This window comes from Streptomyces sp. NPDC057702 (genome assembly GCF_042799315.1).
Taxonomy (GTDB): Bacteria; Actinomycetota; Actinomycetes; order Streptomycetales; family Streptomycetaceae; genus Streptomyces.
In genome coordinates this window covers 57,672-114,144 of the sequence record NZ_JBHVJC010000002.1, presented here as the reverse complement: position 1 = coordinate 114,144, position 56,473 = coordinate 57,672, and the positions used below count along the sequence as shown (strand labels likewise).

Here is a 56,473-nt window from a genome sequence, read left to right as displayed (position 1 = left end):
GTACTTCTTCGTCGAGAACGAGGAGTTCGACAAGCTCGTCGCCAACGGCGAACTGCTGGAGTGGGCCGAGTTCGCGGGCAACCGCTACGGCACCCCGCGCCGCGCGGTCCTGGACCGCCTGGAGGCGGGGGAGCCGGTGCTGCTGGAGATCGACCTGCAGGGTGCCCGGCTGGTGCGCGAGTCGATGCCGGAGGCGCAGCTCGTCTTCCTGGCCCCGCCGAGCTGGGAGGAGCTGGTGCGCCGCCTGACCGGCCGGGGCACCGAGTCGCCGGAGGTCATCGAGCGCCGGCTGGCGGCGGCCCGGGTCGAACTGGCCGCCGAGGCGGAGTTCGACACCACCCTGGTCAACACCTCCGTCGAGGACGTCAGCGGCGAGCTGCTAGCCTTGATGCGCGTGGTCTGATCTTTTCTGATTTCTTCGACCCTCGTCAACGGCTGGTACGACCCGGTGCGACGCTCGCGTCCCCTCGTCGACGGCCAGCTGGTGACGACCAGCAGGACGCCGTGTTCGACGGACGTCGTGCGCCACAGATGCCGCTCAGACCCACGCCCGGTGACACCGTCACCGACGCGGTCGCCGAAGGCGTCCGCGACATCGCTGAACCCGATCGGAAGGCAGAGAGTGTCCTCTTCCATCACCGCGCCCGAGGGCATCATCAACCCGCCGATTGATGAGCTGCTTGAGGCCACCGACTCGAAGTACAGCCTGGTGATCTACGCCGCCAAGCGGGCTCGTCAGATCAACGCGTACTACTCCCAGCTCGGTGAGGGCCTCCTGGAGTACGTCGGCCCGCTCGTGGACACCCACGTCCACGAGAAGCCGCTGTCGATCGCGCTCCGCGAGATCAACGCGGGCCTGCTGACGTCCGAGGCCATCGAGGGCCCGGCGCAGTAGTCGCCGCGGGCGGACAGGTTTTTCCCACCACGGGCCCGGCAGCGGGCGCCTCCGGCACGGGCCGGGGGAGCGGCTGTCGGGCCCGTGGTGTGTCATGGGCCCATGCGAGAGCGCGGGGAGAGACGAGCGATGGACGAGCCCACCAACGAGCCGGCGACCACAGCGGCGGCGGACACCGACCCGGCCACGGAGCCCGCGCCGGGCGCGCCGCGCGGGAGCCGGGCCGTGGCGGCCGGGGAGCCGGCCGCGACCCACAAGCCCTCCGTGGTGCTGGGCGTCAGCGGCGGCGTCGCCGCCTACAAGGCGTGTGAGCTGCTGCGCCGGCTGACCGAGTCGGGTCACGACGTACGGGTGGTGCCCACCGCGTCCGCCCTGCACTTCGTCGGCGAGGCGACCTGGGCGGCGCTGTCCGGCCACCCGGTGGCCACCGAGGTCTGGTCGGACGTGCACGAGGTTCCGCACGTCCGCATCGGACAGGGGGCCGACCTGGTCGTGGTCGCCCCGGCCACCGCCGACACACTCGCCAAGGCCGCGCACGGCCTCGCCGGCGACCTGCTGACCAACACCCTGCTCACGGCCCGCTGTCCGGTGGTCTTCGCGCCCGCCATGCACACCGAGATGTGGGAGCACCCGGCGACCCAGGAGAACGTGGCGACGCTGCGCCGCCGGGGCGCGCTGGTCATCGAGCCCGCCGTGGGCCGGTTGACCGGCGTGGACACCGGCAAGGGGCGGCTGCCGGATCCGGGCGAGATCTTCGAGGTCTGCCGCCGGGTGCTGGCCGCCGGGCCGGGCGCCGGCGCCCGCGACGACCTGGCGGGCCGGCACGTGGTGGTGAGCGCCGGCGGCACCCGGGAGCCGCTGGACCCGGTGCGCTTCCTGGGCAACCGTTCCTCGGGCAAGCAGGGGTACGCGCTCGCGCGCGCGGCCGTGGCCCGTGGGGCCAGGGTGACCCTGGTCTCCGCGAACTCCACGCTGCCCGACCCGGCCGGCGTGGACGTGGTGCGCGTGGGGACGGCCGTGCGGTTGCGCGAGGCCATGGTGGCGGCGGCGCCGGAGGCGGACGTGGTGGTCATGGCGGCGGCCGTGGCCGACTTCCGGCCGGCGGTCTACGCGACCGGCAAGATCAAGAAGCGGGACGGACAGGAGCCCGAGCCCATCGCCCTGGTGCGCAATCCGGACATCCTCGCCGAGCTGTCGGCCGAGCGCGCCCGCCCCGGCCAGGTCGTCGTCGGCTTCGCCGCCGAGACCGACGACGTCGTGGCCAACGGCCGGGCCAAGCTCGCCCGCAAGGGCTGTGACCTGCTGGTCGTCAACGAGGTCGGGGAGCACAAGACGTTCGGCTCGGAGGAGAACGAGGCCGTCGTGCTCGGTGCCGACGGCAGCGAGACGCCGGTTCCGTACGGGCCCAAGGAGGCGCTCGCCGAGACCGTGTGGGACCTGGTGACCCGCGCCCTGTCGTCGGCTCCGGGCGCCTGACCGCCGCCCGTCGGGCCCGGGGTGCGGGTGGCCCGGTCGTGGCCGGCCCGACGCGTCGGTTCCAGCCCCGCGCCCCCACCTCGCACAGCGGTGGGGGCGCCGGTCGCGACCGGTAGGGATGGTGTGAAGACGGCGTAAATTCGGCGCAAAACAATCCCCCAGTCCGGCGCCGAATACCCCATGTCGCCCCACGCAAGTGTGTGTGACAAGTCACCCTGCGCCCGTGTTGCGAGACACGCGGCCCAATCGGCGAGAACGACCGATAAACTGACCTCGGATTCGCGTCGGGCGCAGCTCCCGTGCGTCTCCGCCCATGCTCAGCCAGCAGCCGCTGCAACCCCAGGGAGCGATGTGTCCCGCCGCCTGTTCACCTCGGAATCTGTCACCGAGGGCCACCCTGACAAGATCGCTGACCAGATCAGCGACACCATCCTCGACGCCCTCCTCAAGGAAGACCCGCACTCCCGGGTCGCCGTCGAGACCCTGATCACCACCGGACTGGTGCACGTGGCCGGTGAGGTGACCACGAAGGCGTACGCGCCGATCGCCTCGCTCGTGCGCAACAAGATCCTTGAGATCGGGTACGACTCGTCCAAGAAGGGCTTCGACGGAGCCTCCTGTGGCGTCTCCGTCTCCATCGGCGCGCAGTCGCCCGACATCGCCCAGGGTGTCGACACCGCGTACGAGGCCCGCGTCGAGGGCTCCTCCACCGGGGACAAGGACGACGACCTCGACAAGCAGGGTGCGGGCGACCAGGGGCTGATGTTCGGCTACGCCTGTGACGAGACCCCCGAGCTGATGCCGCTGCCGATCCACCTGGCGCACCGGCTCTCGCGTCGCCTCTCCGACGTGCGCAAGAACGGGACCATTCCCTACCTGCGCCCGGACGGCAAGACCCAGGTCACCATCGAGTACGACGGCGAGAAGGCCGTCCGCCTGGACACCGTGGTCGTCTCCTCCCAGCACGCGTCCGACATCGACCTGGACTCGCTGCTCGCCCCCGACATCCGCGAGTTCGTCGTGGAGCCGGAGCTCAAGGCCCTGGTGGACGACGGCATCAAGCTGGAGACCGAGGGCTACCGTCTGCTGGTCAACCCGACCGGGCGCTTCGAGATCGGCGGCCCGATGGGCGACGCCGGCCTCACCGGCCGCAAGATCATCATCGACACCTACGGCGGCATGGCCCGCCACGGTGGCGGCGCCTTCTCCGGCAAGGACCCGTCCAAGGTGGACCGCTCGGCCGCGTACGCCATGCGCTGGGTCGCCAAGAACGTGGTCGCCGCCGGCCTCGCCTCGCGCTGCGAGGTGCAGGTGGCGTACGCGATCGGCAAGGCCGAGCCGGTCGGTCTCTTCGTCGAGACCTTCGGCACCGCCACGGTCGACGCCGAGCGCATCGAGCAGGCCATCACCCAGGTCTTCGACCTGCGCCCGGCCGCCATCATCCGCGACCTGGACCTGCTGCGCCCGATCTACGCCCAGACCGCCGCGTACGGCCACTTCGGCCGCGCGCTGCCGGACTTCACCTGGGAGCGCACGGACCGCGTGGACGCGCTGCGTCAGGCCGCCGGCCTGTAACCACCGACACCCGCTTCGGCGCGGCCCCGGACCCGACGGGTCCGGGGCCGCGTGCGTGCGGGCCCGGACCGCGCCGGCCGGTGGCCTCGGAGCCCGGCGTGGTCACGGCGCGAGCGCCCCGCCCCCTGTCGGTGCCGTCTGCTAAGACTGATGCTGTGAGCAGCGAGAACGGTCAGCCGGAGGACCAACCGCAGCGCGTGGGGCGCGCCGGCGGGGCGGCTGGTGACGCCTCGCGCGCGCGGGACACACGCGCTGCGGGGCAGGGGGCGCCGGGAGACGGGGCCGGTGAGCAGCTCGCGCTGATCCGCGAGACCGTGCGCAAGACCAAGCCGCCCAAGGCCAAGCCGCGCACCTGGCGCGGTGCCCCGCTGGCCGGGGAGCGGCCCGTGGCGCGGGTGCTCGTCGACAAGGGACCGGTGCACCTGGACAAGCTCTGGGACTACGCGGTCCCGGCCGACCTGGACGCCGTGGCGCAGCCCGGAGTGCGGGTGCGGGTGCGGTTCGGCGCCGGCACCGGCCAGGTGCGCGGCGGGCGTCGGGAGGGCGGCGGACTCCTGGACGGCTACATCCTGGAGCGCGTGGCCGAGTCCGACTACCAGGGCCCGCTCGCCGCCATCGCCCAGGTCCTCTCGCCCGAGCTGGCCCTGGGCCCCGGGCTGCTCACGGTGTGCCGCATGGTCGCCGACCGGTACGCGGGCTCCCTCGCCGACGTGCTCCAGCTCGCCGTGCCCCAGCGGCACGCCCGGGTGGAGGCCCAGCCCTCGCCCGCGCCGCTGCCGCCGCCCGCGCCGCCCGAGCCCGGAAGCTGGACGCGCTATCCGCACGGGCCGAGCTTCCTGCACGCCCTGGCCAGGGGAGACGCCCCGCGCGCGGTGTGGACCGCGCTGCCCGGGCCGAACTGGCCGTCCGAGCTGGCCACGGCCATGGCCGCCACGCTCGCCGCCGGCCGGGGCGCGCTCGCCGTCATGCCTGACGGTCGCAGCGCCGCCCGCGTGGACGCCGCGCTCGCCGCGCTGCTCGGCGCCGGCCGGCACGTGCTGCTCACCGCCGACAGCGGCCCCGAGGAGCGCTACCGCCGCTGGTTGGCGATCAACCGTGGCGCGCTGCGGGCCGTGGTCGGCACCCGCGCCGCGATGTTCGCCCCCGTGCACCGGCTGGGCCTCGTCGCGATCTGGGAGGACGGCGACAGCAACCACAGCGAGCGGCACGCGCCGCAACCGCACGCGCGCGAGGTGCTGCTGCTGCGCAGCGCCCACGAGCGCACGGCGTTCCTGCTGGGCAGCGTCAGCCGTACCGTCGAGGCGGCCCAGCTCGTGGAGACCCGGTGGGCGCTGCCGCTGGCCGCCGAGCGCGAGGTGGCCCGGAGCGCCGCCCCGCTCATCCGCACGGTGGGCGACGAGCAGTTGGGCCGGGACGGCGCGGCCCGCGCGGCCCGGCTGCCCAGCCTCGCCTGGCAGACCGCGCGCGAGGGGCTGCGCCACGGCCCGGTCCTGGTGCAGGTCCCCCGACGCGGCTACGTACCCCGACTGGCCTGCGAGAACTGCCGTACGCCGGCACGCTGCGGGCGCTGCCAGGGACCGCTCCAGGCGCCGGCGGCCGGTGTCGCGCTGTGCTGCGGCTGGTGCGGGGTCGAGGTGCCCGACTGGCACTGCGCCGAGTGCGGCGGGCGGCGCCCGCGCGCCCAGATCGTCGGCGCCCAGCGCACGGCCGAGGAGCTCGGCCGGGCCTTTCCCGATGTGCCGGTGCTGGCCTCCGGCCGCGACCACATACGCGAGAGCGTGCCCGACCGCCCCGCGCTGGTCGTCGCCACTCCGGGCGCCGAGCCCGTCCCCGAGGGCCCGGGGTACGCGGCGGCCCTGCTGCTCGACGGGTGGGCCCTGCTCTCCCGCCCCGACCTGCGGGCGAGCGAGGAGGCGCTCCGGCGCTGGCTGACGGCGGCGACCCTGGTGCGCGGGCAGGAGGCGGGGGGAGTGGTGACCGTCATGGCCGAGCCGACGCTGCGCCCCGTGCAGGCCCTGGTGCGCTGGGACCCGGCCGGGCACGCGGCCCGGGAGCTGGCCGAGCGCGCTGAACTGGGCTTTCCGCCGGTCTCCCGGATGGCGGCGGTGTCCGGCCCACCGGCGGCGGTCGCCGATCTGCTGCGGCTGGTCACGCTGCCTGAGACGGCCGAGGTCCTGGGCCCGGTGCCGGCCACGGACCCGCGCCCGGGCCCGGCCCGCGCGAGCGACACTCCGCGCCCGGCCCCCCGGCTCGGGGAGCCCGTGGAGTCCGGCGCGTGGGAGCGGGCCCTGGTCCGGGTGCGCCCGGGGCAGGGCGCCGCGCTGGCGCACGCCCTCAAGGCGGCGCAGGCCCAGCGGCTGACGCGCCGGCAGGGTGAGCCGGTCTGGGTGCGAGTGGACCCGCCCGACATCGGGTGACCCACCCACGGCGTGCTCTGCCCGCCCGGTGCCGCGCCCTGGCTGGCGGGCGACGCCCGCCGGTCGGCGGGGCCGCGCGGGGTTCGGGGTGGGGACCCGGAGCGAGGCGGCGGGCGGTCCGATGCCGAGGCCGCGTGGTGGGGCGGGCCCGGCCGTGCGCGCGCACGGGGGCGGGGTCGCTGCCGAGGGGCGCGAGCGTGCGGGCGTACGCGGTGCGACGGCGGGGGCGGCGTGCCGCTGAGGTGGCGAGCGGCCGAGGAGCGAGACGGCTCGGAGCGTAGCCGAGGCGACCAGGCCGAGGCCCGGGAGCCCGGAGCGTGGAGTGCCGTGATGGCGCGGCGGGTGGGAGCGGCTCCAGGTCGTGAGCCCCGGGGGAGGAGCGAGTGGGGGACGCTTGGCGGTTGGGTTCGTGGCCTGTGTCGGCGGGGCGGGGGCGTACGTGGTGGGCCGGGCGAGTGGGGTCGGGCGAGGGCGCGGCGCGTGTCGGTGGGCCGGGCGGTGTCCGCGCCCCGGCGCGGGCGGGGCCCGCACCGCGCTGGCCCGGCGGGTGGTGGGCCGCCGGGCCAGTGAGGGAGGAAGCGCGGGTGCTGTCGGTCAGCCGTTGCGGGGTCCGGGCAGCGCACCCGACCGGGCGTCCTCACGCAGCACCGGGGCCGGGGCCGGAGCGGCGGCGGGGAGCGAGGGCACCGAGCGGGCGGCGGGAACGATCGGCGTCGCGTCCGAGGGGCGCTCGACCGTGCGCAACGCCTCGCCGCCGTCGGCGGTCGTCGTGGAGCGGCGGCTGCCGTAGCGTCGGTGCACCGCCTGCTTGGTGACGCCGAGCGCCGAACCCACCGCGTCCCACGAGAAGCCCAGCGAGCGGTCGAAGTCCACCGCGGCCGTCACCAGCGTCTCGATGCTGTCCCGCAGCTCCTGCGCCAGCCGTACCGTGGGGGCTGGTGCCCGCCCGTAGACGACGAAGCCCGCGGACGGGCTGGTGCGTCGCGGGCGGTAGACGTTGCCGAGCTGGGCGGTGAGGGTACGCAGTGCGTCCACCTGCCGCCGGACCCGCTCGATGTCCCGGACCAGCAGATGCAGGCTGGCCCGAGCCTGGGCGTCGTGGGTTGCGTGGTCGGCCATGAACAAGCCTCTCGAACCGGCGTTGAAGTCGCTAGGGAAAAGGATCGGGCCGCTGGAGCGGCCCGATTCGGTCAATCTGACTTGACCAACGCGACAGCCGCCCTCGTGGTCACGGTCCGGGGCGCGCGAGCCCGGTCGCGTACGCCCCCTGATCGGGTCGGGTCGAACGGGGCCGGGCGCCCGGCCCTTCGACGCGCGGCGGCCTAGACTGGGGCGCCGTTCCGCAGCGTGTGAGAGGTAGTCCGCCAGACATGAGGCTCGTCTTCGCCGGTACCCCCGAGGTCGCCGTACCCGCCCTGGACGCTTTGCTCGCGTCAGACCGGCACGAGGTCGTGGCCGTGGTCACCCGGCCCGACGCGCCGGCCGGGCGCGGTCGACGCCTGGTCGCGAGCCCGGTGGCGCAGCGCGCCGAGGAGGCCGGTGTCGAGGTGCTCAAGCCGGCCAGGCCACGGGACGAGGAGTTCCTGGCCAGGCTGCGGGAGATCGCTCCCGACTGCTGTCCGGTGGTGGCCTACGGGGCGCTGCTGCCCCAGGTCGCCCTGGACATCCCGGCCCGGGGCTGGGTCAACCTGCACTTCTCGCTGCTGCCCGCCTGGCGGGGCGCGGCTCCGGTGCAGCACGCCGTGCTCGCCGGGGACGAGATGACCGGCGCGTCCACCTTCCTGATCGAACGGGGCCTGGACTCCGGCCCGGTGTACGGGGTGTTGACCGAGGTGGTCCGCCCCACCGACACCAGCGGCGACCTGCTCACCCGGCTCGCGTTCGCCGGCTCCGGGCTGCTCGCGGCGACGATGGACGGCATCGAGGACGGCACCCTGCACCCGGTGCCGCAGCCCGCCGAAGGCGTCTCGCTCGCGCCGAAGATCGAGGTGGAGGACGCGCGGCTCGACTGGGCGGCGCCCGCGCTGCGCGTGGACCGGGTGGTGCGCGGCTGCGCCCCGGCCCCCGGCGCCTGGACGCTCTTTCGCGGGGAGCGGCTGAAGGTGATGTCCGTACGCCTGGACACCGAGCGCACCGACCTCGCGCCGGGCGAACTGGCCGCGACGAAGAACGCCGTGTTCGCCGGCACCGGCAGTCACGCCGTGGAACTGCTGTGGGTGCAGCCGCAGGGCAAGAAGCCGATGGCCGGCGCGGACTGGGCGCGCGGGGTGCGCATCGCGGCGGGGGAGCGGTTCGAGGCGTAGCGACGCGGGGCGTGGCCCACTCCCCGGGCCCGTACGCGCGGCCCGACCCGGCGGTGGGCGAGGGCTGGAGCCGGACGGCGGCGAGGGAGCGCGGCGTACGGGCCGAACCCGGCGGGGAGCTCGGGCGACCCGTCGCCGCGGCCGGGACCACCCCGAGGTGGCGCGGGTGGCCAACGGGCCGGGGGGCGTGGCCTGTTCGCGCCCCCGACCCGCTCCGGTGCGCGGGCGGGCGCCGCTCGCGTGGGGCGGCCACGCCCTGCCGCGGGTTACCCGTTCGCAGGGCTGGCGCGCCGTCGTGGCAGGTCCGGTGGGGGTGGGACGGAGGGGTGGGGCGCGCAGCGCGCGTGCGCCGTCGTGGGACGTACGCTGGGAGGGTTCGTCTTCCCAGCTCCGGAGCACCTTTCGTGAACGATCGCCGCCGTCCCGCCAAGCCCTACCGCCGACCGAAGAAGGACCCCGTGCGGGTGCTGGCCTTCGAGGCGCTGCGGGCCGTCGATGAGCGTGACGCCTACGCCAACCTCGTGCTGCCCCCGCTGCTGCGCAAGGCCAGAGAAGGGGGCGCCTTCGACGCGCGGGACGCCGCCCTGGCGACCGAGCTGGTCTACGGCACGCTGCGCTGGCAGGGCACCTACGACGAGATCATCGCCGAGTGCGTGGACCGTCCGCTGCGCGAGGTGGACCCGCCGGTGCTCGACGTGCTCAGCCTGGGGGCACACCAGCTCCTGGGTACCCGTATCCCCACGCACGCGGCGGTCAGTGCCACCGTGGAGCTGGCGCGTGTCGTGCTGGGGGACGGGCGGGCCAAGTTCGTCAACGCCGTACTCCGGAAGATCGCCGCGGACGATCTGGACGGCTGGCTGCGCCGCGTCGCCCCGCCCTACGACGACGACCCCGAGGCGCACCTGGGGGTCATGCACGCCCACCCGCGCTGGGTGGTCTCCGCGCTGTGGGACGCGCTGGGCGGCGGCCGGGCCGGTATCGAGGACCTGCTCGCGGCCGACAACGAGCGCCCCGAGGTCACGTTGGTCGCCCGCCCCGGGCGGGCCAGCGCGGAGGAGCTGCTGGCCTCGGCGGGCGCGGACCGCGCTCTGCTCGGCCGCTGGTCGCCGTACGCGGTGCGGCTGGTCGAAGGCGGCGAGCCCGGCGCGCTGGACGCGGTCCGCGAGGGCCGGGCCGGCGTACAGGACGAGGGCAGCCAACTGGTGGCCACCGCGCTGGCGAACGCGCCCGTCGAGGGCGCGGACGCGCGCTGGCTCGACGGCTGCGCGGGCCCCGGCGGCAAGGCCGCGCTGCTGGCCGCGCTCGCCGCCGAGCGCGGCGCGGCCGTGCTGGCGGCGGAGAAGCAGCCGCACCGGGCCAGGTTGGTGGCCCGCGCGCTGGCCGGCAACCCGGGCCCGTACCAGGTCGTCACCGCCGACGGCACGCGCCCGGTGTGGCGGCCCGGCTCCTTCGACCGGGTCCTGGTGGACGTGCCGTGCACCGGCCTGGGCGCCCTGCGTCGCCGACCCGAGGCACGCTGGCGGCGCAAGCCGGCCGACCTGGAGGGCTTCGCCCCGCTCCAGCGCGGGCTGCTGCGGGAGGCGCTGGCGGCGGCGCGGGTGGGCGGCGTGGTCGCGTACGTGACGTGCTCGCCGCACCTGGCCGAGACCCGCGCCGTGGTGGACGACGTTCTCAAAGCCACCCCCGGTGCCCAGTGGATCGACGCCCGCCCTCTGCTGCCCGACGTCCCCGCCCTGGGCGAGGGTCCCGACGTGCAGCTCTGGCCCCACCTGCACGGCACGGACGCGATGTACCTGGCGCTGCTGCGGCGCACGGCGTGAGCGCCGCCGCCGCGCGGCTGAACCCGACGCGGCGCGGCGGCCCGTGGCGTGCGGCGGGCGGGCCGGACCCCCGCCGCTCGACCGGGGCGGGGTCCGGGGTCGGCCGGGGGCGGCGTTCGGCGATGTGATCGAGCGCGGCGGCGGTATCCGGGCCGGTGCGAACCCGGCCCGACCTGTGGACGGCGACGCTACGGCGTCGAGTCCCACGGCTGCCTCCCGCTCGTCGCGGCCGCACGGCACGCCTGTCCCCGGCGACCGGGGCGGCCCTGGCCATTCCCGAGCGGGCGGCGGGGCCCGCCCGGTGGTCCCGGGTCCGCCGGTGGGCGGGGGGCGTGGCAGGCTTGGCGGCATGGCCGTTCAGATCAGTCCCAGCATCCTCTCCTCCGACTTCTCCCGGCTGGCGGAGGAGGCCCGCGCCGTCTCGGGGCCCGACGGCGCCGACTGGCTGCACGTCGATGTCATGGACAACCACTTCGTGCCGAACCTGACGCTCGGCGTGCCCGTCGTCGAGTCGCTCGGCAAGGCGTCGGGCGTCCCGCTCGACTGTCACCTGATGATCGAGGACCCGGACCGCTGGGCCCCGCAGTACGTGGAGGCCGGGGCCTCGTCGGTGACCTTCCACGTGGAGGCGGCGCGCGCGCCGGTGCGGCTGGCGCGGGAGATCCGGGCCAAGGGCGCGCGCGCCGCCATGGCGCTCAGGCCCGCGACGCCCATCGAGCCGTACGAGGACCTGCTGCCCGAACTCGACATGCTGCTGGTCATGACGGTCGAGCCCGGCTTCGGCGGCCAGGCGTTCCTCGACATCATGCTGCCGAAGATCCGCCGTACCCGGGAGCTGATCGCACGGCACGGGCTCCAGATGTGGCTGCAAGTGGACGGCGGGGTTTCGTCTTCGACCATTGAACGCTGTGCTGAGGCGGGCGCGGACGTGTTCGTCGCCGGCTCCGCCGTGTACGGCGCGAACGATCCGGCCGACGCGGTGCGCCGACTGCGCGCCCAGGCCCAGCAGGCGACCACCACCGCCGGCTGGGCATGCGGACACTGAGCCACGGCTTGGTGAACGCCAAGGTAAAGGGCGAACCAAGGACCGCCGTTTCTGACAGGATGACGGTTGAGTCCAGAACGTGAACAGTGAGGAGAACGCGGTGTCGACGGGCCGTTCAGCCACGCGGATGGGACCCGCCGAGCTGGTGCAGGCGGCGGCCATGGCGCGCCGCTTCTACCTGGAAGGCAAGTCCAAGATCCAAATCGCCGAGGAGTTCGGCGTCAGCCGCTTCAAGGTGGCCCGGGTGCTGGAGACCGCGCTCGACCGCGATCTGGTGCGCATCGAGATCCGGGTGCCGGCCGAGCTCGACGCCGAGCGTTCGGACGCCCTGCGCGCCCGGTACGGACTGCGGCACGCGGTGGTGGTGGAGTCCGCGCCGGCGGCCCTGACCGACGGCCCGGAGGACGCGGCCGGCCTCGCGACGTCCGCTCCCACCGACCCGGAGAACCTCGGCGAGGTGGCCGCCGACCTGCTGGGCGAGCTGGTCACCGAGGGCGACGTGCTGGGCCTGGCCTGGGGCCGCTCCACCATCAACACGGCCGCCGCCCTGCACCGACTGCCGCCGTGCACCGTCGTCCAGCTCACCGGCGTCTACGACGCGGGCACGGCCGAGCGCGGCTCGGTCGAGGCGGTTCGCCGGGCCGCCGCCGTCTCCGGCGGCGAGGCCCACCCCATCTACGCGCCGATGCTGCTGCCCGACTCGGCGACGGCCGCCGCGCTGCGCCGCCAACCCGGCATCGCCCGCGCCTTCGACTACTTCGACAAGGTCACGGTGGCGGCCGTGTCCATCGGCTCCTGGGCGCCGGGCATCTCCACCGTCTACGACATGCTGAGCGAGGAGGAGCGGGCGCAGTACGCCTCGCTGGGCGCCGCCGCCGAGATGTCGGCGCACCTCTTCGACACCGAGGGCCGGCGCATCGGCCGTGACCTGGGAGAGCGCTGCATCACGGTGGAGGCGGACCGGTTGCGCCGTATCCCCGAGGTGGTGGCCATCGCGGGCGGGCTGCGCAAGGCGGAGGCGATCGGCGCGGTGCTCCGCTCCGGCCTGGTGACCAGCCTCGTCACGGACACCGCCGTCGCGGACTACCTGCTCCTGGAGACCGGCCCGGGGCCGCGCCCGGCGCTGGACCGGGCCGACCCGGACGGTGCGAGCTAGCGCGTCGCCCCACCCCGTACCGCCACCGGCGGCGAACACCGCGCGCCCCTGACCTTTCGGCAGGGGCGCTTTCGCTGCCCCGGCGCCGGCCCGGGCGTGCCGGGGCCCGCGGGCGCCCGGCGGACCCGGCCGGCGCCGGCCCCGCCCCGGGGTGGCGGCGGGGGCCGCGTCCGGGGCGGGTGCTCGGGGTCAGTAGAGGCCGTGCGTGTAGTGGTCTTCCAGCGTGGCCTCCAGGGTGGACACCTGGGCGCCCAGGGAGCGGGCCAGCTTGCCGGCGTTCTCCGCCACGGTCAGGCCGGCGAAGCTGCCGCCCAGGGTGAGGGCGTCAGCCAGGTGGCGTGCGTCGCCCTCCCACAGCCGGGCGCGGACCACGGCCTTCCCACACTGCCCGAACACCTCGCGCACGCGCACGATCGTGGCGAGCTCGGCCGGCCTGCCCTCGGCGCCGAGCCGCTCCAGCAGGTCGGGGTCGTCGGTGACGAAGGCGTCCCCGTTGACCCGCAGCACCTCGCGCACGCCGGGCACGAAGAACGCCAGGCCCACCGCCGGGTTGCGGCAGATGTTCTCGAAGGTGTCGGCGAGCCGGTTGCCGGGGCGCTCCGGCAACGCCAGTGTCCACGGGTCGAGTACCCGCACCGAACCCGGTGGGTCGCCCTTGGGGCTGGTGTCCAGTCGCCCGTTCTCGTCGGCGCTGGCCACCACGCGGAACGTGCTGTGCGCGATGAAGCGCGTACTGAACTCGCCGAGATAGGGCTCCTTCTTCTCCGCGATGAACGGCGTCGGGTGGCCCAGCACCTCGCGTATCCGGGCCAGGTCGATCGACGGGTAGTCGTCGGCGGCGGTGCGCCCAGGGGCGGCGCGGCGGTGGCTGGTGGTGGGGTCCTCGGTCACGGTCGTCCTCCTTCTCGTGTCCACGGGGCGCGGCCGGCCCCCGCGCGGGGCGGCTCAGACATCGAGCACCAGCCGGGGGCCGCGGGCGCGCGAGACGCAGGGGTACATCCGGTCGCCCGCCTCGCGTTCGTCCGCCGTGAGGATGTCGTCGCGGTGGTCGGGAACGCCGTCGAGCACCCGGGTCTCACACGTACCGCACACGCCCTCCCGGCAGGAGCCGGTCACCGGTACGCCGGCGGCCTCCAGCGCGCCGAGGACGGAGCGGTCGGGCGGCACGGTCACCGTCCGGTCCGAGCGCGCGCACACCACCTCGACCTCCGCGCGCGGCGCCTGTGGTCGGGGCCGCGCCGCGAAGCGCTCCATGCGCACGGCGCCCCGCTCCCAGTGCGCGCTTCCCTCCTCGATCGCGCTCAGCAGGGACTCCGGTCCGCAGGCGTACAGGGCGGTGCCGGGGCGTGGTCGCTCCAGCCACTCGCCCAGCGGGATGCGGCCGGTCCGGTCGGCGGGGTAGCGCCACACGCGCCCGGCGTAGGGGGCCAGTTCGTCGAGGAAGGCCATCGAGGCGGCCGTCCGACCGCCGTACGCGAGCCGCCACGGCACGCCCAGCCGCTCGGCCTCCCGCACCATCGGCAGGATCGGGGTGATGCCGATGCCTCCCGCGACGAACACGTACGCCGGTGCCGGACCGAAGCCGAAGTTGTCCCGGGGGCCGCGCACGCGCACCGGCTGTCCCGGGCGCAGGAAGGCGTGCACGTACTCCGAGCCGCCTCGGCCGGCGCGCTCGCGGAGCACCCCGATGCGGTACCGGGAGCGGTCCTCCACGGCGCCGCACAGCGAGTACGGGCGGGCGATGCCGGTCGGCAGGACCAGTTCGACATGGGCGCCGGGCCGCCAGGGCGGCAGGTCCCGCCCGTCGGCGGCGCACAGCTCGACGGAGACCACGCCCGCCGCCTCCCACCGCAACTGCCGTACCACCATGGCCGACTCGACCGCCCGGGGGCGCGAGCGGGCCGGGGCCTCGTTCAGCATAGAACACCCCGCAATGCGTTTAACATTGTTAACGTCACTGAATTCACGGTAGTGATAACGTTGTTAACGTGTCAACGGGAACTCGGGAAGGCGCGGGGCGTGCCAGGTCGCCGCTGCGGGCGCGGGCGGTGGCGCGGGCGGCGCTCGCGCTGGTGGATTCCGGCGGCCTGGAGTCGCTGACGATGCGCAGGCTGGCCACCAGCCTGGAGGTACAACTCCCCACGCTCTACCGGCTGTTCGACAACAAGCGGGCGTTGCTCGACGAGATGGCCGAGGCGTTGCTGGGGGACGTGCTGGAGCGGGCCGAACTGCCCGAGGGCGCCTGGCCGCGACGCGCCTCGGCGTTGGCCCGGGCGCTGCGCGCGACGCTGCTGGCGCAGCGGGACGGGGCCCGCGTCGTCGGCGGGACCTACACGGTCAACGAGCCCACGCTCGCCCTCGCCGAGACCCTGCTGACGATCCTGGGGGAGGAGGCCGACCTCGCACCCGAGGCGGCCCTGTGGGCCGTCACCACGCTCTTCAGCTACGTCCTCGGCGAGGTGCTGGAACAGCAGGGCGCCACCGGTGGCGAGGTGGAGCTGCTCGACACCCTGGCGCGCGAGGGGCGCTATCCCCACCTCGCGGCCACCCCGATGCATCGCTTTGTCGACTTCGACGCCCGTTTCGAGTTCGGGCTGCGCGTCCTGATGGCGGGGCTGGCCGCCGAGGGCGCGGGGGAGGGCTGACGGGTCCGGCCGGCGGGCGGGCGGGGGGCGGGGCGAGGGTCGTGGACCCGCGGCGGGCCCGCCTCCTGTGTCCTCGCCCGGGAGGCGGGCCCGGTCGGCGGGGTGCCGCGTCGGCGGCGGTATCGCGCCGAGCGGCTCGGTCGCGTCCTCGCTCAGTGCGGGCTGGCGGGCCAGCGCAGGAGCGCGCCGAGTCCGCCCGCCGGGGCCAGGGCGGGATCGCTGACGGCGACAGCCTCGGCCCCGCCGGCGATGGCCGCGCGCAACAGCGCGTCGTCCGCGCGCGCCGGTGCCGGGTTCACCGCCCCCAGGTACTGCAGCTCACTCCCCCGTACGGCCAGTTGGTCGCTGCCCGGACCGATCCACACCTCGCGCCCGGCGTCCTGTCCCGCCGGCGCGACCAGCAGCGTCTCGATCTGGTGCTCGCGGGCCGCCTCGACCAGCGCCGGCACCCCCGCGACCGCGTGCGCGGTGCCGTCGTCGTGCTGGCCGGCGTGGTAGCGGTCCAGTGTCCGGGTCAGGCGTTCGCTCTCGTGCGCGGCGCGTACCTGGGCGATGTCGCGTTCGAGTCGCTCGCTGCCGGAGCCGGTGGGGCGCGCGCCGTGCTCGCTCTCGGCGGTCACCGCGCGCAGCGGCTCGGGCAGCCGCTCGCGCACGGCCTTGCGCTCCCGGGCGTCGCCGACCAGCAACATCACCTCGGCACCGCAGCGCTCCCACATCCGCTGGGCGGCGTCGGCGATCTCGGCCGCGTTCCGCTCCCAGGTGTTCTCGACCGCCGCCTGGAAGTGCCGCTCGGACCAGTCGGCCGACGCGGTCTTGCGCACCGGCCAGTCGGCCCCCTCGACCTGCCCGCTCTCGCGCTGGCCGGCGTCGTCGCGCACCTCGAAGTCGGCTCCGGTGTGGTCCACGTACGCCACCAGGCACGGCGTCGGGTCGCCGACGGCGCTCAGCAGCGGCGTCAGCCTGGGCAGCGCCGACCACGTGGTCAGCGGGCTGGTCGGCGGCCCCGGCAGTGGCACGTCGACGACGACCTCGCCGTTCGTGGCGAAGACGGCGCGCCCGGTGCGCTTGCCCGACGCCGGGGGCCTGCCGATCGGGCCCGGTTCCGGGCTGGTGAGCAGGGCCCGGTGGACCGCGTCGCGGGTCGCGGCGGGCGTGCCGAGGTCGGCGAGCTCCTGCGTCACGGCGCGGGCCGCCAGCTCCTGGCGCTTGGCCGCGTCCTCGGTGGCGTGCGAGGTGTCGGCGTAGACCGAAGCCCAGGGGCCCTCGTACGAGAGGGTCGGACGAAGAAGCGAGAGACGCATGGTGCCTCCTTGCGGTCACGGGTGTCGGGCGACTCCCGACCCGGGTGCCCCGCCGTGATCGAACGGAACACGATCGGGCGGTCCCGGTCGGTCGCACCGGCGGGCCGACCGCTGGCGGGCGGGCCCAGCGGGCGGGGCCGGCGGCGGCTCAGGCCGGAAGCTGGGGCAGGACCCTGGTGCGGTAGAAGTCGAAGAATCCGCGCTGGTCGGGGCCGATCTGGCTGATGTGCACGGTGTCGAATCCGGCGTCCACGTAGGCGGTGACGGCCGCGACGTGGGCGTCCACGTCGTCGCCGCACGGCACGTTCCCGGCGATCCGCTCGCGCGGCACCAGCGTCGTGGCCTGCTCGAAGTGGCTCGGTGTCGGCAGCACCTGGGGCAGCTCGCCCGGCAACTGCTCGCTCGACCACAGCCGGTGCGCCGTGTCCACGGCCCGCTCGCGGTCCGGGCCCCAGCACACCTTCAGCCCGCCCTGTACGCGCTTGGCGCCGCCGCCCGCGCGCCGGAAGCGCTCGACGGAGTCGACGGAGGGCGCCATGGTCACGTAGCCGTCGCCGATCCGCCCGGCGAGCTCGGTGGCCGCCGGCCCGAAGCCGGAGACGTCGATGGGCACGGGCTCCTCGGGGACCGTGTAGAGCCGGGCGTTCTCCACCGTGTAGTACGTGCCGTGGTGGGTGACCTCCTCGCCCGTGAAGAGCATGCGCATCACGTGGACGGCCTCTTCCAGCATGGCCAGCCGGACGGCCGCCGGGGGCCAGCGGTCGCCCAGGACGTGTTCGTTGAGTGCCTCGCCGCTGCCCACGCCGAGTCGGAATCCGCCGCCGAGCTGCACGGCGCTGGTGGCCGCGGCCTGCGCCGTGATGGCCGGGTGCAGCCGTACGGTCGGGCAGGTGACGGCCGTCTGGACCGGCAGGGACGTGGCCTCGGACAGCGCCCCGATCACCGACCACACGAAGGGGCTCTGGCCCTGGGCGTCGTTCCACGGATGGAAGTGGTCCGAGAGCCACAGCGAGGTGAACCCCGCCTGCTCGGCCATCCGCGCCTGCTCGACCAGCTCCCGTGGCCCGTGTTCCTCGCAGGGCAGGAAGGCGCCGTACGTCGTCATGCGGTCTCCTCGGCACGTGTGACGGTCCCCGTCCGGCTGGCCGGGTAGCCGCTGGTGGCGTGCGGAAACCTGACCCCCGGGGCGTACGGCTCGCCCGAGGTGGCCGGTTTGTCCGGGCACTCTCGGGTAACCGGGGAAGGGTCGCGGTGTGCGCGGCCGGAGCTGACGCGTGACGTCACACGGCCGGCCGTGCCACCCCGAGACGAGCGGACGAGCAACTGTCCCCACTGGAGACAGGGCGGGCCCCGAAGGCCCGCCCCCGACGACCCGAGGAGGGCCGACCCGATGCCCCGAGGTTCGAGCGACAAGCGCGAGCGGCAGTACGAGAAGATCAAGGAGAGCCAGCAGGAGCGCGGCGCGAGCACCAAGCGGGCCAAGGAGATCGCCGCCAGGACCGTGAACAAGGAACGCGCGCGCTCCGGCGAGGCCGCCACGGCCAGCCGCACCTCGACCCAGGACATCTCCTCGGGCCGACGCGGCGGCAAGCGCTCGCACAGCGGCGCGGCCGGGCCCACCCGCGACCAGTTGTACGAGGAGGCCCGGCGCAAGGGCGTCGAGGGCCGCTCGTCGATGAACAAGGACCAGCTCGCCCGGGCCGTCGGCCGCTGAGACCCACGGCGAGACGGGACCACCGCAGCGGGCGGGAGGAACCATGACGACGACCCGCCGACGACCCCCCGAGGAGCGGGCCACCGTGCGGGCCCTGCTCGACACCCACGGCCGGACCTTCGCCGCCGAGGCGGGCATCCGACTGCGGGACACACCGCAGCCGCTGTACCAGCTCCTGGTCCTGGTCGACCTGATGAGCGCGCCCGTCAGGGCGTCCGTGGCGCTCGCCACGGCCCGCTCCCTGACCGAGGCGGGGCTGCGCGGTCCGCGCCGGATGGCGGACGCGAGCTGGCAGCGGCGGGTGGACGCGCTCGGCGAGGGTGGCTACCGCCGTTACGACGAACGCACCGCCACCCAGCTCGGCGAGGGCGCCGAGCTGTTGCGCGAGCGCTACGGCGGCGACCTGCGCCGCATGCGCCGCGCGGCCGACGGCGACGTGGACCGGCTGCGCGCGCTGCTCCAGGAGGTGCCGGGACTCGGCCCGACCGGCGCCGACATCTTCCTGCGCGAGGTGCAGCGCGTCTGGCCAGAGGTCGCGCCCTACCTGGACGCCAAGGCGCTCCGGGGCGCCCGACGCCTGGGGCTGCCGGAGCGGCCGGATGACCTGACCCGCCTCGTCGCCGCCGAGGACGTGGCGGCACTGGCCGCCGGCCTGGTGCGGGCCGCGCTCGACGCGTCGGTCGCGGACGAGGTACGGGAGCGGGCCGCCACATGAGAGCGGGAGCGCCCCCACCGGCGCCCGGCACGCCGCGCCCACGGGGTCACCCCCCCCGCACGTCGTACCGGCGCACGTGGGGCGTGGGTCGGGGAGGAGTGGGCCGGCCCTGGTAGGAAGCTACGAAGCGGCTCGCCGGTCCCTCGGCGGAAGGTCCACAGATACGAACGCGGGTTCGCCACTCGCGTGCGATATCGGTGATGATGGCGTAGGAGCCGCAGCCGGGACCGCAGTGCCAACGGCGCCGGTCCGACGCTGACTCCCCACCCGCCCTTCCGTAAAACCGCAGGTGAGAGAGTTAGCATGCGATTTCTGAACGACGCGCGGCCGTCCCATGACCTGACGTACGACGACGTGTTCATGGTGCCGAGCCGCTCCGCGGTCGGCTCCCGACAGAGCGTGGACCTCGGCTCCCCGGACGGAACCGGAACCACGATCCCGCTGGTCGTCGCCAACATGACCGCCATCGCCGGACGGCGGATGGCGGAGACCGTGGCCCGGCGTGGCGGGCTCGTCGTCATCCCGCAGGACATCCCGATCGAGGTCGTCACCGAGGTGATCGGCTGGGTCAAGACCCGGCACCTGGTGTTCGACACGCCCATCGTGCTCGCCCCGAGCCAGACCGTCGCCGACGCGTTGGCCCTGCTGCCCAAGCGGGCGCACGGCGCGGGCGTCGTGGTGCGCGAGGGCCGCCCCGTCGGCGTGGTCACCGAGGCCGACCTGACCGGCGTGGACCGCTTCACCCAGCTCTCCGAGGTCATGTCCCGGGAGCTGCTGGTGCTGGACGCGGACATCGATCCGCGCCTGGCCTTCAACCAGCTCGACGCCGCGCACCGCAAGCTGGCCCCGGCCGTGGACCGGGACGGCAAGCTCGTGGGCATCCTCACCCGCAAGGCCGCGCTGCGCGCCACCCTGTACACGCCGGCCACCGACGCCTCCGGCGGGCTGCGGGTCGCCGCCGCCGTCGGCGTCAACGGCGACGTGGCCGGGCGGGCCAAGTCCCTGCTCGACGCGGGCGTGGACACCCTGGTCGTGGACACCGCGCACGGCCACCAGGAGTCGATGATCAACGCGCTGCACGCGGTGCGTGGGCTCGACCCGCGGGTGCCGATCGTCGCGGGCAACGTCGTCGCCGCCGAGGGGGTGCGCGACCTGGTCGCGGCGGGCGCCGACATCGTCAAGGTGGGCGTCGGACCCGGCGCCATGTGCACTACCCGGATGATGACCGGCGTCGGCCGCCCGCAGTTCTCGGCGGTGCTCGAATGCGCCGCCGAGGCCCGCCGGCTCGGCAAGCACGTCTGGGCCGACGGCGGCGTGCGCCACCCGCGCGACGTGGCCATGGCGCTGGCGGCCGGCGCGTCCAACGTCATGATCGGCTCGTGGTTCGCCGGTACGTACGAGTCGCCCGGCGACCTCCAGCAGAGCGCCGACGGACGGCTGTACAAGGAGAGCTTCGGCATGGCCTCCGCCCGCGCGGTGCGCAACCGCACCAGCGAGGAGTCGGCTTACGACCGGGCTCGCAAGGCGCTCTTCGAGGAGGGCATCTCCACCTCGCGGATGTTCCTCGACCCGGCCCGGCCCGGCGTCGAGGACCTGATCGACACGATCATCGCCGGCGTGCGCAGCGCCTGCACCTACGCGGGCGCCCACTCGCTGGCGGAGTTCCACGAGCGGGCCGTGGTCGGTGTGCAGAGCGCCGCCGGCTACGCCGAGGGCAAGCCCCTGCACGCGAGCTGGTAGCGACACCGCCCGCGACCGCCCGCACGCCCCGACCGCCCGTACGCCCTGGGCGGTAGCACGACCCGGCCCGCCCGGCCCGCCCCCGACCGACATCGGGGCGGGCCGGGCGGGCCCTCGCGCGTAACGGGCTCCCGCGCGGCCGGCCATGGGGGGCCTTTTCCGGGGGCACGGGGTGAGCGCGCGCGGGCGCTCCGTCAGGCCGTCGTGCCCGGCACGAACAGCATGCGCACGTCGATGGCCCCCACCCGCTCGGCGGCGGCCCGCGCGTACTCGGGCGAGGTGTGCCACTCCCTCAGCCGGGCCATGTCGGGGAACTCCAGCGTGGTCACCACCCGGCCCGCCGGCCAGGTGCCCTCGGCGGCCTCGGGGACGGTGCCCTGGACGAGGTAGCGACCGCCGTAGCGGGCGATCGACTCCTCGGCCAGGACGCGGTAGCGGTCGGCGGCCTCGTGGTCGTACACCTCGGCGTCGACGAGTACGTAAGCGGGCATGGCGAACTCCGTTCGGGGCGCTGGGCCGCGCGGCGACCGTCGCCATGGGGTGGCGGCAACCGCGATGACACGGCGGAAAGATCTGACGCAGCGAATAGAACTGATGCGGCAGGTAGAAATGACACGCCGTATACTTCTGTAACGCCGAAGATTTGGCAATGCGGAATCATGAGTCGCCGACGACAGCGCCGGCGACGGCGGACACGGCGACGAGGGGTGACGCGATGGTCAGCGCGACGGAACGGGTGCCGAGCCGACGGGAGCGGCTGCGGGCCGAGGCGACCGGGCAGATCCTGGAGATCGCCCTGCGCCAGATGGCCGCCGAGGGCCCCGGAGGGATCTCGCTGCGTGGCATCGCCCGCGACATGGGCATGACCCCCCGCGCCATCTACAGCTACTTCGCCACCCGCGACGAACTGATCACGGCGCTGATCCGGGCGCTCAGCACCGGGCTCGCCGACGCGTTGGAGCGGGCCCGCGACGACGCGCCCGCCTGCGACCCCGAGCGCCGCCTGCTGGCCTGGGGGCAGGCGCTGCGGACCTGGGCGCTGGCCAACCCGCAGGGCTTCCACCTCGTCTACGGCGACCCGATCCCCGGCTACCAGCCCCCGCCCGGCCCCGGACCCGTGGACGAGGCCGCGCTGCGGATCTGCGGCGGGCTCAACCGCCTGGTAGCGGCGGCCGGTTCCGGCCCGGGCCCCGCACCCGGGGCCGCCGAGGCCGACTGGGCCGCCTTCCCGCCCGCCTACCGGGACCGGGTGCGGGCCGAGGCGCCGGACCTCACGCCCGCCGTCGCCGCGCGGGCCCTGCGCGTCTGGGGCCGGCTGCACGGCCTGGTGACCCTGGAGATCCACGGCCATCTGCGCGCGGTCCACACCGACCCGGCCGCGCTCTACCGCGCGGAGATGCTGGACCTCGTACGCGACCTGGAACGGGACGCGGAGCACGCGGTGGACCGGGCGCGGCCCGATGCCTGAGCCCCACGGCCGAGGTCGGCGACCGGACCCGGCCGGCGGGCCCGGCGCGCGCCGGGCGGGGGCGCGCGGGCCCGGCCGGCGCGGAGAAGGTGTGCGCCGGCGTCTGTCCCGTGCGCCGGGGCCCGTGCTGTGATGACGGGATGGACGCCACACCGCGCGCGGGACACCAGGGAACGGGGCCGGGGCCCATCACACCGGACGGCTGTGCCGTGGAGATGTACGCCCGGCTGCCCGCGGGCGACGAGCCGGACATCGTGGCCGCCCACGTGCCCGCCGGCGCGCGCCTGCTCGAACTCGGCTCCGGCGCGGGACGGGTGACCCGACCGCTGCTGGCCCGTGGCCTGACCGTGGTCGCCGTCGACGAGTCGCCGCAGATGCTCGCGTACGTCGAGGGGGCCCGCACGGTGTGCTCGCCGATCGAGACGCTCGACCTGGGCGAGACCTTCGACGCGGTGCTGCTCGCCTCGTTCCTGGTCAACACGGCCGACGAGGAACTGGGGCGGGCGCTGCTGCGCACCTGCGCCCGGCACGTGGCGCCGGGTGGCCAGGTGCTCGTCCAGCGCGAGAACGAGCGCTGGCACGATCCGGCCCGGGTGCCGCGCGCCTGGGAACGCGACGGCCAGCGCGTCCGCGTCGCCTCGGTGGAACCCCAAGGCGCCGACCGGGTCGCGGTGCGGATGGAGTACGGGTACGAGGGCGCCGAGTGGAGCCACTCCTTCGTCTCCCGCGTGCTGCCCGACGCCGCGTTCGAGGCCGAACTGGTCGGCGCCGGGCTGGTGTTGGACGCCTACCTCACCGACGACCACAGTTGGGCGCTGGCCGTGCCGGCGCCGGCCGAGCCGGGGAGCGGCGCCCGGCCGGCCGGTCTCTGAACGCGGGACAGGCCAGGCGTGCCCGGCGGCCACGCGGCCCGCGCCGAGGCCGGCCCAGCCCGGCGCCCCGGGCCGGCCCTGGCCGTGGACGGGCCCGCCGGTGTCGGCGCCGGTGGGTGCGCGCGGGGAGAGCGACAGCCACCTCGCGCGTTTCGTGTGACGATGGCCCTTGATCCACCGTTCCGCCCACCGGCCGCCCGCGCGGCCGGCGCCGCAGAGAAATGAACCCACCCGCCGTGCGACTGAACCAGCTCGACGAACGCATCGTGCACGCCCTCGCCGAGGACGCCCGCCGCTCGTACGCCGACATCGGCGCCGAGGTCGGCCTCTCCGCTCCCGCCGTCAAACGGCGGGTGGACCGGCTGCGGGCCGAGGGCGCGATCACCGGCTTCACGGTGCGCGTGGACCCGGTGGCCCTCGGCTGGCAGACCGAGGGCTTCGTCGAGCTGTACTGCCGCCGCAACACCTCGCCCGAGGACATCCACCGCGGGCTCTCGCGCTACCCGGAGGTCGTGTCCGCCTCCACCGTCACGGGCGAGGCGGACGCCATCGTGCAGGTCTTCGCCTCCGACATGCGGCACTTCGAGGGCGTCCTGGAACGCATCGCGGGCGAGCCCTTCGTCGAGCGGACCAAGTCGGTGCTGGTGCTCTCGCCGCTGCTGCGCCGCTTCACCTCGGGCGCCCCGACCTAGCCGGACCGGGGCGGGCGCGACGGACGACGGAAGGCGGTCACCGCGAGGCGCGATCCGTGCGCCCCTCGCGGTGACCGCCGTGCCGGACGGCACCGCCGGTGAGCCTCGCCCCGGGGAGGCGCGAGCGGCGGGTGACGGGGCGGGGTGACGACCGGGCTCCAAGCGGCCGTCACTCTCCGTGCGCCCCGGGTCCGGCGATGGCGCGGGAGCGGCCGGCCATCGGCGCGGACCTGTCGTCCGGCGGCCCGGCGCGGGGTGTGACGGCCCCGGGCCGGGAGTGTGGGTGGGAGGGGACCGGTGCCGCGTCCGCCGCGTGCGACGGTCGACGGACGGGCACCGGAGCGGTGGGTCAGCGTGCCGCGTCCATCGTGACCACGGTGAAGTCGCCACGCTCGACCGTCTCGAAGGGGGCCGAACTCACGCAGGGCGGCAGGTCCTTGGTGAGGGTCGGGTCGTTGGTGCCGGCCCAGCTGTAGCCGACCCGGTCCGGCTTGCCACGGCCCGTGTCGTGCACCGTGAAGCCGATCCGCAGCCCCTCCAGGCCCTCGACGTCGGTCCGCTCGACGACGCCGGTCGCGACGGCCACCTTGCCGCCCGAGGCCAGGCAGTCGATCCGCCCCGTGGCGAAGCCGCGCTCGGTCGCGCCGATGTGGCGGAAGCCGAACGTGCCCCGGGCCGTGTCCGGCTCGCCGTGCGCGCCGAAGGTGAACCGCACGTCGTCGCCGTCGGGGCGGAGCAGCTTCGCCGAACCGGTCAGGCTCGGCTCGGCGGGCGCCGCGCGCCCGCCGCCCCCGGTCCCGCCGCCCCCGGTCCCGGCGGCCGAGGCGCCGGCGGCGCCCACCGCCAAGAGCGCCACGACGCCGAGGGCGGCGAGGCGGATTCGGGTGGGGGTGGCGGCGGGCATCCGAGGAGCGAAACGACTCACGGCGGTGGTCCCTTCGGGGCGGTGTGCGAGCGGCCGGGCGGCCGGTCTCGGCGACGGACACCAGCGTGCCGCCCGGCACCGGTCGCGCACATCGCGCCACGGGCTGACCACCCGTACGTACGCGGTCGCCCCAGCGCGCCGCGCCGTGCGACCGCAGAGGGAGCGCGCCGCCCCCAGCGGTACGCCCAAAGGCTGACACCCTCGCTCTCACCTGCGAGGACGCGCCGCGCAACGAATCGCCGTCCAGAGCCTTGAACGCGCAACGAATCTCTCGTCAGAGCGCAACGGACGCGCCTTGTCGGGCCTCGCGGGCGGACCGTACCGTCTACAGGGCCGCCCGCAAACCCGCACCGTCCGCCGTGGCCCCTGTGCCCGCGTCACCGCCCGAGGGGTTCCATGACCACGCCGCGCACCGCCCTGCTCCAGTCGTCGGGACGCCCCGGGGACGTCGACCACAACCTGGGCCTCCTCGCGGACGCCGCCGCCCGCGCGGCGTCCGCCGGCGCGCGCCTGCTGACCGTTCCGGAGCTGTTCCTGACCGGGTACGCGATCGGGGAGCGCGTGCGCGAACTGGCCGAGCCGGCCGACGGGCCGTCCGCGCGGGCCGTCGCGCGCACGGCCGCCGAGCACGGGATCGCCATCTGCTACGGCTACCCCGAGCGCGCGGGCGAGCGGATCCACAACGCGGCCCAGTTGGTCGACCCGAGTGGTCAGCGGCTGCTCAACTACCGCAAGGCGCACCTGTACGGCGCGTTCGAGGAGCGCTGGTTCACCCCGGGCCAGCCGCCCGTGGCCCCGGTCGAGCTGCCCGCTCTCGGCGGCCTCCGCGTCGGCGTCATGATCTGTTACGACGTGGAGTTCCCCGAGTACGTCCGGGCGCACGCCCTGGCCGGTACGGACCTGCTGCTGGTGCCCACCGCGCAGATGCACCCCTACCAGTTCGTCGCCGAATCCCTCGTACCGGTCCGCGCGTTCGAGAACCAGCTCTACATCGCGTACGCCAACCGCACCGGCCCCGAGGGCGAGTTCGACTTCGTCGGGCGGAGCTGCCTGGCCGGGCCCGACGGCGTCGCCAGGGCCCGCGCCGGGCAGGGCACGGAACTGGTGGTCGCCGACCTCGACGCCGCGTTCCTGGCCGCCTCGCGGCAGGCCAACCCCTACCTGCGCGACCGCCGCCCCGCGCTCTACACGACCCTGGGCTGACCCGCCCCGCCCCGCGCCCACCCGCGTGGCCCCCACCGCCGCCCGCGTCACGGCCCCGCCCCGGTCGCGCGGTCTCTGGCCACGGCCCCGCCACACCCCGCCCCGTCCGCTTCCCCCGCCGCCCGCACGGCCCCGCGCCCGTGCCCGCCCGAGCGCGCCGCCGCGCCCGTACGCAAGGAGTCCGCCCCCATGACGTCCACGGTGCCCACCGCCGTCCACGACGAGCAGCCCACGCGGCCCGCGCAGCCGCCCCTGACGATGTTCGGGCCCGACTTCCCGTACGCGTACGACGACTACCTGGCCCACCCGGCCGGGCTCGGCCAGATCCCCGCGACCGAGCACGGCAGCGAGGTCGCGGTCATCGGCGGTGGCCTGTCGGGCATCGTCGCCGCGTACGAGCTGATGAAGATGGGGCTGCGGCCCGTGGTCTACGAGGCCGACCGGATCGGTGGACGGCTGCGCACCGACCGCTTCGAGGGCTGCGCCACCGACGACGGCCAGCCGCTGACCGCCGAGATGGGCGCCATGCGCTTCCCGCCGTGCTCCACCGCGCTCCAGCACTACATCGACCTGGTGGACCTGAAGACCCGACCGTTCCCCAACCCGCTGGCCCCGGCCACCCCCTCCACCGTCGTGGACCTGAAGGGGCGCTCGCACTACGCGCGCACCCTGGAGGACCTGCCGGAGGTCTACCACCAGGTGATGGACGCCTGGAACACCTGCCTGGAGGAGGGCGCGGACTTCTCCGCCATGCAGCGGGCACTGCGCGAGCGGGACGTGCCCACCATCCGCGCGATCTGGGCGCGGCTCGTGGAGAAGCTGGACAACCAGACCTTCTACGGTTTCCTGTGCGACGCGCCGGCCTTCGCCTCCTTCCGGCACCGGGAGATCTTCGGCCAGGTCGGTTTCGGTACCGGTGGGTGGGACACCGACTTCCCCAACTCCATCCTGGAGATCCTGCGCGTCGTCTACACCGGCGCCGACGACGACCACCGCGGCATCGTCGGCGGCAGCCAGCAACTGCCCGAGCGGCTGTGGGAACGGGCCCCGGAGAAGATCACGTACTGGCGACAGGGCACCTCGCTCAGCTCGCTGCACGAGGGCACCCCGCGCCCCGCGGTCACCCGGCTGCGTCGTACGGCGGGCAACCGGATCACCGTCACCGACGCCTGCGGCGACATCCGCACCTATCGCTCGGCGGTCTTCACGGCGCAGAGCTGGATGCTGTTGTCCAAGATCGACTGTGATGACGCGCTCCTCCCGATCGACCACTGGACGGCGGTCGAGCGCACCCACTACATGGAGTCCAGCAAGCTCTTCGTCCCCGTCGACCGGCCGTTCTGGCTGGACACCGACGAGGAGACCGGGCGGGACGTGATGAGCATGACGCTCACCGACCGCATGACGCGCGGCACCTACCTGCTGGACAACGGGCCCGACCAGCCCGCTGTGATCTGCCTGTCCTACACCTGGTGCGACGACAGCCTGAAGTGGCTGCCGCTGTCGGCGAACGAGCGGATGGAGGTCATGCTCAAGTCGCTGCGCGAGATCTACCCCAAGGTCGACATCCGCCAGCACGTCATCGGCAACCCGGTCACCGTGTCCTGGGAGAACGAGCCGTACTTCATGGGCGCCTTCAAGGCCAACCTGCCGGGCCACTACCGCTACCAGCGGCGCCTGTTCACCCACTTCATGCAGGACCGCCTGCCCGCCGACAAGCGCGGCATCTTCCTGGCCGGCGACGACATCTCGTGGACGGCCGGCTGGGCCGAGGGCGCGGTACAGACGGCGCTGAACGCGGTGTGGGGCGTCATGCGGCACTTCGGCGGCACGAGCGACGCGACGAACCCGGGCCCGGGTGACGTCTACGACGCGATCGCGCCGGTGGAACTGCCCGAGGACTGAGGCACGGCCCCCGGGGCGGGGGCTCGCGCACGGGTTCAGCTCACGCCCGGGCCGCCAGGGGCGTCAGCAGGACGCGGCCGACCAGGCCGACGCCGGCGTCGACCCGCTCCGCGTACTCCCGCGCGAGGTCGGGCTGTTCGCGCAGGGCCCACAGCGCCCGGAAGGAACCCCACGCCGCGTCGCGGGCCCGCTCCAGGCTCCACGCGCCGACCAGGTGGGTGAGCGGGTCCGCGACGTCCAGCAGGTCGGGGCCGGGCATCAACTCCTCGCGCACGCGCTCCTCCATGCCGACCAGTACGTCGCCCACCCGGTCGAAGTCGCCCTCCAGCGCGGCCGGGTCACAGCCCACGGAGACACAGGTGTCGCGGAGCGCGAGGGCCAGGTCGTTGCCGATGTGCGCGTTGATCCCGGCCAGGGCGAACTGCACCGGCAGCACCGCCGGATGCCGCCGCAGCTCGAACAGCGGCCGCCAGGCCGCCGTGGGCCGTCCGCCGTCCGCCGCCGCGTCCACCGAGGCCAGGTAGCGCGCGGCGAACCGGGCCGTGAGCTCCTCGGCCGCCGGCCCGTGGTGGAAGTGGCCGGCCGAGAGCCGGTCCTCGACCTCCTGGGTGACCGAGAGGTACACGCGGTTGAACACGGCGACCCCGTCCCGACCGGGCAACGCGCGCTCCAGCGCGATCATCCGGCGCACCGCCCGCTCCATGGTGGGCGGTGCGTCGCGCCGAGGGGCGGGGCGGGAGGTGAATCGCTGATCGGCCTGCGTCATGCGGTCAGCGTCCCAGCCCGAACGCCCGCTCGGCAGCCCCCGATCCTGCCTTCCTCACAACGGATGAACCGGTCTCGGCCGCGCCCCGGCCCCGTCCGGGGACGGCGCGACGTCACCCGGCGGCGCCCCCGACCTGCCGGGCCCCGGGGCCGGTGCCAGGCTCAGCCCTGGTCCTTCGCCTCGGGCCGCGCCGCGCGCGCGGTGTCGGGCGCGGCGTCGGAGCCGCTGTCGTACGCCGTCGTGCCCTCGTCCAGCAGCGGCGCGTCCGGGCCGTAGGCGGGGGCGGGCTCCCGGAGGTGGGCGGGGGCCAGGGCGCGCAGTACGTGGTAGCCGCTGAGGACGACGATGGTGCCGAGCGCGATGCCGCTCAGCTCGAAGTTGTCGCTGATCTTCAGCGTGACGTTGCCGACGCCGATGATCAGGCCGGCGGCGACCGGCACCAGGTGCAGCGGATTGCGCAGGTCCACCTTGTTGTGCACCCAGATCTGGGCGCCGAGCAGGCCGATCATGCCGTAGAGGATCACCGTGATGCCGCCGAGCACCCCGCCCGGGATGGCCGCGACCACGGCGCCGAACCTGGGGCAGAGGCCGAACAGTAGGGCGAAGAGGGCCGCCGCCCAGTAGGCGGCGGTGGAGTAGACGCGCGAGGCGGCCATGACGCCGATGTTCTCGGAGTACGTGGTGGTGGCCGGGCCGCCGACCGCCGTGGAGATCATGCTGGCCGCGCCGTCGGCGGAGATGGCCGTGCCGAGCTGGTCGTCGAGCCGGTCGCCGGTCATCTCGCCCACGGCCTTGACGTGCCCGACGTTCTCCGCGATCAGGGCGATCACCACGGGCAGGGCCACCAGGATCGCGGACCAGTCGAAGGCGGGCCCGTGGAAGGACGGCAGCCCGAACCAGTCGGCGTGCGAGACGGCGGACAGGTCGAGCCGCCAGTGGTCGACGGCCTCCGTCCCGCCGTTGACCGAGTGGATCCGGCCGAAGACGCGATCCAGCAGCCAGGAGAAGCCGTAACCGAAGACGAGCCCGAGGAAGATCGCGATCCGGGACCAGAACCCGCGCAGACACACCACGGCCAGGCCGGTGAAGAGCATGGTCGCCAGCGCGGTCCACTGGTCGGTGGGCCAGTAGGTGCTCGCCGTGACCGGGGCCAGGTTGAGCCCGATCAGCATCACCACCGCGCCGGTGACCACCGGCGGCATCGCCACGTGGATGACGCGGGCGCCGAAGGTGCGTACCGCGAGTCCGCTGAGCAGCAGCGCGCCGCCGACCACCAGGATCGCGCCCGTCACGGTCGCGCTGTCGCCGCCCTGCGCGCGGATGACCGCGGCGACACCGACGAAGGCGAGGCTGCACCCCAGATAGCTGGGCACCCGGCCACGGGTGGCCAACAGGAACAGGATCGTGGCCACGCCCGACATCATGATGGCGAGGTTGGGGTCCAGGCCCATCAGGACCGGGGCGACGAAGCTGGCCCCGAACATGGCCACGACGTGCTGGGCGCCCAGGCCCGCCGTCCGGGGCCACGACAACCGCTCGTCCGGCCGCACCACGGCCCCGGGGGCGGGGGTACGCCCGTCGCCGTGCAAGGTCCAGCGCACGCCGAAGCCCATGGGGTGCTCTCCGTTTCCCACCTTCCCCGCGCCCGTTTCGGCGGGTGGTCGGTGCGTTCTCTGCTCGCTCGTGGTCGTTCGTCGTCGGCCCGCGCGTACCGTCCGCCCGGCGGCCCCAAAGCACCGGTGCGCACGCGTACCCGCGGGCTCCACGCGGTGGTCCCGCACGCGTCCCGTACGCGCTCCGGCACGGCGGCCACCGCGCGGGGCGGTCACGGTCCGCACCGCTCGTGGCACCGCTCGCGCGGCCGGCGCGGGCGGTCTCCCACCCCGCCGACCGGCGACACGGGCCACCGGCACGACGCAGAGTAGTATCACCCGCCCGCCGACCACTTCGCGCCAGGTGGCTCGATCAGACGAGGCGACCAGTGGTGTACACGAGGGGCCCCGGCTCGGGCCCCGTGGCCGGGTCGCCGGCAGGCCGTTCGCCCGCACGGGGGCCGGTTGGTGGGGCCGAGCGTGTGCGGCCCGCGGATCACGTGCGCCCGCGCGGGGGCCGCGCGCGGCTCAGGGCTCGCGCGTGGGGGCCACGGCGGAGGAGTCGGCGGCCCGCGTCGACGCGCCCGGGCCCGCCGTGGGCGTACCGCCGACCGCCGCGCGCAGCACGCCGGCGCCCGCGACCAGGCCCAGGGCCAGCAGGGTGACCAGGCCGAAGGAGACCGTCAGGGAGGTCATGTCGGCCACCGAGCCCATCGCCGAGGGGGCGATCAGACCCGAGGTGTAGGTGATCGTCGCCACGCCCGCGATGGCCTGGCTGGGGGCCGGACCGCTGCGCCCGGCCGCGGCGAACGCCAGCGGCACCACCACGGCGACGCCCAGGCCGAGGAGCGCGAAGCCGCCGAGCGCCATCGCGGGGTGGACGGCCGTGACGACCAGCAGTCCGCCCAGCGTCGCGCACACCCCGCTGACCCGCACCGTGCGTACCGCGCCGAACCGGGTCACCACCGCGTCGCCGGCCAGCCGGGCCACGGCCATCGTGCAGGCGAACGCCGTGGTGGAGGCGGCGGCCAGGCCCGGCGAGGTGTCCAGCTCGTCACGGAGGTAGACCGCCGACCAGTCCAGGCTCGCCCCCTCGGCGAACACCGCGCAAAACCCCACCGCGCCGATGACCAGGGCCGACTTCGGCGGCAGGGCGAAGTGCGGCGGCGCGTGGTCGTCCGGCGCGCTCCGCAGGTCCAGCACGCCCCGACAGGCCAGCGCGCCGAGCACGGTCAGCACGGCCGCGGCGACGGCCAGATGGGCCCGGGCGTCCACCGCCGCGTGCGCCGCCACCGTGCCGGCCGCCGAACCGAGCAGCGCCCCCACGCTCCACATACCGTGCAGCCCGGACATGATCGAGCGGCCCAGGCGCGCCTCGGTCTCCACGCCCAGGGCGTTCATCGCCACGTCCGACATGCCCGCCGTCGCGCCGTAGACGAACAGCACCCCGCACAGCGCGGGCAGGCCGGGGGCGAGCGCGGGCAGCGCCAGCGCGAGGGTCCACAGCGCCAGCATGCCGCGCAGCGCGGTGCGGGCGCCGAAGCGGTGGCTGACCCAGCCCGCCGCCGGCATGGCGACCGAGGCGCCCAGCGCCGGGAAGGCGAGCGCGAGACCGAGCTGGCCCGCGCTCACGCCCGTGTGGTCCTGCACCCAGGGGACGCGGGTGGCGAAGCTGCCGGTCACCGCGCCGTGCACGGCGAAGACCAGTGCGATGGCGACGCGCGCCCGGCGTAGGCGCGCCTCGGTGGGGGCCGCGGGGTCGGCCCCCGTCCCTGTGCCGGCGTCCACCATGCCCGACCCTCCCGATCCCGTGTCCCGGGCCCCGCGCGGGGCCCCCGGAGAGGGATTCCCCGGAGCGCGTGAAACTATCAGGAACCCTGCCTGATAGATAGTGAAGCCCCATCGGACGTGCAAGGATTCCCGTCATGCCCCCGACGCGCGTGCACTCCGGCGGCAAGACCGCCTCCCCGAGCACCGCCCGCGCCATCAACGACCGCCTGGCGCTGGGCCTCCTCCAGCGCGAGGGCCCGTTGACGGCCGGTCAGCTCAAGCAGCTCACCGGCCTGTCCCGGCCCACCGTGGCCGACCTGGTGGAGCGCCTGTGTGGCGCCCAACTGATCACCGTGGTCGGCGAGGCGGGCGCCGAACGGCGCGGCCCCAACGCCCGGCTGTACGGCATCGTCGCCGACCGGGCCCACCTGGCCGGAATCGACGTCCGCACCGACGGCGTCACGGTCTGCGTGGCCGACCTGCTCGGCCGCTCCCTGGCCGAGGCGGCACTGCCCATCGGCCCGCGCGCCACCACCCCGCCGGCCACCGACGTCCCGGGCGGGCTACCCCCGGGGGGCCTGTCCGAGGTGGCCGCCGCCGTGGACCTGCTGGACCGTATGGCGCGGCGGGCGGGGGCGACCTCGCTGCACACCATCGGCGTCGGCGCGCCCGGCCTGCTCGATCCGGCCACCGGCGCCCTGGGCAGCAGCACGAGCTGGCTCCCGCACTGGCACGCGGCCCTGGTGGCCGCCGTGCGCGAGCGCTTCCCGGCCGAGCTGCTCCTGGAGAACGAGGCCAACCTCGCCGCCGTCGCCGAACAACGCCTTGGCGCCGCCCGCGACCGGGACACCTTCGTGCTGCTGTGGCTCGGCGGGGGCACGGGCGCGGCCGTCGTGCTGGACGGCGTGCTGCGCCGTGGGGCGTCCGGCGGCGCGGGCGAGATCGGCTTCCTGCCCGTCCCCGGCACCGGCGGGCTGCCGACGGCGACCGACTGCGCGGGCGGCTTCCACACGCTGGCCGGCGGTCCCGCGCTGGGTGAGCTGGCGCGCCGGCACGGGCTGAGCGTCGAGGGGGAGGGGGTGGCGGCGGCCGAGCGTGTCCTGCGGACGGCCGTCGCCGCCGTGGGGCCGGAGCGGCCGGAGCCGACCCAGCCGCCGGGGCGTGACCAGCGGGGGGAGCGGCCCGCGCGGCGCCAGGCGGACGCCTTCCTGGACGCGTACGCGGACGCGGTGGCCATCGGGGTGGCGGCGGTGAGCGCCGTGCTCGACCCGGGGTGCGTGGTCCTCGGCGGCGAGTGCGGGCGCGCGGGCGGCGAGGTGCTGGCCCAGCGCGTGGGGGAGCGGGTGGCACGCATGACCCCGGCCCGGCTCGACGTACGCGCCGGCGCCGTCAGCGGTAGCGCGGTGTTGCGCGGCGCCGTGCTCACCGCGATGGACGCGGCGCAGGACGCCCTGTTCGCACCGCGCGACTGAGGCCGCCCACCCTCGCGGGCACCCGTCCGCGCGTGGCGTGGCACGCGCGGACGCCGGGTCCGTGGTCGGACCCGGCGCCGGAGCCCGGGGCCACGCGCGGTGGCCGGCCGCCGGGGCGGTCGGCCACGCGTGTTCTCGGGCTGGGTCTCACGCGGGGACGTGGGCGTCGGTGTGGGGTTCGGTGTGGGGCCCACCGAACCGGACCCCCGCCGCTGAGAGGGGGCCCGGCCCGGTGGGGCACCCGGCGACGGGTGACGCGCACTTCACCGTCGCCGGGTGGTCAGGGGGTCAGCAGGCGCCCTGGTCCTGCCAGACGCCGTCGCCGCCCGGCTCCTGGCCCTGGGTCCACCACTTGGCCTTCCAGGTGTGGCTCTTCCAGGAGACGGTCGCGCCGCCGTTGTAGACCGCGGTCTTGTCCCACGCGGGCGCGGTGCACTGGCCGCCGTTGCCGCCATTGCCGCCGTTGTTCCCGCCGTTGTTGCCTCCGGTGCCGCCCGTGCCGCCGCTGCCGCCGTCGCCGGGTTCGACGACCTTGGTGCCGCGCGCCAGGTCACCGGCGAGCGCGTACGACTTGCCGCCGAAGGAGACCGTCCAGTTCGACGGGGTGGAGGTCGGCAGGTTGTAGACCAGGTCGAAGGTCAGGGACGCGCCGGGGGCCAGCGACTGCCAGCTCGGGAGCTTGACCGAGGCGCGGTGGTAGTCACCCTTGAGACCGCCCACGTTGGGGCCCGTGTGGTCGCTGCGGATGACCTTCAGACCCCAGCCGCTCTGGTCGCGGGCGTTGCCGGGCGAGGCGGTGGCGTAGTCGAACTGGAACTCCGCGCCGCCGGGGATGGTGGACTTGGTGTTGTTGGTGACGCGCACCTTCGGGCTGATCGGGTAGTTCGAGTCGCCCAGCGGGAACTCGCCGAAGTTCACGTCGAGGTCGATCGCCTCGGTGGGCAGCTGCGTGGTGGCGCGCTTGGCACCGTAGGCCGGGGCCGCCTTGAAGGCGTCGTGCAGCGCGGTGGTGAGCGTGTTGCCCGGCTCGTACTGGTTCTTGCCCGCGTTGAACGCGTAGTCGCCGGCCAGCTCCCAGATCATGGTGCCGCCCAGGCCCTTGTCGACCACGTACTGCGCCTTGGCCTTGACCGACTGCTCGTCCTCGGTGGACAGGAACACCTTCTTGTCGGCGTTCCACAGCCACGGGGCGGTCAGCGTGGAGTCGTAGTTGCGTGCGTAGCTGCCGGTGAGCTTGGTGTCGGCGGGGAAGCCGTAGCGGGTGACGTAGTCGCCGACGACGCCCTTCTCCAGGTTCTTGGCGTGCCACATCGGGTTGGAGCCGGCCGGCGACTCCTTGCCGTTGTCGTCCTTGTCGTGCCACAGGTTGTCGATGCCGACCGCGCCGTCACCGCACTCGGTCAGCCCCGAGCCGGCCGGGCAGGAGGTGGCCTTCGAGGTGCCCCACAGCCCGTTCTTGCCGCCGTTCACGTTCTTCCAGCCACGGGTGTAGTACGGCAGGCCCAGGTTGATCCGGCCCGCCGGCATCGCGCCACGGAAGTAGTGGTAGGACCAGTCGCCGTTGAGGTAGCCGATGCCGCCGTACTGCGGGGCGGTGTACACGCCCCACTTGGCCAGCTCGGCGTCCTTGCCGTCGTCGTAGAGCGCGGCGTTGGGGCCGACGAACTCGTTCCAGGCGCCGTGCAGGTCGTAGGACATGATGTTGACGTAGTCCAGGTACTTCGTCGTCTGGTACGTCTCCATGCCGCGCAGCAGGTACGCCGAGGAGGGGGCGGCCACCGACAGCAGGTAGTGCTTGCCGTCCGCGGCGCTGGCCCGGTCCAGCTTCTCGCGCAGCGTCTTCATCAGCGCCGCGTAGCCCTTGTTGAGCCCCCCGCGCCGGGCGTTGGCCAGCGGCCAGTCCTGCGGGTGACCGGCGTCCTTCATGGACGTGGGGTACTCGTAGTCGATGTCCACGCCGTTGAAGCCATAGGCGCGGATGAAGTCCACCGCGGAGTCGGCGAAGGTGTTGATGCCCGCCTGGTTGACGGAGCCGTCGGCGTTGGTGGCCATCGAGTAGAAGCCGCCGGACTTGACGCGCTCACCGTTCTCGTCGATGTAGCCGCCGGTCTCGGCCCAACCACCCACCGAGATCAGCGTCTTGACGTTGGGGTGCTTCTTCTTGAACTTGTTCAGCAGGTTGAAGTGACCCTTGTACGCGTACTCCGGGTCCATCTCCGCGCCCTCGACGCCGGGCCAGGTCAGGCCGGTGGAGGGGTTGTTGGCCGTGTTGGCCCCGACCGAGAGCTTGTTGGCCTTGTCGACGTGCGCGAAGGCGTAGTTGAGGTGGGTGACCTTGTCCCACGGGATGTCGGAGGCGAGGTAGGCGGGGGTGCCGTCCTTGCCGGTGCGCCAGCTGGTGAAGTAGCCGATGACGCGGCGCTGGTGGTCGGTGCCCATCTTCTCGCGGCCGTCCGCGTCGTAGACGGAGCAGTAGGGGACGTCGACGCCCGGGGTGCGGTACATGCCGTCGGGGCGACAGGCGGACTGGTCCTCGGCGTGTGACTCGGCGACCGAGAGAGTGCCGACGAGGAGTCCGGCGAGAGCTGCGGCCGACGCGGCCAGCGTGGCTCTCGCGCGGGTGCGGGACAACACGATCGGGTCCTCCTGGAAGGGGCTCGATGGAGCTCGCGGGGGTGAGTCGTGCCGTGGGGGGCGTGGGGCGCGCGCTGTGGGAGGTGGCGGATCGGGCGCCGAGGCGTGCGCACACCTCGGTTCGGTTGCTCGAAGGTGTGGCAGAGGCTAAGAGGACTAGACCAAAGCGTCAATAGGTATGGACCAATATCAACGGACGGGCAGGTCGGGGGAGTTCCGGGGTGGCGGGTGTTCGGACAGCTGTTTTCGGCCAAGATTGTGACTGGTCTCCTGTGAGTCAGGCCACAGGGTCCGGCCGGCATGCCCCTTGCGACCCGTGGCAGACTGGGTGCCGTACCAGTGACGTCAGCGCACTCCGGGGTCGGTGAAAATCCGAACCGGCGGTAACAGTCCGCGACCCGTCCGCAGCCAGCGGTCGGTTGACCAGGTGAAATTCCTGGACCGACGGTGAAAGTCCGGATGGGAGGCAGTGCGCGACGGGCAAGCGCCGGTGCGCCGTCGTCGCGGCGCTCACCCAGCGGTGAGCTCCCTCCCGACCTTGGCGTTCCCCGTGTGCTGTGCCCGTTGTCCTGTCATTTCGACAGCCCCGGAGTCCGTGCCCGAAAAGGCAGGAGGACCCGGTGGGCACCCACGAGGCGAACGCCAGCGAGAGCGCCGCCATGCGCCGCGCCATCACGCTGGCCGCCCGCGCTCTGGGCCACACCAGCCCCAACCCCGTCGTCGGCTGCGTCATCCTCGACGCGGCCGGAGCGCCCGTGGGCGAGGGCTGGCACCAGCGGGCCGGCGGCCCGCACGCCGAGGTGCACGCGCTGCGCCAGGCCGGCGAGCGCGCCCGGGGCGGCACCGTCCTGGTCACCCTGGAGCCCTGTAACCACACCGGTCGCACCGGCCCCTGTGCCCGCGCGCTGATCGAGGCCGGCGTCGCCCGCGTCGTCTACGCCGTTCCCGACCCCGACCCCCAGGCCACCGGCGGCGCCGCCGCCCTGGCCGCGGCCGGCGTCACCGTCGAGCGCGGACTCCTGGAAGCCGAGGCGGCGGCGGGCAACGAGGCCTGGCTGACCGCCACGCGCACCGGCCGCCCCTTCGTCCTGTGGAAGTACGCCGCGACGCTGGACGGCCGCAGCGCCGCGGCCGACGGCACCAGCCGCTGGATCACCTCGCCGCAGGCGCGCGCCGACGTCCACCGGCTGCGCGCCCAGGCCGACGCCGTCGTCGTCGGCTCCGGCACGGCCCGCGCCGACGACCCCCACCTCGCCGCCCGACTGCCGGACGGCGAGGTGACCCAGCCGCTGCGGGTCGTCCTGGACACCCACGCCACCGCCGTACGCCCCGGCGCCCGCGTCCTGGACGACCGGGCGCCCACCCTGGTCGCCGTCGGCCAGGACGCCGACGTCCACCATCTGGACGGACGGGCCCAGGTCCTGCGGCTGCCCGCCGGGCCGGACGGGCGCGGCCTGGACGTACCGGCGCTGTTGAGGGCCCTGCACGCCCGCGACGTGCGCTCCGTGCTGCTCGAAGGCGGGCCGACGCTGGCCGGCGCCTTCGTCGCCGCCCAGGCGATCGACAAGGTGGTCGGCTATCTCGCCCCCGCGCTCCTGGGCGCCGGGCCCGCGGCCCTGGCCGACGCCGGAATCACCACCGTCGAACGGGCGTTGCGGCTAAGCGTGGTCAACGTCGCCCACATCGGTACCGACTTGCGGATAACGGCCGTGCCGCACTGGCAGGCCCGTCCCACCACCTCTCAGGGGAGCTGACGTGTTCACCGGAATCGTTGAAGAACTGGGTGCGATCGCCGCCGTCGAAGAGCTGGGCGAGACCACCGCCGCCACCCCGGGTGAGGCTCCCGCCGGCTCCGCCCGGCTGCGTATCCGTGGACCGCGGGTGACCGCGGACGCCCGGCACGGCGACTCCATCGCCGTCAACGGCGTGTGCCTGACCGTCGTGGAGGTCGCCGACGGCGAGTTCACCGCCGACGTCATGGCCGAGACGTTGCTGCGCTCCAGCCTCGGCGCCCTGGTGCCCGGCTCCCCGGTCAACCTGGAGCGCCCGATGGCGCTCGGTGGCCGGCTGGGCGGGCACCTGGTCCAGGGCCACGTCGACGGCACCGGCGTGATCACCGAGCGCGTCCCCGGCGAGCACTGGGAGGTCGTCACCGTCTCCCTCCCCGCCGACCTGGCCCGGTACGTGGTCGACAAGGGCTCCATCACCGTCGACGGCATCAGCCTCACCGTCGTCGAGGCCCGCGCCGACCACTTCACCGTCAGCCTCATTCCCACCACGCTGGCCCTGACCACGCTGGGCGACAAGCGGGTCGGCGACCCGGTCAACCTGGAGGTCGACGTGCTGGCCAAGTACGTCGAGCGGCTGCTGGCCCACGGCACGGTGCCCGGCGCCGGCCCGCTCGACCCGGCGGACCCGTCGCGGGACGCGCGCCAGGCCCGTGAGGAGGCCGCGCGGTGAGCCTGTGGCAGAGACTGGGCGACGGCCTCGGCGACGAGGCGTTCGCCGTCCTGGGCCAGCACGTCATCTGGTCCGACATGATCGGCAACATCTTCGGGCTCGGCGCCCTCGCCCTGGGCTGGCGACGCTCCATGTGGACCTGGCCCGTCCAGTTCGTGGCCGGCGCCGTGCTGGTCACCGCCTACGCCACCGCCCACCTCAGTGGCGGCCTGGGCAAGCAGCTCCTGGTCATGGCCGTGGCCGCCTGGGGCTGGCGCCAGTGGCACACCGGACGCCGACGCCACGACGGCCAGATCGCCGTGCGCTTCGCGAGCTGGCGCGAGCGGGCCGCCCTCGTGGCCGCCACCGCCGCCGGCACCCTCGCCGTCGGCGGGCTGTTCACCGCCGTGCCCGAGCTGTCCTGGAACCCCTGGCCCGACGCGTACATCTTCGTGGGCACCCTGACGGCGATGGTCGCCCAGGCCCGGGGGCTGGTCGAGTTCTGGTTCGCCTGGCTGCTGGTGGACCTGGTGGGCGTCCCGCTCGCCTTCAGTAGCGGCCTGGCCTTCTCCGGCCTGGTCTACGTCATCTACCTCGCGCTCGTCCTGTGGGGCGCGCGCGACTGGTGGCTGCGCTCCCGCGTGGGTGCGCCCGCCCTGGAAGGAGCGCCCGCATGACCGCCCCGCTCAACTGGCACGGCCCCCACCCCGCCGGAGCCACCGGCCTGGTCCTGGAGGACCTCGCCCTGGACTCCGTGGAGCGGGCCGTCAGCGACATCGCCGCCGGCCGGCCCGTGGTGGTCGTGGACGACGAGAACCGGGAGAACGAGGGCGACCTCGTCGTCGCCGCCGAGAAGGTCACCCCCGAGATCGTGGCCTTCATGATGAGCGAGTGCCGTGGCCTGATCTGCGTCCCGCTGGAGGCCACCGACATCGACCGGCTTGACCTGCCGCAGATGGTCGAGCAGAACACCGAGGCGATGCGCACCGCCTTCACCGTCTCCGTGGACGCCGGCCCCGAGCACGGCGTGAGCACCGGCATCTCCGCCGCCGACCGGGCCGCCACCATCCGCCTGCTGGCCGACCCGCACAGCGTCCCGACCGACTTCGTACGCCCCGGCCACGTCTTCCCGCTGCGCGCCCGCCCCGGTGGCGTCCTGACCCGCGACGGGCACACCGAGGCCGGCGTCGACCTGGCCCGACTGGCCGGCCTGCGCCCCGCCGCCGCCATCGTGGAGATCGCCGGCGAGGACGGGGCCATGCTGCGGCTGCCCGAGCTGGTGCCCTTCGCCCGCAAGAACGGCCTGGCGATCATCTCCATCGAGGACCTCATCGCCTACCGCGCCGCCGCCGAGCCCACCGTGCGCCGCGAGGCCCAGACCCGGCTGCCGACCGCCTTCGGTGACTTCCGGGCCTACGGCTACCGCTCGGCCGTGGACGGCATCGAGCACATCGCACTGGTCCAGGGCGACCTGGGCGAGGGCGACGACGTGCTGGTGCGGGTCCACTCCGAGTGCCTGACCGGCGACATCTTCGGCTCCCAGCGCTGCGACTGCGGACCCCAGCTCCAGGCCTCCCTGGAGCGGGTGACCGCCGAGGGCCGCGGCGTCGTGCTCTACCTGCGCGGCCACGAGGGCCGGGGCATCGGGCTGCTGTCCAAGCTGCGCGCGTACGAGCTCCAGGAGCACGGCCGGGACACCCTGGACGCCAACCTGGAGCTGGGGCTGCCCGCCGACGCGCGGGACTACGCCGCCGGCGCGCAGATCCTCCTCGACCTCGGGGTGCGCTCGGTGCGGCTGATGACCAACAACCCGCACAAGGCCGCCGCGCTGGCCGAACACGGCCTGCGCATCACCGGGCGCGAGCCGATGCCGGTCCAGGCCGGCGAGCACAACCTGCGCTACCTGCGCACCAAGCGCGACCGTATGGGGCACGAGCTGCCCTGGCTCGACGCGGAGCACGTCACCACCTGCGACCAGTGAGCCGCCCGGGCCCACCCGCACCTCCCGGCACCGCCGGGCACACCATCCACCAGCACAGTGGTCAGCACAGCGCACGAGGAGAGACATGAGCGGTCAAGGCGCCCCCGAACTGTCCGTGAAGAACTGCGGCGACCTGCGCGTCGCCGTCGTCGCCGCCCAGTGGCACGAGCAGGTGATGGACGGGCTGGTGGACGGCGCGCTGCGCGCGCTGACCGAACTCGGCATCGACGAGCCGACCCTGCTGCGGGTGCCGGGAAGCTTCGAGCTCCCGGTGGTCGCCAAGGTGCTCGCCGGGCGCGGCTACGACGCCGTGGTCGCGCTCGGCGTCGTCATCAGGGGCGGCACCCCGCACTTCGAGTACGTGTGCCAGGGCGTCACCCAGGGGTTGGCCCAGGTCAGCGTGGACACCGGCGTGCCCATCGGGTTCGGCGTGCTGACCTGCGAGGACGAGCAGCAGGCGCTGGACCGGGCCGGGCTTGAGGGCTCGCGCGAGGACAAGGGCCACGAGGCGGTCACCGCGGCCATCGCCACCGCCGCCACCCTGCGCACCGTCTCCGAGCCCTGGCGCTGAGCCCGCCACCGGCACCCCGTAGGCTAGGCGCCACCATGGCGAACAAGACATTCGAGGAGCTGTTCACCGAGCTCCAGCACAAGGCCGCCACCGGCGATCCCAGCACCTCGCGCACCGCCGAACTCGTGGGCAAGGGCGTGCATGCCATCGGCAAGAAGGTCGTCGAGGAGGCCGCCGAGGTGTGGATGGCCGCCGAGTACGAGGGGGCCGACGCCACCGCCGAGGAGATCTCCCAGCTCCTGTACCACGTTCAGGTGATGATGGTCGCTCGCGGCATCTCCCTGGACGACGTATACGCTCACCTGTGATTCCGCGCCGCCGCGGCGGACCCCCGCTGGCGTCCGCCGCGACGGCCCCTTCCCCCAGCCCCGGGCACCCAGCCCCTCCCGCACCCGCACCGCCGGTCCGACGTTAAGGAAGCTGACCTCATGCTGCGCATCGCCGTCCCCAACAAGGGTTCACTGTCCGAGCCTGCGTCGGCGATGCTCCATGAGGCCGGCTACCGGCAGCGCAAGGACCGGCGCGAACTGGTCCTGGTCGACAGCGCCAACGAGGTCGAGTTCTTCTTCCTGCGCCCGCGCGACATCGCCGTCTACGTCGGCTCGGGCCGCCTGGACATCGGCATCACCGGCCGCGACCTGCTGCTGGACTCCGGCTCGCAGGCCGAGGAGATCATGCGCCTCGGCTTCGCCGGGTCCACCTTCCGCTACGCCACCCGGCCGGGCACCGCCCAGAGCGTGCACGACTTCGGCGGCATGACCGTCGCCACCTCCTTCTCCGGCCTGGTCACCAAGCACCTGGCCGACAACGGCGTGGACGCGGCCGTCGTCCACCTCGACGGCGCCGTCGAGACCGCCATCCAGCTCGGCGTCGCGGAGATCATCGCCGACGTCGTGGAGACCGGCACCACGCTGCGCAACGCCGGCCTGGAGATCATCGGCGAGCCGATCCTGGAGTCCGAGGCGATCGTCATCCGCCGCGCCGGCGAGTCCCCGGACGACCCCAAGGTCCAGCAGTTCCTCCGCCGCATGCAGGGCGTCCTGGTCGCGCGCCGGTACGTGATGATGGACTACGACATCCGCGTCGAGCACGTGGAGCGCGCCGTGGCCCTCACCCCCGGCCTGGAGTCGCCCACCGTCTCCCCGCTGCACCACGAGGGCTGGGTCGCGGTCCGCTCGATGGTCCCCTCCGACCAGGCCCAGAAGATCATGGACGAGCTGTACGACCTGGGCGCCCGCGCCATCCTCACCACCGGCATCCACGCCTGCCGCCTGTGAGTCCGGGGGCCGGCCGCGGCGGCGCGTCCGCGCGCGGCTCGGCCCGCACCCGCCCGTGGGCCGGCCGGCGACGGCACCCGACCGGCCCCGCCCGCCGCCCCCGTGGCGACCACCCCCAGCACGTCTGAGAGGCCAGCCGAGTGTCCGCCCCCCTGCCTGAGCTGCCGATCACCTTCCGCCCGACCCGCACCCGGGTCGTGCTGCTGGCGGTCGGCGTTCTGCTGTTCCTCACGCTCCTGGTCATCGCGCTGGCACTGCCCAGCCTCAGCCCCGGGGAGCGGATCAGCTTCATCTTCACCGGCGTGCTCTTCTGCGGCGTCCTGGCCCTGCTCGCCCGGCCCAAGGTCGTCGCCGCGCCGAGCGGAGTGACGGTCACCAACCTGACCACGCGCCGCTCCCTGGAATGGCCCGAGATCCTGCGGGTCAACCTGCGACCGGGTGACCCCTGGGTCTTCCTCGACCTGGCCGACGGCACCAGCCTGCCCGCCCTCGGTATCCAGCCCGGCATCGCGAAGGCGCAGGCGATCGAGGACGCGCGCACGCTGCGGGCGCTCAGCGAGGCGTACGGAAGCGGCGACCACACCCGCTGAGGGGCCTGCCCCGGGCCCTGGCTCCTTGATTACTCTGGTCCCCAAGGCGCGCCCCGCGCCCCGCCCCTTCGGTGGCCGAGCGCCGAGCGCGTGGCCGCGTGGCCGGAGCGGCTCCTGCGATCCGAGGAGTGAGTTCCTCCAGCGATGGACGGTTCGTCCTGTAGTACCCGCGCCGCCTCTCCACGTCCTCGGGAGGCGGCGGCATGAGCCCCACCGTGTCCCTCACCCTGCTGGCCGCGGCGTTCTTCCTCATCCTCGCCAACGGATTCTTCGTCGCCGCCGAGTTCGGCCTGGTCACCGTGGAGCGGGCGGAGGCGGAGCGGGCCGCGGCCAACGGTGACCGTCGGGCCCGCACCGTGGTGGACGCCCTGCGCGAGCTCTCCTTCCAGCTCTCGGGCACCCAACTGGGCATCACCATCACCTCGTTGGTGGTCGGCATGCTCGCCGAGCCCGCCCTCGGGCACCTGCTGACCGGCCCGCTCAGCGCGACCGGGGCCCCCGCCGGTGCCGTGCCCGGGCTGGCCGTGGCCGTCGGCATGCTGGTGGCCTCGGCCGTCCAGATGGTCATCGGCGAACTGGTGCCCAAGAACTGGGCGGTCTCCCGCCCGCTCCAGGTCGCCCGTTTCGTGGCCGGCCCCCAGCACGCCTTCGCCCGCTTCTTCCGCCCGCTGATCTCCCTGCTGAACACGGTGGCCAACCGCCTGGTAAGGGTGCTCGGTGTGGAGCCCACCGAGGAGCTGGCCTCCGCCCGCACCCCCGGCGAACTCGTCTCGCTCGCCCGGCACTCGGCCCGCGCCGGCGCCATCGAGCAGGACACCGCCGACCTGTTCGTCCGCACGCTCTCGCTGGCCGGCCTGACCGCGCAGCACGTCATGACACCCCGGGTGCGGGTCAGCGCCCTCCAGGCCACCGCCACCGCCCAGGACGTGCTGAACCTGACCCGCGCCACCGGCCTGTCCCGCTTCCCCGTCTACCGCGACCGGCTCGACGAGGTGGTGGGCATGGTCCACCTCAAGGACGCGCTGGCCATACCCGCGGCCCAGCGGCTCCACACCCCGGTCGACGCCATCGCCCAGGCGCCACTCCTGGTGCCCATGTCGCTGCCGGTGCAGCCGCTGCTCAAGCAGTTGCGCAGCGAGCAGCCCATCGCCGTGGTCGTGGACGAGTACGGCGGCACCGCCGGCGTCATCACGCTGGAGGACATCGTCGAGGAGCTGGTCGGCGAGGTACGCGACGAGCACGACGCCGCCGACCTGCCCGAACTGGTCCAGGTCGCCGGCGAGGACGGCCGCCTGGTGTGGGAGGCCGACGGAAGCTGCCGCGTGGACACCCTCCAGCAGATCGGGCTGGTGGCCCCGGACGGCCCGTACGAGACGGCGGCCGGTCTGGTGGCCGGCCTCCTCGGCCGCATTCCCGTGCTCGGTGACACCGCCGAGCTCCCCGGCGGCTGGAAGCTGGCGGTCCGCCAGGTCGGCCACCACCGCGCCGAGCGGGTCCGCATCGTCCACCTCGGCGCCGCGACGGGCGCCGCGACGGGTACGCGGGGCACCACGCCGGGGCCGCGCGCCGAGGCGTGCCCCGCGAGCTGCCCGGTCGGCCACGAGGCGGCGGGCCCGCACGCCCGGGAGCCCGCCCCGGTGGGCGCCGCCAGCGCGGGCGGCGACACCGCGCCGCCCGCCCCGGCCGCGTCGTCGAACCCGTCCGGCGCGGACGGCACGGACGGCGCGGACCCGGCGGCGGGCGGGACCGCCCCGCGCCCCACCGAGGCGGCGCGCGCGCCCGCCTCCCGTACGCCGGTGGGCGGCACGGCGGCCGGGGGAGTCGCCCGATGAGCGCGTTGCAACTGCTGTTCGCCCTGCTCCTGGTGGGTGCCAACGGCTTCTTCGTGGGCGCCGAGTTCGCCCTGGTCTCGGTCCGTCGCAGTCAGATCGAGCCGCAGGCGGCGGCCGGCTCGGGCCGGGCGCGCACCGTGTTGCAGGGCCTGGAGAACCTGCCGCAGATGATGGCCGCCGCCCAGTTCGGCATCACCGTGTGTTCGCTGACCCTGGGCGCCGTCGCCGAGCCCACCGTGGCCCGCCTCCTGGAACCCGTCTTCCACGTGGTCCACCTGCCGCACCAGCTCGTCCACCCGCTGGGTTACGCCATCGCGCTGGCCGCCGTGGTCTGCCTGCACCTGGTCATCGGCGAGATGGTGCCCAAGAACCTGGCCATGGCGGCTCCGGAGCTGACCGCGCTGTGGCTGGCCCCGGGGCTGGTCGCCTTCGCGCGGCTGTGCCGGCCGGTGACCGCCCTGTTCGGGGCGTGCGCGCATCTGGTGCTGCGGCTCTTCCGGGTGGAGCCCAGGGACGAGGTGGAGGCGGTGTTCACCAGCGAGCAGCTCACGCACCTGATCGCCGACTCCCGCCAGGCGGGCCTGCTCGCTCCCGACGAGCAGAAACGGCTGGCGGACGCCCTCGAACTGGGCACCCGCCCGGTCACCGAGGTGCTGCTCGACCCGGCGGGCCTGGTGACGGTCGACCCGGCCGTGACGCCACGCCAGGTCGAGGAGCTGACCGTACGCACCGGCTACTCGCGCTTCCCGGTGCGCGGCCCCGGCGGCGCGTTCATGGGCTATCTGCACGTCAAGGACGTCCTGGAACTGGAGGAGCCCGAGCGTGCCGTACCGCAGCACGTCTGGCGCCCCATCAAGACACTCCGGGCCGAGCTGCCGTTGGACGACGCGCTGACGGCGATGCGCAGGGCCGCCTCGCACCTGGCGGCGGTCAGCGACGCCTCGGGCCGTGTCCTTGGTCTGGTCGCCCTGGAGGACGTCCTGGAGAAACTGGTGGGCGAGGTCCGCGACCCCGCCCACCGGGGCCCCGCACGCGCCCCGGCCCGCCCCTAGGCGCTCCACCCGCCCGCCGTGGGCGTCCGGACCTCCGGCGCTCGCGGCGGGGCGCGGGGCCGGCGGCCGGGAGCGGGCTCAGCCGAACGGCGGGTCCTTGCGGTCGCGGTCGACCGGGCCACGGCCGGAGAGGACCTCGCCGTACGCCTGCATCAGGTCCGGCAGCCGCAAGGTGGCCAGATCGTCACGGTCGGGGAGCCCGCTCCAACCGGAGAGCCGCAGGTCGCGATAGGCGCAGCTCTTCTCGTACAGCGTGCGGAGGAAGCGACCGTTGCCCAGCTCGTCGATCCAGCCCTGGTCCACGACGTGGCCGCTGATGCTCCGCAGCTCCTCGACGGCCTCCTCGTCCCAGCGGTCCCCGTTCTCGGCCGCCAGCACCTCGCCGATGGCGGTCAGCTCCTGCGGCCGGTAGCTGGGGAAGTCCACCCGGGTGGTGAAGCGCGAGCCGAGCCCGGGGTTGGCGGCCAGCAGCCGGTCCATCCCCTCCGGGTAGCCGGCGAGGATGACCACCAGCCGGTCCCGGTTGTCCTCGGCCCGCTTGAGCAGCACCTGAAGGGCCTCGTCGCCGTAGGCGTCGCCCTTGGTGTAGCCCGAGTTGGAGAGGCTGTACGCCTCGTCCACGAAGAGCACCCCGCCCAGCGCCGAGTCGATCAGCTCGTTGGCCTTGACCGCCGTCTGGCCCAAGTACTCGCCGACCAGATCGGCCCGGCCGGCCTCCACGAGGTGGTCGCCGCCGAGCAGCCCGAGCGCGTAGAAGACCCGCCCCAGGATGCGCGCCACCGTGGTCTTGCCGGTGCCCGAGGGGCCGGAGAAGACGAAGTGTCGCTTGGGCGGCTGCACTGGCAGGCCCTGGCCGGTGCGGAGCTGGGCCATGCGTAACTGCGCGGACAGCGCCCGCACCTGCCGCTTGACCGGCTCCAGGCCCACCATCCGGTCGAGCTCGCGCAGCGTCTCGGCCAGCAACCGTGGGTCGGCGGGGCCCGCCGGCAGACCGCCGCCGGCCTGGCCGGGCACGCCCCGCCGGTCGCGCGGCCCGTCGGCGGCCCGTGGGCCGGCGCCCAGCGGGGCGTCGGGGCCGCCGCGTGGCTCGCGCCCCTCCGGCGGGTCGGCGCTGGGCACCGGCTCGGCCTCGACGCCGTCGAGCCCGTCGACGACGTCCTGGCCGGCGCCGGCCAGCGACACCGGGGCCAGGTCCTGGCTGTCGTCGAAGCCGTCGGACTCCGCGATGGCGGCCAGTCGGGCGGCGGTGTCCATGAACGTCGCGTCGATGCGGTGCACCGCCCGGTACAGCGGCAGGGCCGCCGCGCTGCGCCCGATGCCCTCGTGGGAGCGCGCCAGCCAGTAGCGCAGCTCCTTGCGCTGCGGCTGCTCGCTGCGACAGCGCATCAGCGCGGCGGACAGCAGCGGCTCCGCCTGGCCGTACATCTCCAGTCGGACCCGGGCCATGCCGCCGAACAGCCCCGCCTCGATGCCCAGCAGCGGGTCCTGGAGCAGCGGCTCGGTGTGCCGTACGAGCTGGTCCCAGTCCTTGACCAGATAGGCCCGGCAGGCGTGCAGGAACCGGGCCTGCGGGTCGGCCTCGACCGGCGGACAGCCGGCCAGCGCCCGGTCGAGTTCGGGGACGTGTCGGCCGTCGAGCCAGTGCGAGGCGTGCGCCAGCAGCAGGTCACGGCCGCTCTCCAGCACGGGCTGCACCCACCAGCCGAGCCAGTACCAGGAATTGAGGGAGCGTCGGTGGCGGGCCCGCTGCTCGCCGAAGCGGTCCCGGTGGCGGTACATGCGCAGCAGGGCGGTCGCGGTGTCGGCGCGCAGGGCGTGCAGGCCGAGCCAGCCGTCGGCCATGCCGGGATCGAGTTCGACCGAGGTCCGGAACTCCTCCTCGGCCTGCGGGTAGGCGCCCATGGTGTACGCGTCCACGCCGCGCAGCCAGGCGAGCTCGGCCGGGGCGTGCGAGCCCTGGATGCCGAAATCCATCACATCCCCCACAAACCGAGCCCCCGTGGTGTGGCGCCGGGCGGGTGCCCGGTCGCCGCTGTGCCGAACCGCCGTGCCCTGACCGGGGATTGGCCAGTGTGCCAGTGCGTCCGCCCGTCGGCAGCACTGCTGGGCATCGTACCTGCGAAGACGGCGCCCACCGAAGGGTGCGCACGGCTGTTCGTGCGGGAAGGGCGTGATCCGGTCGGTGCCGCGGCCGTACGCGATGTGCGGGGAGTGATTCCGGAAACAGTCACCCAGCGTGAGCGCGGAGTGTCGCAAAGCGCGCAAATCGCAGCGCGGAGGGCAGAACGAAGCCCCCGATCACGGGGGAACAACCGGGGGCTTCGCGTCTGCGGGCGACCCGTACGAGTCGCACATTGAGAACGTAAGACCTGTATGGCCCCCAGGTCAAGCGGAGTTGGGGGACGGGTCTCGCGGTGTGTCGGACCGATCGCCGGCGCGACCGGCCTTCGTTACGCAGCGTGATGCTGGTGGAGGGTCAGAAAGTGCCACCGGGCCCCGGTAGCACCCGATACCCCTCGCTGCTCGCGGCGCGCTGGAGGACCAGTGCGTCCGCGTACGGGCGGGAGGGGTCGGCGGCGAAGTGCGCGCGCTCCGCGGGCACCCAGCCCTTCCAGAACGCGGCCATCTCCGGGCCGTCCCGTCGCCGCCCCCGCCGCCAGGAGTCACGCTCCGCCAACTCCATCCACAGCAGGCACGCCAGACGCGGTCGCAGCGCCCGCCGACCGGCGCCGACCCCCTCCACGATCACCACCGGGTCCGGCGGCAGCGCGTGTCGGCCGGCGAAGTGGCGCGCGTGCCAGTCGTAGACGGCGTAGTGCGCGGTGCGGCCGTGCTCCAGCGGGCGCAGCACCTGTTCGGTCAGCCGGGCCGACCAGTCGAAGAGCGCCGCGTGGCTGGCCAGGTCGTCGGTGTGCAGCACGGGCGCGCCGCCCAGCGCCGTGGCGAGCCGGGCCGCGAAGGTCGTCTTGCCCGACCCGGCGTGCCCGTCCACCGCGACCAGCCGCACCGGCCCCAGCGACGGCGGCAGGGCGCGCAGGCGCGCGGCGAGGTGGGAGAGCGGGGTGGCGGGGTCGGTCACCGCACCACCCTACGGGCGCGCCCCCGCCCACCACCGCCCGCCACCAGCACCCGGCACGCCACCGTGGGCCACTTCCGCGTCCCCGCCGGGCCCGCCAGCGGCATCCGGCACCGCGCCCACCCCGCCACGGGGCCGCCGTGGCCCGTGCGGCGGCTACGGGGGCGGTCCGCGCGGTGACGCGCCGTACGGCACGTCACTGGCCTGGGCCAGGCGTAGCGGTCATAGTGGGGCCACCTGTCGTGCACCTGCCGTCGCATCAGATGACTGGGGGCCTTTCACCATGAGCAGACTCACCCCGCGACGTACCCTCCTGGCCGCCGCGCTCGGCGTGACCGCCGGGCTGGCCGCCGTCTCCCCGGCGCGGGGCGCGGCCCGCTCGGGCGGCCCGGGCGCGACGGGCGGCGACCCGGGCTCGACCGTGGACAACCGGGCCTGGACGAGCGGCGCGGACTGGCGCGCGGGCGCGGTGCGGGGCGTGCGGGTCCGGGACGGGGTGCGGCCCGGCATCGACATCGCCCGCCCGGCCGGCACCAGCGAGTACACCGACCCCCACACCGGCACCACGGCCCCCTGGGAGTACGCCACCTGGACCGGGCCGGCGCACACCCTGCCGACGCCGGCGAACGAGGTCATCGCCTCCTGGAACGCGCACACCCCGGCCGGCACCTGGCTCCAGGTCGAGGCCCGCGTGGCCTACACCGACGGTGCGCGCAGCCCCTGGTACGTGCTGGGTCGGTGGGCCGCCGGCGACCAGGACATCCGGCGCACCTCCGTCGACGACCAGGGCGACGGCCGCAGCAGCGTGTCCACCGACACGCTGGCCGTGGACGCGGGCCCGGCCGGCGAGGGCCTGCGGATCACCGCGTACCGGCTGCGGCTGACGCTCTACCGGCGCCCGGGCACCACGCTCACGCCCCAGGTGTGGCGGGTGGGCGCGATGGGCTCGAACGTGCCCGACCGGTTCACCGTGCCCGCCTCCGAACCGGACGTCGGCACCGGTCGCGAGCTGACCGTGCCGCGCTACTCGCAGGAGATCCACAAGGGGCAGTACCCGGAGTACGACAACGGCGGCGAGGCGTGGTGCAGCCCCACCTCGTCCCAGATGATCATCGAGTACTGGGGGCGGCGGCCCAGCCGCGAGGAACTCGCCTGGGTCAACCCCGACTTCGCCGACCCACAGGTCTGCCACGCGGCCCGGTTCACCTACGACTACCAGTACCAGGGCTGCGGCAACTGGCCCTTCAACGCCGCCTACGCGGCCACCTACCGCGACCTGACCGCCGTGGTGACCCGGCTGAACACGCTCACCGACGCCGAGACACTGATCGCCGCCGGCATCCCGCTGATCACCTCCCAGTCCTTCCTGCCGGGCGAGCTGAGCGGCGCCGGATACGGCACGGCGGGCCACCTGATGACCGTCATCGGCTTCACGTCACAGGGCGACGTGGTGGCCAACGACCCCAACAGCGCGACCAACGAGGCGGTACGCCGGGTCTACCGACGCCGGGAGTTCGAGAACATCTGGCTGCGGACCAAGCGGTACAACGCGAAGGGCGAGGTGGTCAGCGGCACCGGTGGCGTCTGTTACCTCTACTTCCCGGCCAGGCCGACCCCCGCTCAGCGGCGGGCACTCGCGGAGGTGGGAATCCTCGGGGCGTGCGCGCCCCACGGATGGCCCCCGATGACCTGACGGCCGCGGTCGTCACCGCCGTGGGTGAGGTGGCCGTACAGCCATCGCTTACCTGAGCCCTCGGCCCCCCTTGTCCAGGACTGTCGCCACCTGCGCACCAACGTTCTCCGGGCCTCTCGGGTCGTTCGTCCCGACGGCGCGTGCTGTTGTAGCTCGGAATTCCGGCAGCGCCAGATGTCTTCTGTGACAACACATCTGACTACGTCGCATGTCGTCACCGGAGCGCTCGATCCGGTCAGTCGTGCCGCCTGGAGCCCGTCATATCTTCGGCCATGGGCTCCATACCGCATCAGTGGTCATCAATCGGACAGGCGGTCCGACCAACGGCCCAGCGGGCCGGCGGCATACGCTCGAGGGCGCTGTGCCGTCGGCCGGATCGGGGTCGTTGGGTTCTGTCGTCACATGTCGCGCCCACATCAGGAGTGGTGCGAGGGTGACGGCTGCTTCGTAGGACTGGGCGGTCTTGTCGTAGCGGGTGGCGCGGCATCGCCATCCGCTACGACAGACTCGCCACCCGCTACAAGGCCGGACTCCACCTTGCCTCACTTATCCTCTGGCTCCGCGAACCCATCCCAGACCGTTTGTCAGAAAGGCCCTAGGAGGCTCGGATATCGACGCGTACGGCGTCGAGGTAGTCGGTGATGGCTTGGTGGTTCTTGGTGAGACATTCGATTTTCTCGGCCATGCGATCGCGTTCGCGTTCCAGCGTTGCGACCATGTCTGGCGTGACGTAGGGCAAGTGGATCGTGCGGGGGGTGTTCAGGCAGGGCAGGATCTGCTTGATGATCCGTGTGGGCAGCCCTGCGTCGAGCAAGCCTCGCACCTGGAGAACCCGGTCGACGACGTACTCCTCATAGTCCCGGTACCCGTTGGGCAGTCGATCTGACGCGATCAGTTCCTGCTCCTCGTAGTAACGCAGCAATCTCACCGGAGTCCGCGTGCGCGTCGACAACTCGCCGATCCGCATATCCCTCTCCTCGCTCTCTGCGGCTGACGTTGTGTGACTCAGCAGACACTGATTTGACCCTCACACTAATGTCACCCTTCGATCATTTGGCCATGACGCGATCAGAGACTCTGCCATCCTCCTCGATAACGAACGCCCGGCTCCCGCTGGCGGGTCTTCTGGCTTTGGCCACCACCGGGTTCATTACGCTCCTCACCGAGACGATGCCCGCCGGGGTGCTTCCCGAGATGAGCCGAGACCTGGGTGTCAGCGAAAGCACTGCCGGGCAGAGCGTCACCGTCTTCGCGATCGGGGCGATCCTCGCCGCGATCCCGCTCACCCAGGCGACGATCGGCTGGCCGCGACGACACCTGCTCCTGGTGGCGATCGCAGGACTCGCGATCGCCAACACCGTCACCGCGCTCTCCGGGAACTTCGCACTGACGCTAGCCGCCCGGTGCCTCGGCGGCATCGTCGGCGGGTTGCTCTGGGCGCTGTTGGCCGGGTACGCGGTACGGATGGTTCCCTCACATCAGCGCGGCAAGGCCATGGCGATCGCGATGGGGGGCGCAATCGTCGCCCTGTCCGTCGGAGTTCCCGCTGCGGCGTTTCTGGCCAAGCTCGTCGAGTGGCGATACGCGTTCGGGATCATGACCGTCCTCACGCTCGCGTTGATCGTGTGGGTCATCGCGGCGGTGCCGGACTTTCCCGGACAGCCCAAGGGCTCACGGCTCCCACTAACCCGTACCCTTCGCATTCCCGGCGTAGCGCCCGTGCTCTTCGTGACCCTCACGTTCGTGCTCGCGCACAGCATCCTGTACACCTACATCGCCTCGTTCCTCAAGCCGCTCGACATGGCAGGTCAAGTCGACGCCGTGCTGCTCACCTTCGGCCTGGTGTCGCTGGTGAGCATCTGGATCGCCGGAGCGCTCGTCCATCGGTGCCTGCGCCTCCTCATGATCCTCGCGTGTGTGCTGTTCGCGGCATGCGCGCTGCTGCTCGGCATCTTCTCCGGCGTGCCCGCGCTCGTCTACGCCAGCGTGGCGCTCTGGGGGCTCGCGTTCGGCGGCACCTCCACCCTGTTGCAGACCGCAGTCGCCGAAGCGGCAGGCGACGCCGGCGATGTCGCCCAAGCACTCCTCACCACCGGATGGAACGTCGGAATCGCTGGTGGTGGCATCATCGGGGGCCTCGTCCTCAGCGGATTGGACGCATCCTGGCTGAGTTGGGTCACGCTCGCCCTGCTCGTCCCCGCACTCACCACTGTGCTCGCGGCACACCGATACGGGTTCACCAGGGGAGAGCTCGGCAGCCGCTGAACCGGCGCTGCCCCTGACTGAGACCCGGGAGCAAGACCCAGTGGATCGCTCACGGGTCCGGCGATCCGTACGCACGGAAAGGGATTCTTGAAATCGACCTCGTGTCCGCCCGCCTCGGCGAGTCGCCGAGGCGGGCGGAGGGGCACGGGTGTCTGGCGATGCCACGCCGATGCGGGCGGAGGCTCCGGTCCGATCCTCGTTCACCGGGAATTCCCCAGGGACTTTTCAGGGACTTTCCGCGCTGTCCGAGGGAGTTCTCAGGGACTTTTCTGCCGCGTAAATCAGGAAAGGCCCGGACAGCGGTGAAAGGCCCTTCTCCGACGGTCGCCCCGGCGGTGTGTGCTGTCGTGGCGCGGAGCTTCGGCAGCGCCACATACGGTCTGCGGCAACACATCTGACCGCGTCGAATGTCGTCACTGGGCTGCTCTGCCCGGCCCTCTGGGAACAGCCGGCCCCGTGCCCGGCCCGGGCTTCTCGGCTGGCGGGCGTCGCGGGGTGGGGCGGTGCCCAGCCCTCGTGGGCCGGGTGGCGCCAGGGTGTGCTCTAGGTGCTGGTGAGGATCTGGGGCGCCAGGTTTTTGATCATGGTGGTGGTCCAGCGGATCTGCCGGAGGGTCCGTGGGTGGCATGTGGAGGCCAGGTCGAGCAGCCTCTCGTCCCGTGTCGCCTGGGCGGCCTGGGCGATGACCTGCCAGTACAGGGAGTTCCTCGTGGCGGTGAGGTGCAGCGCGCCGAGGTCGTGCAGCAGGAGCAGCCCGGGTTCCCGGGGCCGCCCGGCTTCGGGGGTGGTCGTGAGGGGTGCGAAGAGGCCGTGGCCGGGAGCTCGGGGGTGTTCTTCGCCCGTGGCCTCGGCCAGGCGGCGGGCGTGTTCGCGGGACCAGACGGCGAGGTCGCGGGCGACGTGGTGGACTTCGTGCTCGCCGGAGTGTCGGTCGGCGACGGTGACCAGTTCCCGCGCCAGGTGCTGTTCGCCGTGGTGCAGTGCGCGCAGGACGGCGCTGACGCGGTTCACGACGGGGTGCCCTCCTCGCGGTGCGGGGTGGTGTGGACGGCCTCGGTGACGAGGGCGGCGCGTCCGCCAGCGGTGTGGTGGTTCCCGGTGGGCCGGGCGGGGGCGGATGCCGTGGTCGTCGGGGCGGACGTGGGGGTTCCGTCGCCGCGTTCGAGCAGGGTGAGGGTGGCTGCGGCCGTTTTGAACAGGGGCTGTTTGGACACGGGGTCCCAGTCGGTGACGGTGGTCTCGTTCGCGGCCCGGGGTGGGGTCCGGGCGTCTGGGCCACGGCCCGCGGGGGTATCGAAGTAGCCGTAGTGGAAGGGCACGAACAGCAGTCCGGTGCGGATGTCGGTGATCCGCAGCCGTCCCCGGAGGGCGCCACGAGGTGTGGTGACCTCGACGAGGTCGCCCTCGCGCAGATCCCGCGCGTCGGCGTCACTGGCGGAGATCTCCACCCATACGTCGGGGGCGGCCGCGTTCAGCTGCGGGGTCCGTCCCGTCTTGGTGCGGGTGTGGAAGTGGTAGACCGTGCGTCCGGTGGTGAGTTGGAAGGGATACTCCAAAGACGGTTCCTCGTGCGGCGGCAGATACTCGGCGGCCTTGATGACGGCCTTTCCCTCCGGGTTGCGGGCGCGGTAGTCGTCGGCACTGTCGGCCGCTCCGGTGACCACATCCTTGCCGTAGGACTCGCAGTCCTCGGGGTGGGCCCAGGTGACGCCGTTGGTGTAGAGGCGTGCGGTTCCCTCCGGCGCGCGGTCGTCGCACGGCCACTGGACGCCGGTGCCGCCGCGGAGTTTGTCGTAGGTGAGACCGGTGTAGTCGCAGGGGCGTCCGGCGCCGCACCGTTTCCACGCCTCGCACGCGGACTCGGGGTCATGCCAGCCGATCAGCGGGTGGCCGTCCCTGTCACGGAAGTCCATCCGCGCCGCGTAGTCGAGGAAGATGTCCAGGTCCGGCCGGGCGTCTCCCGGGGGTGCGACGGCCTGCTCGGCGAGGTGGACGGTGCGGTCGGCGTTGGTGAAGGTGCCGGTCTTCTCACCCCAGGTCGCGGCGGGCAGCACCACGTCGGCCAGTTGGGCGGTCTCGGTGAGGAACAGGTCCTGTACGACGGTGAGGAGGTGTTCCCGGGCGAGGATTCGGCGGACGCGGGCGAGTTCGGGCAGTGACACGGCGGGGTTGGTGCCACTGATCCACAGCAAGCGGATCGAGCCCTGCTCGGCGTAGCGGAACATCTGCATGGCGTGGGTGGACGGCGCGAAATGGGGGATCGTCGACGGTTCGACGTTCCACACCCTGGCGAGATCGGCGATGTGGGCGTCGTTCTGCCAGTTGCGGAAGCCGGGGAGGTCCCCGTTGGCGCCGCACTCGCGGGTGTTCTGCGCGGTGGGCTGGCCGTTCATCTGGAGCACCCCGGCGCCCGGTCGCCCCAGCATGCCCCGGATCAGATGAAGGTTGTTGACCTGGACCGCCGCGGCCGTGGCCTGGTGGGACTGGTAGACGCCCTGGAGCACAGTGGAGGTGAGCCGCCGGGCCCGCCCCAGGAGGCGGGCCGCCTCGGTGATGCGGGCGGCGGGGACGTCGCAGATGGCCGCCGCCCACGCCGGAGTGCACTCCCTGACCCGCTCGGCCAGCTGGTCGAAGCCGACCGTGTGCGCGGCGATGTAGCGCGGGTCGGTGCGCCCGGTGCGGATGATCTCGTGGAGCAGGGCGTTCAGCAGCGCCACGTTCGTTCCGGCCCTGGGGGCCAGATGGACGGTCGCCCGGCGGGCGACGGGGGTGGGGCGCGGGTCGACGCAGACCAGATCGGGCGGGTCCGCGCCTTCCAGCCGGTCCAGGATGCGCATCCACTGCACGGGCTGGGTCTCGGCGATGTTGTGCCCGAACAGGGCGAGCACATCGGCGTGGTCGAAGTCGTCGAAGCTGCCGGGCTGGCCGTCGCAGCCGAACGACTCCTTCAACGCCTCGGCGGCGGTGGCCGTGCACATGCGGGTGTTGCCGTCGAGATGGTTGGTGCCGATACCGGCCCGGGCCAGGACGGCCAGGGTGTAGTACTCCTCCAGGTACAGCTGCCCGCTGGTGTAGAAGCCGATGGAGCCCGGGCCGTGGTCCGCCAGCAGGGCGCGGGAGTGGGCGGCGACGTGTCCCATGGCGGTGTCCCAGTCGCACTCGACGAGCTTGCCGCCGGTACGGATCAGCGGCCGGGTCAGCCGGTCGGACGCGGCGTTCGCCTGCCAGGCGAACAGGTCCTTGGGGCCCAGCCGGCCCAGGTTCACCCGGTCCGTCGCCCGGCCCCGCACCCCCACCATCCGCCCACCTGCCACAGCGATGTCCATGGCGTCGCCGTCGGAGTGCAGCAGGGACGCGGCCTGCACCCACCTCTCCACCCTGTGCGGCTCGACGCCGTCGGCCAAGAAGCTGTCCACCCGCACCGGCCACCGCCCGTGCCGGCCGTACGGGGTACGGGTGCCCCAGGGGGACGCGATCCGGTCCACCGACCGTTCCATGACTGTCCTCTCGGTCCTGCGCCGTGTCAGCTGGCCCTGCCGCCGGCCCCGGCGGTGGGTGCGCGGCCCAGTCATCCGGATGGGGCCGGGCGCGGGGCG

The 56,473-nt window shown here is 74.0% G+C and carries 47 protein-coding genes, 1 pseudogene and 1 riboswitch (1 of these 49 running past the window's edge); of the genes and pseudogenes, 32 read left to right on the top strand and 16 right to left on the bottom strand.

Going from position 1 to position 56,473, the window contains the following annotated elements:
- The 5 genes from gmk to ACFVFR_RS01865 all read left to right on the top strand — a co-directional run.
- Positions 1-403, top strand: partial view of a guanylate kinase gene (gene gmk, locus ACFVFR_RS01885; protein WP_383697041.1) — the 3' portion only. It extends 218 nt beyond the left edge of the window; the window shows 403 of its 621 coding nt (coding positions 219-621); its start codon lies off the left edge, out of view; its stop codon occupies positions 401-403.
- Between the two features lie 219 nt (positions 404-622).
- Entirely contained in the window at positions 623-895 is a 273-nt protein-coding gene (gene rpoZ / locus ACFVFR_RS01880; RefSeq protein ID WP_005319902.1) for a DNA-directed RNA polymerase subunit omega, read from the top strand.
- 129 nt (positions 896-1,024) lie between these two features.
- A complete protein-coding gene (gene coaBC / locus ACFVFR_RS01875; protein ID WP_383697039.1) occupies positions 1,025-2,371 on the top strand; it encodes a bifunctional phosphopantothenoylcysteine decarboxylase/phosphopantothenate--cysteine ligase CoaBC in 1,347 nt (448 codons plus the stop codon).
- Positions 2,372-2,722: 351 nt separating this feature from the next.
- On the top strand, positions 2,723-3,946 hold the full coding sequence (gene metK / locus ACFVFR_RS01870) for a methionine adenosyltransferase (protein ID WP_383697037.1): 1,224 nt from the start codon (positions 2,723-2,725) through the stop codon (positions 3,944-3,946).
- 299 nt (positions 3,947-4,245) lie between these two features.
- The gene (locus tag ACFVFR_RS01865; RefSeq protein WP_383697397.1) at positions 4,246-6,363 is read left to right on the top strand and encodes a primosomal protein N'; all 2,118 of its coding nucleotides are present in this window, start codon (positions 4,246-4,248) and stop codon (positions 6,361-6,363) included.
- Between the two features lie 594 nt (positions 6,364-6,957).
- Here ACFVFR_RS01865 and ACFVFR_RS01860 read toward each other — a convergent pair.
- Positions 6,958-7,482 carry a hypothetical protein gene (locus tag ACFVFR_RS01860; protein WP_383697035.1) on the bottom strand — a complete coding sequence of 175 codons (525 nt, stop codon included), beginning with the start codon at positions 7,480-7,482 and terminating at the stop codon, positions 6,958-6,960.
- 251 nt (positions 7,483-7,733) lie between these two features.
- Between ACFVFR_RS01860 and fmt the strand changes: the two genes are divergently transcribed.
- The 4 genes from fmt (at position 7,734) to ACFVFR_RS01840 (ending at position 12,687) form a co-directional block, all read left to right on the top strand.
- On the top strand, positions 7,734-8,666 hold the full coding sequence (fmt, locus tag ACFVFR_RS01855; RefSeq protein WP_383697033.1) for a methionyl-tRNA formyltransferase: 933 nt from the start codon (positions 7,734-7,736) through the stop codon (positions 8,664-8,666).
- Between the two features lie 404 nt (positions 8,667-9,070).
- Entirely contained in the window at positions 9,071-10,486 is a 1,416-nt protein-coding gene (locus ACFVFR_RS01850) for an RsmB/NOP family class I SAM-dependent RNA methyltransferase (protein WP_383697030.1), read from the top strand.
- Positions 10,487-10,835: 349 nt separating this feature from the next.
- Positions 10,836-11,531, top strand: a complete 696-nt coding sequence (gene rpe, locus ACFVFR_RS01845; RefSeq protein WP_383697028.1) for a ribulose-phosphate 3-epimerase — start codon at positions 10,836-10,838, stop codon at positions 11,529-11,531.
- A 127-nt stretch (positions 11,532-11,658) separates the two neighbouring features.
- Complete coding sequence (locus ACFVFR_RS01840) at positions 11,659-12,687, top strand: sugar-binding transcriptional regulator (RefSeq protein ID WP_383697395.1); 1,029 nt, start codon at positions 11,659-11,661, stop codon at positions 12,685-12,687.
- A 189-nt stretch (positions 12,688-12,876) separates the two neighbouring features.
- Here ACFVFR_RS01840 and ACFVFR_RS01835 read toward each other — a convergent pair whose 3' ends face one another.
- Positions 12,877-13,578, bottom strand: a complete 702-nt coding sequence (locus tag ACFVFR_RS01835) for an MSMEG_1061 family FMN-dependent PPOX-type flavoprotein (protein WP_383697026.1) — start codon at positions 13,576-13,578, stop codon at positions 12,877-12,879.
- 54 nt (positions 13,579-13,632) lie between these two features.
- Positions 13,633-14,607, bottom strand: coding sequence for a PDR/VanB family oxidoreductase (locus ACFVFR_RS01830; protein WP_383697024.1), 975 nt, complete (start codon positions 14,605-14,607; stop codon positions 13,633-13,635).
- Between the two features lie 68 nt (positions 14,608-14,675).
- On the opposite strand from ACFVFR_RS01830, the gene ACFVFR_RS01825 reads away from it, so the two are divergent.
- On the top strand, positions 14,676-15,332 hold the full coding sequence (locus ACFVFR_RS01825) for a TetR/AcrR family transcriptional regulator C-terminal domain-containing protein (protein ID WP_383697022.1): 657 nt from the start codon (positions 14,676-14,678) through the stop codon (positions 15,330-15,332).
- A 152-nt stretch (positions 15,333-15,484) separates the two neighbouring features.
- On the opposite strand, the gene ACFVFR_RS01820 is transcribed toward ACFVFR_RS01825, so the two are convergent.
- Both ACFVFR_RS01820 and ACFVFR_RS01815 read right to left on the bottom strand, forming a co-directional pair.
- Complete coding sequence (locus ACFVFR_RS01820) at positions 15,485-16,633, bottom strand: Vms1/Ankzf1 family peptidyl-tRNA hydrolase (RefSeq protein ID WP_383697019.1); 1,149 nt, start codon at positions 16,631-16,633, stop codon at positions 15,485-15,487.
- A 148-nt stretch (positions 16,634-16,781) separates the two neighbouring features.
- Positions 16,782-17,738 (bottom strand): LLM class F420-dependent oxidoreductase, encoded by a 957-nt coding sequence (locus tag ACFVFR_RS01815; RefSeq protein WP_383697016.1) that lies wholly within the window; start codon positions 17,736-17,738, stop codon positions 16,782-16,784.
- A gap of 285 nt (positions 17,739-18,023) precedes the next feature.
- Between ACFVFR_RS01815 and ACFVFR_RS01810 the strand changes: the two genes are divergently transcribed.
- The 3 genes from ACFVFR_RS01810 to ACFVFR_RS01800 all read left to right on the top strand — a co-directional run bounded on the left by ACFVFR_RS01810 (position 18,024) and on the right by ACFVFR_RS01800 (position 20,802).
- Positions 18,024-18,347: a plasmid stabilization protein gene (locus tag ACFVFR_RS01810; protein WP_383697015.1), complete on the top strand. Its 324-nt coding sequence runs from the start codon at positions 18,024-18,026 to the stop codon at positions 18,345-18,347.
- A 43-nt stretch (positions 18,348-18,390) separates the two neighbouring features.
- Positions 18,391-19,062, top strand: coding sequence for an endonuclease (locus ACFVFR_RS01805; protein WP_383697012.1), 672 nt, complete (start codon positions 18,391-18,393; stop codon positions 19,060-19,062).
- A 303-nt stretch (positions 19,063-19,365) separates the two neighbouring features.
- The gene (locus ACFVFR_RS01800; RefSeq protein ID WP_383697010.1) at positions 19,366-20,802 is read left to right on the top strand and encodes a GuaB1 family IMP dehydrogenase-related protein; all 1,437 of its coding nucleotides are present in this window, start codon (positions 19,366-19,368) and stop codon (positions 20,800-20,802) included.
- A gap of 194 nt (positions 20,803-20,996) precedes the next feature.
- Here the strand turns inward: ACFVFR_RS01800 and ACFVFR_RS01795 are convergent, their stop codons facing one another.
- Entirely contained in the window at positions 20,997-21,293 is a 297-nt protein-coding gene (locus ACFVFR_RS01795; RefSeq protein WP_383697008.1) for a DUF1330 domain-containing protein, read from the bottom strand.
- Between the two features lie 158 nt (positions 21,294-21,451).
- On the opposite strand from ACFVFR_RS01795, the gene ACFVFR_RS01790 reads away from it, so the two are divergent.
- The 3 genes from ACFVFR_RS01790 (at position 21,452) to ACFVFR_RS01780 (ending at position 23,834) form a co-directional block, all read left to right on the top strand.
- A complete protein-coding gene (locus ACFVFR_RS01790; RefSeq protein WP_383697005.1) occupies positions 21,452-22,270 on the top strand; it encodes a TetR/AcrR family transcriptional regulator in 819 nt (272 codons plus the stop codon).
- A 140-nt stretch (positions 22,271-22,410) separates the two neighbouring features.
- Positions 22,411-23,142, top strand: a complete 732-nt coding sequence (locus tag ACFVFR_RS01785) for a class I SAM-dependent methyltransferase (protein WP_383697003.1) — start codon at positions 22,411-22,413, stop codon at positions 23,140-23,142.
- A 236-nt stretch (positions 23,143-23,378) separates the two neighbouring features.
- Positions 23,379-23,834 carry an Lrp/AsnC family transcriptional regulator gene (locus ACFVFR_RS01780; RefSeq protein ID WP_383697001.1) on the top strand — a complete coding sequence of 152 codons (456 nt, stop codon included), beginning with the start codon at positions 23,379-23,381 and terminating at the stop codon, positions 23,832-23,834.
- Between the two features lie 349 nt (positions 23,835-24,183).
- Here the strand turns inward: ACFVFR_RS01780 and ACFVFR_RS01775 are convergent, their stop codons facing one another.
- On the bottom strand, positions 24,184-24,759 hold the full coding sequence (locus tag ACFVFR_RS01775; RefSeq protein WP_383696998.1) for a hypothetical protein: 576 nt from the start codon (positions 24,757-24,759) through the stop codon (positions 24,184-24,186).
- A gap of 396 nt (positions 24,760-25,155) precedes the next feature.
- Here ACFVFR_RS01775 and ACFVFR_RS01770 point away from each other — a divergent pair, with 396 nt between their 5' ends.
- Together ACFVFR_RS01770 and ACFVFR_RS01765 are read left to right on the top strand one after the other, a co-directional pair.
- Positions 25,156-25,962 (top strand): carbon-nitrogen hydrolase family protein, encoded by an 807-nt coding sequence (locus ACFVFR_RS01770; protein ID WP_383696995.1) that lies wholly within the window; start codon positions 25,156-25,158, stop codon positions 25,960-25,962.
- Positions 25,963-26,151: 189 nt separating this feature from the next.
- Positions 26,152-27,867: a flavin monoamine oxidase family protein gene (locus ACFVFR_RS01765; protein ID WP_383696993.1), complete on the top strand. Its 1,716-nt coding sequence runs from the start codon at positions 26,152-26,154 to the stop codon at positions 27,865-27,867.
- Between the two features lie 40 nt (positions 27,868-27,907).
- Here the strand turns inward: ACFVFR_RS01765 and ACFVFR_RS01760 are convergent, their stop codons facing one another.
- The 3 genes from ACFVFR_RS01760 to ACFVFR_RS01750 all read right to left on the bottom strand — a co-directional run bounded on the left by ACFVFR_RS01760 (position 27,908) and on the right by ACFVFR_RS01750 (position 32,016).
- On the bottom strand, positions 27,908-28,570 hold the full coding sequence (locus tag ACFVFR_RS01760; protein ID WP_383697394.1) for a DUF5995 family protein: 663 nt from the start codon (positions 28,568-28,570) through the stop codon (positions 27,908-27,910).
- 224 nt (positions 28,571-28,794) lie between these two features.
- A complete protein-coding gene (locus ACFVFR_RS01755; RefSeq protein WP_383696991.1) occupies positions 28,795-30,246 on the bottom strand; it encodes a uracil-xanthine permease family protein in 1,452 nt (483 codons plus the stop codon).
- 507 nt (positions 30,247-30,753) lie between these two features.
- Positions 30,754-32,016 carry an MFS transporter gene (locus ACFVFR_RS01750; protein WP_383696988.1) on the bottom strand — a complete coding sequence of 421 codons (1,263 nt, stop codon included), beginning with the start codon at positions 32,014-32,016 and terminating at the stop codon, positions 30,754-30,756.
- Between the two features lie 134 nt (positions 32,017-32,150).
- Between ACFVFR_RS01750 and ACFVFR_RS01745 the strand changes: the two genes are divergently transcribed.
- Positions 32,151-33,467 (top strand): ROK family transcriptional regulator, encoded by a 1,317-nt coding sequence (locus ACFVFR_RS01745; protein ID WP_383696985.1) that lies wholly within the window; start codon positions 32,151-32,153, stop codon positions 33,465-33,467.
- 288 nt (positions 33,468-33,755) lie between these two features.
- Here the strand turns inward: ACFVFR_RS01745 and ACFVFR_RS01740 are convergent, their stop codons facing one another.
- The gene (locus ACFVFR_RS01740; protein ID WP_383696982.1) at positions 33,756-36,101 is read right to left on the bottom strand and encodes a chitinase C-terminal domain-containing protein; all 2,346 of its coding nucleotides are present in this window, start codon (positions 36,099-36,101) and stop codon (positions 33,756-33,758) included.
- A 346-nt stretch (positions 36,102-36,447) separates the two neighbouring features.
- Positions 36,448-36,578: riboswitch (FMN riboswitch) on the top strand.
- Between the two features lie 182 nt (positions 36,579-36,760).
- Here ACFVFR_RS01740 and ribD point away from each other — a divergent pair.
- From ribD to ACFVFR_RS01690, 10 genes are all read left to right on the top strand, one after another.
- Entirely contained in the window at positions 36,761-37,855 is a 1,095-nt protein-coding gene (gene ribD, locus ACFVFR_RS01735; protein WP_383697393.1) for a bifunctional diaminohydroxyphosphoribosylaminopyrimidine deaminase/5-amino-6-(5-phosphoribosylamino)uracil reductase RibD, read from the top strand.
- A gap of 1 nt (position 37,856) precedes the next feature.
- Positions 37,857-38,561 carry a riboflavin synthase gene (locus ACFVFR_RS01730; RefSeq protein ID WP_383696980.1) on the top strand — a complete coding sequence of 235 codons (705 nt, stop codon included), beginning with the start codon at positions 37,857-37,859 and terminating at the stop codon, positions 38,559-38,561.
- The gene (locus ACFVFR_RS01725; RefSeq protein WP_383696977.1) at positions 38,558-39,217 is read left to right on the top strand and encodes a nicotinamide riboside transporter PnuC; all 660 of its coding nucleotides are present in this window, start codon (positions 38,558-38,560) and stop codon (positions 39,215-39,217) included. Before ACFVFR_RS01730 ends, ACFVFR_RS01725 begins: the two co-directional genes overlap by 4 nt.
- Positions 39,214-40,521 carry a bifunctional 3,4-dihydroxy-2-butanone-4-phosphate synthase/GTP cyclohydrolase II gene (locus ACFVFR_RS01720; RefSeq protein WP_383696975.1) on the top strand — a complete coding sequence of 436 codons (1,308 nt, stop codon included), beginning with the start codon at positions 39,214-39,216 and terminating at the stop codon, positions 40,519-40,521. The genes ACFVFR_RS01725 and ACFVFR_RS01720 overlap by 4 nt, the downstream gene beginning before the upstream one ends.
- An 85-nt stretch (positions 40,522-40,606) precedes the next feature.
- A complete protein-coding gene (gene ribH, locus ACFVFR_RS01715) occupies positions 40,607-41,092 on the top strand; it encodes a 6,7-dimethyl-8-ribityllumazine synthase (RefSeq protein ID WP_383696973.1) in 486 nt (161 codons plus the stop codon).
- A 35-nt stretch (positions 41,093-41,127) separates the two neighbouring features.
- On the top strand, positions 41,128-41,400 hold the full coding sequence (locus ACFVFR_RS01710; RefSeq protein ID WP_069466267.1) for a phosphoribosyl-ATP diphosphatase: 273 nt from the start codon (positions 41,128-41,130) through the stop codon (positions 41,398-41,400).
- Positions 41,401-41,520: 120 nt separating this feature from the next.
- The gene (hisG, locus tag ACFVFR_RS01705; RefSeq protein ID WP_383696971.1) at positions 41,521-42,369 is read left to right on the top strand and encodes an ATP phosphoribosyltransferase; all 849 of its coding nucleotides are present in this window, start codon (positions 41,521-41,523) and stop codon (positions 42,367-42,369) included.
- Positions 42,370-42,509: 140 nt separating this feature from the next.
- Positions 42,510-42,959 (top strand): PH domain-containing protein, encoded by a 450-nt coding sequence (locus ACFVFR_RS01700; RefSeq protein ID WP_383696969.1) that lies wholly within the window; start codon positions 42,510-42,512, stop codon positions 42,957-42,959.
- A 203-nt stretch (positions 42,960-43,162) separates the two neighbouring features.
- Positions 43,163-44,791: a CNNM domain-containing protein gene (locus ACFVFR_RS01695; protein ID WP_383696967.1), complete on the top strand. Its 1,629-nt coding sequence runs from the start codon at positions 43,163-43,165 to the stop codon at positions 44,789-44,791.
- Entirely contained in the window at positions 44,788-45,843 is a 1,056-nt protein-coding gene (locus ACFVFR_RS01690; RefSeq protein WP_383696964.1) for a hemolysin family protein, read from the top strand. The genes ACFVFR_RS01695 and ACFVFR_RS01690 overlap by 4 nt, the downstream gene beginning before the upstream one ends.
- Positions 45,844-45,921: 78 nt before the next feature.
- Here the strand turns inward: ACFVFR_RS01690 and ACFVFR_RS01685 are convergent, their stop codons facing one another.
- Positions 45,922-47,817 carry an AAA family ATPase gene (locus tag ACFVFR_RS01685; RefSeq protein WP_383696963.1) on the bottom strand — a complete coding sequence of 632 codons (1,896 nt, stop codon included), beginning with the start codon at positions 47,815-47,817 and terminating at the stop codon, positions 45,922-45,924.
- A 502-nt stretch (positions 47,818-48,319) separates the two neighbouring features.
- Positions 48,320-48,922 (bottom strand): uridine kinase, encoded by a 603-nt coding sequence (locus ACFVFR_RS01680; protein WP_383696960.1) that lies wholly within the window; start codon positions 48,920-48,922, stop codon positions 48,320-48,322.
- Positions 48,923-49,202: 280 nt separating this feature from the next.
- On the opposite strand from ACFVFR_RS01680, the gene ACFVFR_RS01675 reads away from it, so the two are divergent.
- Positions 49,203-50,612, top strand: coding sequence for a peptidase C39 family protein (locus ACFVFR_RS01675; RefSeq protein ID WP_383696958.1), 1,410 nt, complete (start codon positions 49,203-49,205; stop codon positions 50,610-50,612).
- A gap of 476 nt (positions 50,613-51,088) precedes the next feature.
- Positions 51,089-51,211, top strand: a pseudogene (locus ACFVFR_RS01670) (IS5/IS1182 family transposase); the annotation flags it as partial.
- On the opposite strand, the gene ACFVFR_RS01665 reads toward ACFVFR_RS01670, so the two are convergent.
- On the bottom strand, positions 51,208-51,579 hold the full coding sequence (locus tag ACFVFR_RS01665; RefSeq protein WP_383696955.1) for a MerR family transcriptional regulator: 372 nt from the start codon (positions 51,577-51,579) through the stop codon (positions 51,208-51,210). The pseudogene ACFVFR_RS01670 and the gene ACFVFR_RS01665 overlap by 4 nt on opposite strands.
- Before the next feature lie 92 nt (positions 51,580-51,671).
- Between ACFVFR_RS01665 and ACFVFR_RS01660 the strand changes: the two genes are divergently transcribed.
- The gene (locus ACFVFR_RS01660) at positions 51,672-52,877 is read left to right on the top strand and encodes an MFS transporter (protein WP_383696952.1); all 1,206 of its coding nucleotides are present in this window, start codon (positions 51,672-51,674) and stop codon (positions 52,875-52,877) included.
- A 543-nt stretch (positions 52,878-53,420) separates the two neighbouring features.
- Here ACFVFR_RS01660 and ACFVFR_RS01655 read toward each other — a convergent pair.
- On the bottom strand, positions 53,421-53,888 hold the full coding sequence (locus tag ACFVFR_RS01655) for a hypothetical protein (RefSeq protein ID WP_383696949.1): 468 nt from the start codon (positions 53,886-53,888) through the stop codon (positions 53,421-53,423).
- Positions 53,885-56,374, bottom strand: a complete 2,490-nt coding sequence (locus ACFVFR_RS01650; RefSeq protein WP_383696946.1) for a molybdopterin oxidoreductase family protein — start codon at positions 56,372-56,374, stop codon at positions 53,885-53,887. The genes ACFVFR_RS01655 and ACFVFR_RS01650 overlap by 4 nt, the downstream gene beginning before the upstream one ends.
- Positions 56,375-56,473 lie beyond the last annotated feature (99 nt).

Excerpts from the sequence above, each read along its gene's own strand:
- ACFVFR_RS01660 (WP_383696952.1), top strand. The coding sequence starts at position 51,672 with ATGACGCGATCAGAGACTCTGCCATCCTCCTCGATAACGAACGCCCGG.
- ACFVFR_RS01650 (WP_383696946.1), bottom strand. The coding sequence starts at position 56,374 with ATGGAACGGTCGGTGGACCGGATCGCGTCCCCCTGGGGCACCCGTACC.
- ACFVFR_RS01805 (WP_383697012.1), top strand. The coding sequence starts at position 18,391 with ATGACGACGACCCGCCGACGACCCCCCGAGGAGCGGGCCACCGTGCGG.
- ACFVFR_RS01745 (WP_383696985.1), top strand. The coding sequence starts at position 32,151 with ATGCCCCCGACGCGCGTGCACTCCGGCGGCAAGACCGCCTCCCCGAGC.
- fmt (WP_383697033.1), top strand. The coding sequence starts at position 7,734 with ATGAGGCTCGTCTTCGCCGGTACCCCCGAGGTCGCCGTACCCGCCCTG.
- ACFVFR_RS01720 (WP_383696975.1), top strand. The coding sequence starts at position 39,214 with ATGACCGCCCCGCTCAACTGGCACGGCCCCCACCCCGCCGGAGCCACC.
- ACFVFR_RS01695 (WP_383696967.1), top strand. The coding sequence starts at position 43,163 with ATGAGCCCCACCGTGTCCCTCACCCTGCTGGCCGCGGCGTTCTTCCTC.
- ribH (WP_383696973.1), top strand. The coding sequence starts at position 40,607 with ATGAGCGGTCAAGGCGCCCCCGAACTGTCCGTGAAGAACTGCGGCGAC.
- ACFVFR_RS01830 (WP_383697024.1), bottom strand. The coding sequence starts at position 14,607 with ATGCTGAACGAGGCCCCGGCCCGCTCGCGCCCCCGGGCGGTCGAGTCG.
- ACFVFR_RS01760 (WP_383697394.1), bottom strand. The coding sequence starts at position 28,570 with ATGGAGCGGGCGGTGCGCCGGATGATCGCGCTGGAGCGCGCGTTGCCC.
- ACFVFR_RS01765 (WP_383696993.1), top strand. The coding sequence starts at position 26,152 with ATGACGTCCACGGTGCCCACCGCCGTCCACGACGAGCAGCCCACGCGG.
- ACFVFR_RS01685 (WP_383696963.1), bottom strand. The coding sequence starts at position 47,817 with ATGGATTTCGGCATCCAGGGCTCGCACGCCCCGGCCGAGCTCGCCTGG.
- ACFVFR_RS01710 (WP_069466267.1), top strand. The coding sequence starts at position 41,128 with ATGGCGAACAAGACATTCGAGGAGCTGTTCACCGAGCTCCAGCACAAG.
- ACFVFR_RS01860 (WP_383697035.1), bottom strand. The coding sequence starts at position 7,482 with ATGGCCGACCACGCAACCCACGACGCCCAGGCTCGGGCCAGCCTGCAT.
- ACFVFR_RS01810 (WP_383697015.1), top strand. The coding sequence starts at position 18,024 with ATGCCCCGAGGTTCGAGCGACAAGCGCGAGCGGCAGTACGAGAAGATC.
- hisG (WP_383696971.1), top strand. The coding sequence starts at position 41,521 with ATGCTGCGCATCGCCGTCCCCAACAAGGGTTCACTGTCCGAGCCTGCG.
- rpe (WP_383697028.1), top strand. The coding sequence starts at position 10,836 with ATGGCCGTTCAGATCAGTCCCAGCATCCTCTCCTCCGACTTCTCCCGG.
- ACFVFR_RS01755 (WP_383696991.1), bottom strand. The coding sequence starts at position 30,246 with ATGGGCTTCGGCGTGCGCTGGACCTTGCACGGCGACGGGCGTACCCCC.
- ACFVFR_RS01675 (WP_383696958.1), top strand. The coding sequence starts at position 49,203 with ATGAGCAGACTCACCCCGCGACGTACCCTCCTGGCCGCCGCGCTCGGC.
- ACFVFR_RS01690 (WP_383696964.1), top strand. The coding sequence starts at position 44,788 with ATGAGCGCGTTGCAACTGCTGTTCGCCCTGCTCCTGGTGGGTGCCAAC.
- ACFVFR_RS01665 (WP_383696955.1), bottom strand. The coding sequence starts at position 51,579 with ATGCGGATCGGCGAGTTGTCGACGCGCACGCGGACTCCGGTGAGATTG.
- ACFVFR_RS01770 (WP_383696995.1), top strand. The coding sequence starts at position 25,156 with ATGACCACGCCGCGCACCGCCCTGCTCCAGTCGTCGGGACGCCCCGGG.
- ACFVFR_RS01750 (WP_383696988.1), bottom strand. The coding sequence starts at position 32,016 with ATGGTGGACGCCGGCACAGGGACGGGGGCCGACCCCGCGGCCCCCACC.
- coaBC (WP_383697039.1), top strand. The coding sequence starts at position 1,025 with ATGGACGAGCCCACCAACGAGCCGGCGACCACAGCGGCGGCGGACACC.
- ACFVFR_RS01790 (WP_383697005.1), top strand. The coding sequence starts at position 21,452 with ATGCGGAATCATGAGTCGCCGACGACAGCGCCGGCGACGGCGGACACG.
- ribD (WP_383697393.1), top strand. The coding sequence starts at position 36,761 with ATGCGCCGCGCCATCACGCTGGCCGCCCGCGCTCTGGGCCACACCAGC.
- ACFVFR_RS01800 (WP_383697010.1), top strand. The coding sequence starts at position 19,366 with ATGCGATTTCTGAACGACGCGCGGCCGTCCCATGACCTGACGTACGAC.
- ACFVFR_RS01795 (WP_383697008.1), bottom strand. The coding sequence starts at position 21,293 with ATGCCCGCTTACGTACTCGTCGACGCCGAGGTGTACGACCACGAGGCC.
- ACFVFR_RS01840 (WP_383697395.1), top strand. The coding sequence starts at position 11,659 with ATGGGACCCGCCGAGCTGGTGCAGGCGGCGGCCATGGCGCGCCGCTTC.
- ACFVFR_RS01820 (WP_383697019.1), bottom strand. The coding sequence starts at position 16,633 with ATGCGTCTCTCGCTTCTTCGTCCGACCCTCTCGTACGAGGGCCCCTGG.
- ACFVFR_RS01815 (WP_383697016.1), bottom strand. The coding sequence starts at position 17,738 with ATGACGACGTACGGCGCCTTCCTGCCCTGCGAGGAACACGGGCCACGG.
- ACFVFR_RS01785 (WP_383697003.1), top strand. The coding sequence starts at position 22,411 with ATGGACGCCACACCGCGCGCGGGACACCAGGGAACGGGGCCGGGGCCC.